Origin of the sequence: Rathayibacter sp. AY1E8 (assembly GCF_002931415.1) — a bacterium.
GTDB lineage: Bacteria > Actinomycetota > Actinomycetes > Actinomycetales > Microbacteriaceae > Rathayibacter.
Genome location: NZ_PSVI01000002.1, coordinates 57,672 through 114,700, shown reverse-complemented (window position 1 = coordinate 114,700; position 57,029 = coordinate 57,672). Strand labels below are relative to the sequence as shown.

The window sequence follows — 57,029 nt, the reverse complement described above, 5'->3', positions numbered from 1 at the left end:
ATGACCCGTCGGCGCGCACTGCTGAACGCCCAGCCGCTGCCCAAGCCCGAGTCGACGCGCGTCATCACGATCTCGAACCAGAAGGGCGGCGTCGGCAAGACGACGACGACCGTCAACCTCGCCGCCGGGCTCGCCCGCGGTGAGGCGAAGGTGCTCGTCATCGACCTCGATCCGCAGGGCAACGCGTCGACGGCCCTGGGCATCGAGCACCGCGCCGAGACGGCCAGCGTGTACGACGTGATCGTCAACGACACTCCCCTCGCGGACGTCGTGCAGAAGAGCCCGGAGTTCGCCTCGCTCTACGGTGTGCCGGCGACCATCCACCTGGCCGGCGCCGAGATCGAGCTGGTCTCGCTCGTCGCACGCGAGCAGCGTCTCCGCCGTGCGCTCGACCGCATGCTCGACACCATGGACGAGCCGTTCGACTACGTCTTCATCGACTGCCCGCCGTCGCTCGGTCTGCTGACCATCAACGCGTTCGTCGCCGCTCGCGAGGTGCTCATCCCGATCCAGTGCGAGTACTACGCGCTCGAGGGGCTCAGCCAGCTGCTCAAGAACATCGACTTGATCGAGCGGCACCTCAATCCGAACCTCGGTGTCTCGACGATCCTCCTGACGATGTACGACGGCCGCACGAACCTCTCCCAGCAGGTGGCAGCGGATGTCCGAGAGCACTTCCCGAAGGAGGTGCTGCGCGCGGTGATCCCGCGCAACGTGAGGATCTCGGAGGCGCCGAGCTACGGACAGAGCGTGATCAGCTACGACCCGCAGTCGTCCGGTTCGCTGGCGTATCTGGAGGCGGCCGCAGAGATCGCACGACGCGGAGCTCGGAAGACACCCGAGACGGCACACAAAGGAGAGGCACGCTGATGGCGACCAAGCGCACGGGACTCGGCCGGGGGATCGGCTCGCTCATCCCGACCAGCGACGAGTCGCGCTCCCGGCCTGTCGACGTCTTCTTCCCTGATCAGGTCGGCGATTCGGCCCGTGCCGAGGAGCTCCTCGAGGTCCCCGGAGCGCGCTTGGCGCGACTCCCCCTCGCCGACATCACCCCCAACACGGCGCAGCCGCGGTCGGTGTTCGACGAGGACGACCTCGCGGAGCTCGTCCACAGCATCCGCGAGTTCGGAGTGCTGCAGCCGATCGTCGTCCGGCCCGTGACGGCTCGCGGCGGAGCGAAGTACGAGCTCGTCATGGGTGAGCGCCGGTTCCGCGCCTCGAAGGCCGCGGGACTGACCACCATCCCCGCGGTCGTCAAGGACACGGCCGACGAGAACATGCTCCGCGACGCGCTGCTGGAGAACCTGCACCGCGCCGACCTCAACCCGCTCGAGGAGGCGTCCGCCTACCAGCAGCTCCTCAGCGACTTCGGGATCACCCAGGAGGCCCTGGCGACGCGGCTCGGACGTTCGCGGCCGCAGATCTCGAACACGCTCCGTCTCCTGCGGCTCCCGGCCGATGTGCAGGCCCGCGTCGCTGCCGGCGTCCTGACCGCAGGACACGCGCGTGCGGTTCTGTCCCTCGACGACGTCGAGATGATGCGCCGCCTGGCCGACAAGATCGTCAACGAGGACCTGTCCGTCCGCGCCGCCGAGGCCGCCGCGGCGCAGATGAAGGCGCCGCGGACGACCACGCGTCCCGTGGTGGAGGAGCAGGGCGGGCACTCCGGACACCTCTCGTCGATCGCGGATCACCTCGGCGACCGGTTGAACACGCGCGTCAAGGTCACCCTGGGCGCACGTAAGGGCCAGATGATAATCGACTTCGCCACCATCCAGGACTTGAACCGCATCCTCGCCGAGCTCGGGGAGCCGACTGAGGTGTCGCTCGCTCCGTAGAGGGTCGGCCTAGTGGCCGCCACTGATTCGCCGTGCGGCTGGCGTGCGCGGCCTCGCGCTGTGTTCTTGGCCGCAATCGCCGATGTGGCGGTATCCGCTCCCGTCGTCGGCACCGCGATCGCAGATGAGCACGCTTGGGGCGATCTTCGAGATGCCTTGTGAGCTGAGGATTCTCGGTTGTCGTCCTCTCTCGGATTGATAGGCCCTTCTGACCGGTACAGTCCGATGAAGTGGTTCCGGGTTCTGCGGGGCGCTGCTTACTCCGGTCCTGGTCGAGAATACGGCTGGTATTGCCGATCGGTGACGATCGCCGGGTATCTGGTGCATTGATCTCTGGATAGAGCTGCTCACGATGCGCCTATATGGCGGTTGAGTAGGCGTGGAGCGCCGGATCTAGGGTTGGCTGAGTTCAGACCTCGTTGACCTCCGGAGTTCATGTCGCTTTCGGTGACTCGCTGGCGGGCGCAGGACGGGTGCCTGGGCGGGTCGTACTCGGTGGCGCTCTCCGCTGCCCAGGGCGACGTCATGGTCGCCGATATTCGCGTGCGCAATGTTTCACGTGAAACATTCCTACGTCGGCCGCCGAGATGAGGATCACCTCGGCTGTCCGTGCATCGCAAGTAGCCGGTGAGGAGTGCTTCCTCGGCCTCCAGAAATTGGCCGGCGGGGGGGCAACCTTAGACGAATTGCAGTATTGCGTCGTTTTCACGGATCGATGCAGATGTGATGACTGGGTTCGCCGAGGTTTGACGGAGGACTCCGTCGGCGGTCGCCCCCAGAGAGCACTGAAAGAGACGATGGAAGGACCGTTTCACGTGAAACGGTCCGCTCTAGGGCGGCCTAGCCATTGAAGAGCTACGAGCTTGTCAGGTAGGAGGGGAGGCCCTCGTCGGCTCGACTCGCTCCAACGGGCGCAACATTTCGGATCGAAGTTGCTCAACGGCGGCGGAAGCGTTTCACGTGAAACGCCCCTGCCGAGAACATTGGACGCCCATGCGGATCATCGTGGGACCGACTTCGATCGCAGTGCTCGAAAGAGATTGCTCGCCTGAGCAGCGGAATAGAGACACCACCCCCCCCCGAGGCGAAGTTGAGGTCGGAGAACCAAGCTAAAGGGGTCCCTTCGGCCCGTGGATCTCTATACGTCGCGTTGTGGCTACTCGACCAGCATGGCGAAGGGTGCTGGCGTCGATCAGCGTCGATAGAACAAGTCGTTTCCTAAAGATGGCGCGGGTGGCGATTGTGGTGAGCCTCGATTCGACGCACTACTGCTCTTCGCCGGTATGTCTGCGGATATAGCGAAACGATCGGTGTGGATATCTTGCTCCAGGCAATGCCTCACCTGGTACCCACCGAGGGTCTCCGGTTCTCGATACGCAGCAATGCGGTTCCTCGACCAGCATGACTACGAGGACCCGGTGCCGATCGAAGCCCTTGGGCCGGGTCGATTCCTGGTGGGTTCAGCGCGACGAGGGGGGCCTCGCCACGCCGATCTACGGATACTCGACCGGCGCGGCGATGGGTGTCTGACGTTGTCGGAGTCGAGACGCGGCCTCGGGTTCTTCCCCGGAGTAGGCACTGCTGGTCTGCTGATGAAGACCAAGACACGCTGTTGGGCGGCTACTCGACCCATGTCATAGGAGAAGGGGGCGATCGCGGGTCTCGATATACCGCGATCCGGCTACTCGTCTGGCATGGTTTCGCGCACTTGTTCACAACGCCGCAGCCTCGCGACCAGGAGCGTACGCGCAGCGGACCGTTTCACGTGAAACGGTATGGAGTCAGGAGGCTGCGAGCTTCGCGAGGGTGGAGTAGACGTCGCCGAGGTAGCGGCCGGATGCCTCAATGGCCTGGGGAACGAGTGAGGTCTCGGTCATTCCGGGAAGGACGTTCGCGTCGAAGAACCAGGGGAGTCCGGCCTCGTCGATGATGAAGTCGAGTCGCGACAGGTGGCGGAGCCCCAGCAGCTCGTGGATCGCGACGGCCACGCGGGACACTTCCTCCGTGATCTCCGGCGAGATCCGGGCCGGCGTGTAGAAGTGCGTCTCCCCCGCGTTGTAGCGCGCTTCGAAGGTGTACTGGCCCGCGACGGGTGCGATCTCTACGGGCGGCAGCGCGAAAGGTCCGTCACCGAGGTCGAGAACACCGACGGAGACCTCGGTTCCCTGGATCTGCTGTTCGATGAGCACGACGTCGCCGTAGGTGTACGCCTCGACCATCGCTCGCGGGAGCTGCGACGACTCCGTCACGATGCTGACGCCCTGGGCCGAACCGCCCTGAGCGGGCTTCACCACGAGGGAGCCCGGCAGGTGCGCCTCGACCTGCTCCAGAATCCCGCCGGCTCCGAGCTCGCGGAAGGTCTCGCGGGGGAGGGTGACGGAGCGCGGGGTCGAGAAGCCCGCGCGAACGACGAGCGTCTTCGCGGTCGGCTTGAACCAGGCCAGGCGCGCCGCGTCCGTCTGCGAGCCGACGTAGGCGAAGCCAGCCGCCTCGAGGAGCCCGAGGAGCGCACCGTCCTCACCGCTCGCCCCGTGCACCGCGGGCCAGACGACGTCCGGACGCTTCTGCAGGAGCGTCGAGAGGAGGCCGGCGTCCGGTTCGTGCAGGGAGACGCGGTGGCCCATCGCGGAGAGACGATCCGCCACGCGACGGCCCGACCGCAAGGAGACGTCGCGCTCGTGGCTGATGCCACCGCTGATGACGACGATGTCGAGTGTACGGTCGAGCACAGAGAAATCGGTCATGACCAGGGCTTTCTTATCGAAGGAGCGGTGTCAGGAGACGTTCGGCGGCAGGACGGCGTCACGCTTGCTCGCGTCGGCGCTGCTCAGCCGGCCCGTGCCCGCGAAGGTCGACAGCAGATCGAGCTCCCCGTTGATGACCGTGGCGAGGCGGCGGATGCCGTCACCGATGCGCTCCGGCGTCGGGTAGCAGAACGAGAGGCGGATGTTCTGACGTCCGTCTCCGTTACCGTAGAACGCAGTGCCCGGCGTGTACGCGACGAGCTCCTTCACTGCGCGCGGCAGCATCGCCTTGGAGTCGAGCTCCTCGGGCAGCGTGACCCAGACGTAGAAGCCGCCGTTCGGGTTCGTCCAGCTGAGGCCGGGCAGATGGGTCTGCAGGCCCTTCAGCATCGCTTCCTTCCGCTCGCGATAGACGCCGCGGAAGGTGTCGATCTGTCCGCGCCAGTCGGCCGTCTCGAGGTACTTCGAGATGACCAGCTGGCTGAAGGACGACGGACTGAGGACGGCCGCCTCGTTGGCGAGGATCAGCCGCTCGCGGATCGCGTGCGGAGCGAGAGCCCAGCCCACCCGGAAGCCGGGAGCGAGCGTCTTCGAGAACGTCCCGAGGTAGATCACCCCGTCCTCCTCCAGCGAGCGCATCGCCTTCGGCGGGACATCCTCGAAGTAGAGGAGGCCGTAGGGGTTGTCCTCGAGCACGAGGATTCCCTCGGACTTGCAGATCTCGAGGATCTCGACGCGGCGCTCCCAGCTGAGGGTCACGCCTGCGGGGTTGTGGAAGGTGGGGATCGTGTACAGGAACTTGATCGTCTTCCCGGCGGCGCGCACGCGGGCGATGTGCTCGCGGAGGGCCGCGGGGATGAGCCCGTGCTCGTCCATGGGGACGTGCTCGACGTCGGCCTGGTACGACCGGAAGATGACCATCGCCGTGACGTAGCTGGGGCCCTCGGAGAGGACGACATCCCCCGGGTCCAGGAACAGCTTCGAGACGAGCTCCAGGGCGTGCTGAGAGCCCGTGGTGACCACGATGTCGTCCGCGCTGGCGGAGATGCCCTCAAGAGCCATGACGTCGAGGATCTGCTCGCGCAGGACGGGGACGCCCTGCCCCGACCCGTACTGCAGCGCGACGGGTCCCTGCTCCCGCATCACGGTGTCGATGGCGCCGGTCACCAGGTCCTGGGGGAGCGCGGACACGAACGGCATGCCGCCGGCGAGCGAGACCACTTCGGGGCGTGACGCGACGGCGAACAGGGCTCGGACCTCGCTGGCGGCCAGACCGGCCGTGCGCTCCGCGTAGGAGTTGTACCAGGGGTCGAGGTTGGTGCCGCGGTTGGTCACGATGGTTCCGCTTCGCTCGGTGGACAGGGTCTCTCCGGCCGGAGCCGGGTGGATCCACAGTACCGGCCGGTCCTGTGCTGCGGCGGGGCGGTCGGGCGCCACTGCAGGGATCGTGGCCTGCGCCAAAGCAGGGCTGTTTCACGTGAAACAGCCCTGCACGAGGAGAGCCCCCGTCACGACGTGACAGGGGCTCTCGGAGACCGCAGGGCGGTCAGGAGTGCGAACTCAGAGGAACGCGGCCAGGTCGGCCTCGAGGGCCGGCTTCGGCTTGGCGCCGATGACGGTCTTCACGACCTCACCCTTCTGGTACACCTTCATCGCCGGGATCGACGTGATCTGGTACTTCGCGGCGGTCTGCGGGTTCTCGTCGACGTTCAGCTTGACGATCTCGATCTTGTCGCCGTGCTCGGCCGAGATCTGGTCGAGGATCGGCGCGACCATGCGGCAGGGGCCGCACCACTCGGCCCAGAAGTCGACCAGGACGGTCTTCTCGGAGTCGAGGACGTCGGACTGGAACGATGCGTCGGTGACGCTCTTCGCGGTGGACATGGTGTTCTCTCCTTCACGAGTCGGCGGGCTGCCGGCTCCGATGTGCGATGACCGGACGGTCAGCGGGTGATGAGCTCGGCCCGGGGTGAGCCTTCGGTGTGGGCGGTGCCATCGGCGAGCGAAGCGAGGTAGTGCTCCGCGTCGAGGGCGGCGACCGTTCCGGATGCCGCGGCGGTGACGGCCTGACGGTAGGTCGGGTCGATCACGTCGCCCGCGGCGAAGACGCCGGGAACGGAGGTCTGGGAGGAGCGGCCGACCACCGAGATGGTGCCCTCGGTGGTGAGGTCGAGCTTGCCGTGCACGACGTGCGTGCGCGGGTCGTTGCCGATCGCGATGAACAGGCCGTCGAGGTCGAGGTGGGACTCGGTGCCGTCGACCGTGTCGCGCAGCTTCACGCCGTCGACGTGGTTCTCGCCGGTGATGCCGGTGACCTCGGCGTTCCAGATGAACTCGATCCTGTCGTTGTCGAAGGCGCGCTTCTGCATGACCTTCGAGGCGCGGAGCGAGTCCTTGCGGTGGATCACATAGACCTTCGCGGCGTGCTTGGTGAGGAAGGTCGCCTCCTCCATGGCGGAGTCGCCCCCGCCGACGACGGCGATGGTCTTGCCCTTGAAGAAGAATCCGTCGCAGGTGGCGCACCACGAGACACCATGTCCCGACAGGCGGTCCTCGTCGTGGAGGCCCAGCTTGCGGTACGCGGATCCGGTCGCGACGACGACGGTCTTCGCCTCGATGCTCTCGCCGGAGCCGAGGTGGACGGTCTTGACCTCGCCCTCGAGATCGAGGGAGGTGACGTCGTCGTAGAAGGTCTCGGCGCCGAACTTCTCGGCCTGCGCCTGCATCGAGGTCATCAGCTCGGGGCCGAGGACGCCGTCGGGGAAGCCGGGGAAGTTCTCGACGTCCGTCGTGTTCATCAGGTCGCCGCCGATCTCGACCGACGAGGCCACGACCACCGGGTGCAGTTCGGCGCGCGCCGCGTAGATGGCGGCGGTCCAGCCGGCGGGGCCGGATCCGATGATGACGATGTCGCGCACGGCAACTCCTCGGGGTCTGTACGAGCGGTGACGGGTGGGGCGGGAGCCGAGCACCCGGAGCCGGTCGCTCGAATCGTTCCGCGGCTCCGTGGGCTACAACACATCCTAGGCGGGCACTATTCCGCGGGCCCGGGAGTGCCGGTCGTGCCATGCGCCGCTCGATGCAGCAGCCCAGGAAATGCAATCTGACCGGGCTTTTACCGGAGCAGCATCAGCGGCCGAGTCGGCGGAGCACCGGAGCGAGGACGGCGCGCAGCTCCGGCACCCGGAGGAACCAGAGGACCGCGAAGTAGACGAGCGCCATCACGGTGCCGATCGCGGCCATCGAGAGCAGCGGCTCCACGTAGTTCGAGACGGCGAAACCGCCCGCGCGCGTGCCGCCGAGGGCGACCAGGACGCCGTAGCCGGCGGCGGCGGAGGGCACCGCGGCGAGGAGGAACTGCGCGAGCCTGACGAGGATCCGCCTGCCTCCGCGGCCGCCGAGCCGGCGGCGCAGGAGGAGGGCCGCCACGAGGGCCTGCACGCAGATGCCGAGCGAGGTCGCAGCGGCGATGCCGACAGCGGTGCGGTCGGCGGGGAGCCGGAGCACGATCAGGTACCCGGCGACCGCCACGACGACCTGCACCAGGGTGAACAGGAACGGCCGCGCTCCGTCGCTCAGGGCGTAGAACGCGCGCTGCATGATGGCGATCGAGGAGAACAGCGGCAGGGCGATCACGTAAGCCATGGCGATCGCTCCGATGGCCTGCGCGTCCGCGTACGAGTCGGTGAAGACGGAGCCGAACGGCACTGCGACCACGACGATCGCGGCGGCGGCGAAGACGAGCATCATCAGCACCAGGCGGAGCGAGGTGGAGACGTCCGAGCGGAACTCCTTCATCTCCCCCCGCGCGGTGTGGCCGCTCATCTTGGTGAAGTACGCCATGGCGATCGAGATCGCGATGACCGAGTGGGGCAGCATGAAGATCAGCCACGCCTTCTGCAGCGCCGCGGCCGAGGGCCCCTCGCCGGACGCGGTGGAGGAGACCTGGCTCTCGACGATGCCGGCGACGATGGTCAGCAGCACCGTGGCGAACGACCACAGCGACATCCGCCCGGCCGTGCCGAGGCCGACGCCCCGGAAGCGGAAGTCGGGGCGGTAGCTGAGGCCGACCCTCCGCCAGAAGAGCATCAGGAACAGCGACTGGACGACGATGCCCAGCGTCGCGCTCCCGCCGAGGAGGGTGACCATCGCCGGGGACCACGAGTCGACCGGACGGTTCCCCTCCGGATCGGCGCCGAACAGCACCATGAAGGCGACGAGCCCGGCGATCACCACGACGTTGTTCAGCACGGGCGCCCAGGTGAAGGGGCCGAACGAGCCGCGGGCGTTGAGCACCTCGCCGAGGATCGTGAAGAGGCCGTAGAAGAAGACCTGCGGCAGGCACCAGAACGCGAAGGCGACGGCCAGCTGGTACTGCTCCGGTCCGTAGCCGGGCGCGTAGAGGCGCACGAGCAGGGGAGCGAGGACCGTGGCGGCGATCGTGGTCACCAGGAGCAGGCCGAGCGCCAGGGTCAGCAGGCGGTTGATGTAGCCGCGGCCGCCGTCGGCGTCGAGGCCCGCCCGCACGATCTGCGGGACGAGGACGGCGTTCAGAGCGCCGCCCGCGATGATCGAGTAGATCGTGTTGGGCAGCAGGTTCGCCGTCGTGAAGGCGTCCGCGCCCGGCGCGACCGCGGCTCCGATCGTGTTCGCCATGACGATCGACATGACGAAGCCGAGGATCCGCGAGACCATCGTGCCGGAGGCGAGGACGGCGCTCGCGCGTCCGAGGGAGAAGCTAGCCACGCGGGTCCGATCGCTGGTCGTCGAGGTCGGGCTGGACCTCGAGCACGGCGTTCGGGTCCTCCTCGTCCTCTGGGGTGTCGCCTCGACGGCGACGGCGGATGTTGCGGAGGATGCCGGCTCCGAAGACGACGACGAGCGCGATCCCGATGACGAGGGTGCCGACGGTCTCCCAGTCGGCGCGGACGCTGGTCGTCATGCCCGTGGGGATGCCGATGGGGACGCCCTGCGCCGAGGTCAGCTGCAGGCCGAGGCTCGTCTCGCCGTTGCCGACCCGGGCTTTCACGGGGATGAGGACGCGGCCCTGCGAGCGGGCGTCGATCTCGGTGGTCTCGATCGCCTCCTCGTCGATGTCGAGGACGGCGTTCGAGGTCGAGGCCTGGATGCGGACGGCGATCGGCCAGGGGAGCTCGTTGCGGACGTACACGGGGATGCTCGAGTCGCGGGAGACCTGCAGGATGCTGCCGGTCGCGTCGATCGACACCAGCGAGAGCGTCCGGTCGGCCTCGGTCATGGCCGCGCCGACGGCGTCGCCCCAGCCGCTGCCGTCTCCGCGCCAGGTCACCGAGAGCAGCGCCAGCACGTCGTTGCGGCTCTTGCCCGACAGCAGCTCCGGCTCCTGCAGCACGGAGGAGAACGCCTCGACCTCGGAGCCGGCGTCGAGCACGTCGCGCACCCGGTCGAGCCGCGACTCCGACTCCGGCGAGTCGACGACGCTCGCGCCCTCGGTCGCGGGGACGGCGAGGGCGGTGGAGAGGGCGACTCCGCGGGCCCAGGGCAGCGACTCGATCGCGTCGAGGGTCTCGGAGAGGCGCGCGGCGCCGATCGCCGAGCCGCGGCCGAGGGTGAGCACGACGTCCGGCGCGGTCCCCTCCTCCTGCACCTCGGCGAGATCGGTGGCGATCTCGGACATGCGGGCGCGCCACTCGGTGTCGTCGGTGGCGGTGGCGGCCGCGTCGAACGCCTCGGTGAGGCGCGAGTCGGCCACGACCAGGTCCGAGTCGCCGACGGTGGCGCGCGAGGTCGTGGTCACCTCCTCCGGCAGCAGGAGACCGGAGGAGGGGACGACCGTGCGGTTCACTCCGCTGGCCGCGTAGACGTCGAGGTCCGACCCCCGGAGGGTGCCCTCGTCGGGCCACGCGACGCTGCCGAGGGAGGTGCTCCAGTCGGAGGCGAGCAGCGACTCGGTGCTCGGACGCGCCGGCAGCTCCTCGGCCGGCTGGTCGGAGTCGACGGCGACCGTGGGCGCCGGGCTGGCGGTGCCGGGGACCGCGGCGAAGCGGGTGTCGTCGATCGCGTACTCGAAGGAGGTGGGAGAGAGGAGGGCGGAGAGCCCGGCCTGCGCCTGGGCCGAGACGTCGGCGTCGGCGTACGGCAGGGCGAAGCGCTCGTTCGGCACGGACTGCAGCCGGTCGAGCCAGTCGAGGGCCGACTCCGGAGCGGCGCTGCCGAGGATCCGGATCGAGGCGAGGATGCGCGGGTCGACCCCGATCGTGACGCCCTTCCCCGCGACCGCGTCGAGCTGCCGGGTGAGGGTCCCCGTGCCGTCGGTGTAGTCGGCGAGGGCCTCGGCCGAGAGCAGGCCGTCGGCCGTGTCCGGGACGGTGAGCGGGACGAGGACGCTGACGCCGGTCTCGCGCTCCGGGGCCACCGCGTCGTCGGTCAGCTCGACGGCGGTGCGAGCGGTCGAGACGACACCACCTGGACCGGTGACCGTGACGAGGACGGCGTGGGTGCCGAGCGCGGTCCGGTCGTTGGAGAAGGGGATCTGGTCGACCGGCACGGTGAGGCCGGCCTCGGCGGTGCTGGAGGGCAGCAGGCGCAGCTGGGCGGTCGCACGGACCGGGTCGGTGTCGTTGTCGGCCTCGGCGTCGAGCCAGTCGTGCAGCTCCGCGCGGGTGTCGAGGGTGGCGTAGGAGAGGGCGACCGTCACGTCGGCGCTGTCGATCGCCTCGGTGGTGCCGTTGCGCACGGCGATCGAGAGCTCGAGGTCCTGGCCGGGCCGCAGGACGCCGTCACTGCCGGCCCCGGCGGTCGTGGTGACGGTGCCGGGAGCGGGCGTCGAGGTCGCCGTCGCGGCGGCGACCGGGGCCGCGAGGGCGGGGGAGGCCACGCCGGTCAGGCCGCGCGCCAGGGCGGCGGCACCCGCCGAGCGGAGCAGGAGGAGGGCCGCCCGCGAGCGGCGGCAGCGGAGCGAGGGGTCGCGCCAATGCATCGGACTCCCGCGGCCTCCATGCGGGTGATTCTACGGGCAGCCCTCCTCGGGGCAGGCGGTGCGTCCGCTGTGCAGGCGGTTCCCCCGCGTAACCCCCTGGCACGGTCACCCGCTGCCGGGACACCCCCCGCCACTAGGATCGTGCGAATGCACAGCGTCCAGACCGCTCTCGAGACCCTCCGCGCGCTCGCGGGGACGCCCACGGTGACGCGGCTGGCGGAGGCGTTCGCAGCCCAGGGCCACGAGCTCGCGCTGGTCGGCGGCCCGGTCCGCGACGCCTTCCTCGGCCACGGCGTGCACGACCTCGACTTCACCACCTCCGCGCGCCCCGACGACATCGTGCGGATCGTCGCTCCGATCGCCGAGGCGCACTGGGACATCGGCCGGGCCTTCGGCACGATCGGCGCTCGCGTGGCCGGCGAGACGGTCGAGATCACGACCTACCGCAGCGACAGCTACGACGGGGTGAGCCGCAAGCCCGAGGTCGAGTTCGGCGACTCGCTCGAGGGCGACCTGGTGCGGCGCGACTTCACGGTCAACGCGATGGCGCTGCGGCTTCCGGAGGTCGTCCTCGTCGATCCCTCGGGAGGAGTGGAGGACCTGCTCGCCGGCCGGCTGCGCACCCCCTCCCCCGCCGACCTCTCCTTCGGCGACGATCCGCTCCGGATGCTCCGCGGCGCGCGCTTCACCTCGCAGCTCGGCTTCCGCACCACCGACGAGGTCGAGTGGGCGATGGCCGAGCTCGCCGGACGGATCGACGACGTCTCGGCGGAGCGCGTGCAGGAGGAGCTGCGGAAGCTCCTCGCGACCGCCTCGCCCCGCGCCGGCCTGGAGCTGCTGGTCGACACCGGTCTGGCCGGTCGCTTCCTCCCGGAGCTGCCCGCGCTGCGCCTGGAGCAGGACGAGCACAAACACCACAAGGACGTTTACACCCACAGCCTCACCGTGCTGGAGAAGGCGATCGCGCTGGAGGAGTCGCGGCACTCCGGAGCCGCGCCCGACGTCGTGGTGCGGCTCGGCGCTCTTCTGCACGACATAGGGAAGCCGGCCACGCGGCGGCTCGAGCCGGGCGGAGCGGTGAGCTTCCACCACCACGACATGGTCGGCTCCAAGCTCGCGATCAAGCGGATGCGCGCACTGAAGTTCGACAACCAGACGACGAAGGACGTGGCCCGCCTCATCGAGCTGCACCTGCGCTTCTTCGGGTACACGGACGGCGCGTGGACCGACTCCGCGGTGCGCCGCTACGTGACCGACGCCGGGCCCCTGCTCGAGCGACTGCACATCCTCACGCGCGCCGACGTGACCACGCGCAACCGCCGCAAGGCCGACCGGCTCGCGCACGCCTACGACGACCTCGAGGCGCGCATCGCGGAGCTCGCCGAGAAGGAGGAGCTCGCCTCCAAGCGCCCCGACCTCGACGGCACGCGGATCATGGAGATACTCGGCCTCGCCCCGGGCCCCGAGGTCGGGCAGGCGTACCGGTTCCTGCTGGAGCTGCGGCTCGAGGAGGGGCCGCTCGGCGAGGAGGTCGCGACGCAGCGGCTCCGCGAGTGGTGGGCGTCGCGCTGAGGCGCTGAGCGGGGCCCCGTGCCCGCCTCGCCCTGCGCCCGGGTGGTGCGCCTCGAGCGGATCCGTCCGGCGCGTCGCGGCGGTCCTGTTGTAGTCTGTACAGGTTGTCCACGACCAGACGCACTCGCGTCCGCGGGAGTGGGCAGATGCTACATACCCTCCTGTCACGGAAATACCGTGGCCGTTCAGTCCGAAGGAGGTGGGTTAGTGACGCATCAGTACGAGATCATGGTCATCCTGGACCCCGAGATCGATGAGCGCACTGTCGCTCCGAGTCTCGACAAGTTCCTCAACGTCATCCGCACCGATGGTGGATCCATCGACAAGGTCGACGTCTGGGGCCGCCGTCGTCTGGCGTACGAGATCAACAAGAAGTCCGAGGGCATCTACGCCGTCGTCGACTTCACGTCGACCTCCGCCGCAGCGAACGAGCTCGACCGTCAGCTGAAGCTGTCCGAGGCCGTCATGCGCACCAAGGTGCTGCGGGCCGAAGAGGGCATCGCCCAGGTCGCTGCCGCCGCGAAGCTCGCCGACGAGAAGGCCGCCCGCAAGGCTGCCAAGGCCTCGGCCGCTCCCAAGGCGTAGCGCTCATGGCCGGCGAGACGATCATCACCGTGGTGGGGAACCTCACCGCCGACCCCGAGCTGCGCTACACGCAGGGCGGGCTCGCGGTCGCGAACTTCACCATCGCCTCCACGCCGCGCACCTTCGACCGTCAGGCGAACGACTGGAAGGACGGCGAAGCGCTGTTCCTCCGCGCCTCCGTCTGGCGCGAGTTCGCCGAGAACGTCGCAGGAACGCTGACCAAGGGCAGCCGCGTCATCGCGACCGGCCGCCTGAAGCAGCGCTCCTACGAGACGAAGGAAGGCGAGAAGCGCACCAGCATCGAGCTCGAGATCGACGAGATCGGGCCCTCGCTGCGCTACGCGACCGCGCAGGTCACGCGCGCCTCCGGTGGAGGCGGACGCGGCCAGGCCGGTGGCGGCCAGGCCAACGGCGGTCAGATCGGCGGCGGCCCGGGCGGCTTCCGCGGCGGCGGTCAGGGGGGCTCCGGCAACGCCCGCCGCAACCGTGGCGCTCCGGCCGCGGCGCCGTGCGCGCCGACCGCTCCCGCCGGTGGCGACGTGTGGAGCACGCCGGGCAGCTACAACGACGAGACGCCGTTCTGAGCCTCGGCTCGGACGCTCTCCTCACCTGAATCACGCCTCCCCCGCACCGCGATCACTCGCGGCGGGGCAGGGGCGAACCAGAATCTAAGGAAACCACTATGGCTGGAAAGAGCAGCGGCGACCGCCGCAAGCCGATCCGCGGCAAGGGCGCGAAGAACGCGGCCCCCGCGAAGTCGGTCCGCGTGGGTGTCATCGACTACAAGGACGTCGCGACCCTCCGCAAGTTCATCTCGGAGCGCGGGAAGATCCGCGCCCGTCGTATCACCGGCGTCTCCGTTCAGGAGCAGCGCCTCATCGCCCGTGCCGTCAAGAACGCCCGCGAGATGGCGCTCCTGCCCTACGCCGGCAGCGGAAGGTAGGTAACGGTAGGTCCAAGGTCATCCTGACCCACGAGGTCGACGGACTCGGCTCGGCCGGCGACGTCGTCGACGTGAAGAACGGGTTCGCCCGCAACTACCTCATCCCTCAGGGCTTCGGCGTCGCGTGGACCCGCGGTGGCGAGAAGCAGGTCGAGCAGATCAAGTCGGCGCGAGCCGCTCGTGAGCACAAGACCATCGAAGAGGCCCAGCACACCAAGCAGGTCCTCGAGGCCAACCGCGTGAAGCTGACGGTCAAGGCCGGCAAGGACGGCCGCCTGTTCGGCTCGGTGAAGACCTCCGACATCGCGAACGCGGTGGCGGCGGCCGGATTCGGCGAGCTCGACAAGCGCAAGATCGTCATCTCGAACGCGATCAAGCACGTCGGCGAGCACGAGGCCGTGGTGCGTCTGCGCGACGACATCCAGGCCACTGTGAAGCTGCAGGTGGTCGCGGCCAAGTAAGGCCGCGAGAACGCCGCGGAGGGCGGTGCGACGGGGCTTCCGAGTCCCCTCGCACCGCCCTTCGTCGTTCCCGTTCTCCACAGCTCCATCCACATACACCCTCCGGCGGGACCAACCTTCACTGTGGTCTTGAGACTCTTTTCCCCACACACCTGTGGAAAGCAGGAAATGCCTGGTCAAAAGCCGGAAAAAACTTGTTGAGGGCCGCTGATCCCACAGGGTTGTCCACACGTTGCCCACAGTGGGCCCGGCGTTTCCCCTCGGTTCTGCACAGCTCTCTCCACAGGGCGGTTTGCGTGCCGCGGGCGGCGGTCCGTAGGGTGGCGCAGCGCCCCGCGAGGGGTGCGGGCAGGCGCCCGTGCGCCGCTGTCGGAGGTCGCTGGTAGACCGGATCCCGGCACCGGCTCGACCGGACGCGCAGCACCCGACAGGAGGAGGCGAAGGCATGACGATCGCGCACCTGGCGGTACCCGGCTCGGACGGACGGGACGGTCGCGGAGACCGCGGCGAGTCACGCGGGAACGAGCGGACCCCTCCGCACGACCTCCTCGCCGAGCAGTCGGCGCTGGGCGGCATGCTGCTCTCGAAGGACGCGGTCGCCGACGTCGTCGAGAGCGTCAAGGGCACCGACTTCTACATCCCCAAGCACGAGATCGTCTTCGACGCGATCCTCGCCCTCTACTCGCACGGCGAGCCGACCGACGTCATCGCGGTCACCGACGAGCTCACGAAGCAGGGCGAGCTGCAGCGGGCCGGCGGCGCCGACTACCTGCACACGCTCACCTCGATGGTCCCCACCGCGGCCAACGCCGGGTACTACGCCTCCATCGTCGCCGAGCGCGCTCTGCTGCGCCGCCTCGTCGAGGCGGGCACCCGCATCGCGCAGATGGGCTACCAGGGCGAGGGCGAGGTGCTCGACCTGGTCAACACGGCGCAGGCCGAGATCTACAACGTCACCGGCTCCGAGACGGCGGAGGACTACGTCCCGCTGACCGACGCGGTGACCGTCGCGATCGACGAGATCGAGGCGGCCGCTCACAAGGACGGCAGCTTCACCGGCGTCCCCACCGGCTTCGCCGACCTCGACGACCTGACCAACGGCTTCCACGCCGGGCAGATGATCATCGTCGCCGCGCGCCCCGCGCTCGGAAAGTCGACGCTGGCGCTCGATTTCGCCCGCGCCGCCGCGATCAAGCACAACATGGCCACGATCTTCTTCTCCCTCGAGATGGGGCGCAGCGAGATCGCGATGCGCCTCCTCTCGGCCGAGGCGTCCGTGCCGCTGCAGCACATGCGGAAGGGCACGGTCGACCAGCGCGACTGGACGACCATCGCCTCCACCCGCGGCCGGATCAACGACGCGCCGCTCTACATCGACGACTCGCCCAACATGACCCTCGTCGAGATCCGGGCGAAGTGCCGCCGGCTCAAGCAGCGGGTCGGGCTCAAGATGGTCGTCATCGACTACCTGCAGCTGATGACCTCCGGCAAGAAGGTCGAGAGCCGCCAGCAGGAGGTCTCGGAGTTCTCGCGTGCCCTCAAGCTCCTCGCGAAGGAGCTGCAGGTGCCGGTCATCGCGCTCTCGCAGCTGAACCGAGGCCCCGAGCAGCGCGCCGACAAGCTCCCCGCCATCTCGGACCTCCGCGAGTCCGGCTCGATCGAGCAGGACGCTGACATGGTGATCCTCCTGCACCGCGAGAGCGACTACGAGAAGGACAACCCGCACGCGGGCGAGGCCGACCTCATCGTCGCCAAGCACCGCAACGGCCCGACCCGCACGGTGACCGTGGGCTTCCACGGCCACTTCTCGCGCTTCGCCGACATCCCGGCGGTCTGACGTGACAGGTGCCGCTGCCGTCCCCGAGCCCGTCGACGTCCCGCTGGGCGGCGGGTCGATCCGCCTGGGCCAGTTCCTCAAGTTCGCGGGGATCCTCTCGGGCGGCGAGGCCAAGGAGGCGGTCGCCGAGGGGATGGTGACCGTCAACGGCGAAGTCGATCTGCGCCGCGGGCGCCAGCTCGTCGTCGGCGACGTCGTCGGGTTCGACCGGAACCGCTTCCGCGTCTGCGAGTGAGCACGGCCGCGCCTCGACGGGTGCGATCGGCCGAGACACCGCGGAACGGATGAGACGCCGCTCAGAGGCGGGCGCGTCGGCGTGTTGAGCGGTGGCTCGGCGCACACTGGCTCCTGGACATCCCGGGACGACAGGAGACGCGCGTGCAGCTCGGCATTCACTTCATGAACTTCACCCTTCCGGGCGGAAGCGCGGGGATCGCGCCGATCCTCGGAGCGACCGCGCGGACGGCCGAGGACGTCGGCTGCGCCTGGTTCACGCTGATGGACCACTACTTCCAGATGGAGCACTTCGCGACGAGCGAGGATCCGATGCTCGAGGGCTACACCTCGCTCGGCTTCGTCGCCGGCCGGACGGAGCGGATGCGGCTGGGGCTCCTCGTCACCGGCGTGACGTACCGCCATCCGGGACTGCTCGCGAAGATCGTCACCACCCTCGACGTGCTCTCCGGCGGGCGCGCGATGCTCGGCATCGGCGCCGCCTGGTACGAGCGCGAGCACCTCGGGCTCGGCGTGCCGTACCCGCCGCTGAAGGAGCGGTTCGAGCGGCTGGAGGAGACGCTGCGGATCTGCCGTCAGATGTGGAGCGACGACGACGGGCCGTTCGAGGGGACGCACTACCGGCTGGCCGAGACGCTGAACCACCCGGCGCCGATCCAGCAGCCCGGCCCGCCCATCCTCATCGGCGGCGGAGGCGAGAGGAAGACGCTGCGGCTGGTCGCTCAGTACGGCGACGCCTGCAACCTGTTCGGCACCGGCGCGGACGACGTGGCGCACAAGCTCGACGTGCTGAAGCGGCACTGCGACGACCTCGGGCGCGACTACGCGACGATCACGAAGACCATCACCGGGGGCGGCGATCCGATCGGCGACCCCGACGGCTTCGTCCGCGCGATGGAGGAGTACGCGGCGCTGGGGATCGACCACGTGCAGCTGGCCCCGGCCGGGCCGGATCCGGAGGGGTACGTCGCCCGGCTGGGCGAGGGCGTGATCGAGCGGGTGGCGGCTCTCGGCTGAGGGTTCCCGGGCAGCCGCGCGGCACTCCGACCGGTTCGGGTGCCGCGGGCGTCACCGCTGATCCGCTCCGCCGGCCGGGTCCGCCGTCACCGGCGCGAGGACTCCGGTGGCGAGGATGTCCCGGGTCGGGGGACGTCGTCGGCGGATCCTGCCCCCGTCAGGGTCGCGGCGTAGAGACGGGCGAGGAGCGCGACCTACGGTTCGAGCCTCCCACCTCGGGTTATTGAGCTCACGCTGACGTGGGCAGATCGCTGGCCTCATGCCGCACGTGTCCTCTCGCACCTCGCTCCGCCGTCATCGGCAGAACCGCAGAAGAGGGGCGATCGGGACGGGTGTCGTCCTCGCCGTCGTCGGCGCCGCGCTCTTCGCCGGCGTCTCGGCGCAGGCGGCCACGGCTCCGGACCTCGGCACGGCGGAGGACTACTCGGTCCTGGCCGCGTCGACCGTGACGAACACGGGGTCGAGCGTCCTGGACCAGAGCGTCGGGGTCAGCCCGCTGACCGCCGTCACCGGATTCCCGCCCGGACGGACGGACGGACGGAGTGATCCACCGCGGAGACGCGGAGGCGGCTCAGGCCCAGGCCGACGTGGGCACCGCCTACGGACAGCTCGCCTCGCAGGCGACGACCGCGCAGATCGGCGCCGAGATCGGCGGCAGCACGCTGAAGCCCGGGGTCTACACCGCGGCCGGACCGGTCGGCGTGACGGGGACGCTCACGCTCGACGCCGAGGGCGTCAACGAGGCGGTCTTCGTGATCCGCGCCGCGTCGACGCTGACGACGGCCTCGTCGAGCACGGTGGCCCTGATCAACGGAGCGCAGGCCTGCAACGTCTACTGGCAGATCGGCAGCTCCGCGACGCTCGGCACCGACTCGGACTTCGTGGGCTCCGTGCTCGCCTCGGCCTCGATCACGGTGACGACGGGCGTCTCCGTCGAGGGCCGCGCACTGGCCCGCACGGGAGCGGTCACGCTCGACTCCAACGACTTCACCGAGCCGGGCTGCGAGCCCTCCGACGGCGGACCGTCGCCGACGGCTACGCCGACCATCACGCCGACCGTGACGCCGACCGTGACGCCGACGGTCACGCCGACCGTGACCCCGACGGTCACGCCGACCGTGACGCCGACCGTGACCCCGACCGTGACGCCGACCGTGACGCCGACGGTCACGCCGACCGTGACCCCGACGGTCACGCCGACCGTGACCCCGACGGTCACGCCGACCGTGACGCCGACCGTGACCCCGACGGTCACGCCCACCGTGACGCCGACGGTCACGCCGACAGTCACGCCGACCGTGACCCCCACGGTCACGCCGACCGTGACGCCCACGGTCACGCCGACGGTGACCCCGACCATCACTCCGACCGTGACCCCGACGGTCACACCCACTGTCACGCCGACCGTGACCCCCACCGTCACGCCGACCGTGACGCCGACGGTCACACCCACTGTCACGCCGACCGTGACTCCCACCGTCACCCCGACGGTGACTCCCACCGTCGTGCCGACGGTGACTCCGACGATCGCGCCCACCGTCACTCCGACGGTGACTCCGACGATCGCGCCCACCGTCACTCCGACGGTGACTCCGACGATCGCGCCCACCGTGGCTCCGACGGTCACGCCGACGACCACGCCGACGGCGACCCCGACCGTGGCTCCGACGGCGACCCCCACCCCCACGCCGACCGCGACGCCCACGGCCTCGCCCACTCCGACCGCGACCACAGCGCCGCGACCGGCGCCCTCCCACGCCGGGGTCGTTCCCGTATCCGGGTCGAACGGTCCCCGCGGTCCGGCTCTCGCCTCGACCGGAGTGGACGCCGCAGCGACGGCGACCGCCGGAGTGCTGGGCCTGCTCGCCCTGGTCGGCGGCGGTCTGATGCTCCTCACCCTCCGACGCCGCGGTGAGCGCACCGGCAGCTGATCCCGGCTGATCACCGGCAGCTGATCACCGCCAGGCCGTGCGCCGGACTCCCGAGGGGTCCGGCGCACGTCTGCGCCCACGATCGCGCTCCGCCCGTCTCTCGGGTGTCCTCGCCGATGCGCGCAGGCCCGCTCGTGCGTCGAGACGCCGCTCCGAGTGTCGGGACATCGCGGTAGGGGCAGTGCCTCGGGGCGGAAGGCGGCATGCGAGGAGTGCGCGACCGCTCTGCTCGGAACGCGGGCGTCCGCTCGATGCCGGGGTCCGCTCCGCCCGGTCGTCAGACCCCGGCCAGCTCGGCTCGGAGGGGCGGGTCCGCGCCGATGCGGGAGGCGGTGACTCCCGCCGCCCGGGCCGCCCACCGGCCCGCCGCGAGGAGGGCGTCCTCGTCGAGAGCGGTGGTCCCGCTGTCGAGGAGGGCGTCGATCAGCCCGGCCATCGCCGTGTCGCCGGCGCCGATGGTGTCCGCGACGGCGATGCGGGAGGCGGGGACGACGACCCGGGCCCGGCGGGACGCGAGGACCATGCCCTCGCCGCCCCGCGTGACGACCGCCAGCGAAGGGCCGGCAGCCAGGAGGCGGTCGAGGACGGCGTCGACGGAGTCGCCGGGGTGGAGCCACTCGGCGTCCTCGTCGCTCAGCTTCACCAGATGGCAGCGCCGGAGGAGCCGCTCGAGGACGCGGTGGACCTCGGCGCGCGGAGGGAGCACCTCGGGCCGGATGTTGGGGTCGAGGCTGACGGAGGTCCCGGGCGGCAGACGGTCGAGCAGGTCCGCGACCGTGTCTGCGCCGGGATGCAGGAAGGCGGCGATCGACCCGGTGTGGAGGTGCGCGGCTCCGTCGGGATCGACGCGGTCCGGGTTCCAGCTGAGGTCGAACTCGTACCGGGCCGACCCGTCGGCGCCGATGACCGCCGCCGCGGTCGACGTGGTGCCGCGCGCGGGCGCCGACACCGCGACTCCGGACTCCTCCAGGTGCGCTCGGGCCCGGCGTCCGCGCTCGTCGTCGCCCAGGGCGGTGGCGAAGCGGACGGAGCGGCCGAGCCGGGAGAGGGCGACGGCGACGGTCGCGGGCGAGCCGCCGACGTGCTCCGACCGGCTCCCGTCCCGCTCGACGACGTCGACGACGGTCTCGCCGACGACGAGGACGCGAGAGCCGGAGCCCGAGCCGGGCCCGCTCACTCCGCCGCCGCGCGGACCTGCAGCGTCGTGAACGGCGCCGACGGGAAGACGAGCTGGGTGAGGGTGCTGAGACCCCCGCCGAGGAACACCTCGACCACCGAGGCGTCGACGACGATGCGGACCGGGATCCGCCCCGACTCGTCCGGCGCGGGCAGCGGAGCCCAGTCGACCGAGGGGAAGGACGCCGCGAAGTCCACCGCGCCGCTGCGCGTGCGGTCGCAGGTCAGCACTCCCTCGTCGCCGTCGACCGTGAGCACCACTTCGTCGTCGGTCGTGCCGGTGAGCAGGCGCAGCTCGGTGCGGTCGCCGGGGAGGCGGGACACGTCGACGTCGAAGACGCGGACGTCGCGGGACGCCGGCCCGGTCGGCAGGACCGCCCGCTGCGCGAGGCGGAGACGGCCGTCGGCCCCGCGGACGAGGTCGAGCTCGCGCACGAGCGACATGGACGAGCGCCACGGGCCGGTGGGCGTCTCGTTCGCGTAGTCCCAGTTGCTGGCCCACGCGACCGTGAGGCGGCGGCCCTCGGGAGCGTCGTTGAAGGAGACGGCCGCGTAGTAGTCCCGGCCGTAGTCGAGCCAGTCGTAGTCGGCGGGGTCCTCGGACGCGCTGATCCGGTCGGCGATGAACTCGGCTCCGTCGAAGTCGCCGAGGTAGTACTGGCTGCCGGAGCCGCCGGCGATGCCGCCCGGGTTGAGGCTCACGATCATCATCCAGCGGACCTCGTCGGTGCCGCGCACGCGCAGCGGGAAGAGGTCCGGGCACTCCCAGACGCCGCCCGTGGCATGGGCGGGGCCGAAGTGGGAGCGCCGGGTCCACGCGATCAGGTCGGGCGAGGTGTAGACCGCGACGCGGCGGTCGACCGCCTCGACGGCGACCATCACCCAGTGGCCGTCGTCCCCGCCGAACCAGAAGACCTTCGGATCGCGGAACTCCGCGGAGCCGATGTCGAGGACGGGGTTGCCCGCGTACCGGGTCCAGGTGGCGCCGTCGTCGACGCTGTAGGCGAGCGCCTGGGCCTGCGAGGCCCCGGTGCCGTCCGGGAGGGCGTGGCGGGCGGCCGTGTAGACCGCGACGAGGGCCGTCTCGCCGGGGCCGGCGAAGCCCGCCGTGTTGCGGACGTCGGCGACCGCGCTGCCGGAGAAGGCCATCTCGCCGTCGAGGACGGGGATCGCGACGGGCTGCTCGCTCCACGACACCAGATCGGTCGAGGTCGCGTGGCCCCAGGACATGTTGCCCCAGGTGCTGCCGGTCGGATTGTTCTGGAAGAACAGGTGGTAGGTGCCGTTGTGGAAGAGGAGCCCGTTCGGGTCGTTCAGCCAGGTGGATCGGGCGGTGAAGTGGGCGGACGGACGCCAGGCGTCGGTCGTCGTGGTGATGGTCACAAGGGCTCCTGAGGAGAGGGGTTCGGTGCGGCCGGACGAGGGGCGCGGGCGGCTGCCGCCCGCGCCCCCGGGAACTACTCGCCGCCGTTCTGGAAGCGGTCGTAGGCCTGCTGGTACGTCGCGGTCACGTCGGAGGCGCCCATCGACTCCAGCTGCGAGACGTAGGAGTCCCACTCGCTGTCGACGGTCCCGTTGACGATCCAGGCGGCGAACTTCTCCTTCACCAGGGTGTTGATGTCGGTCAGCGCGTACGAGACGCGGTCGAGCTCGTCGTTCGAGAGCATCACCGGCGGGTAGGCGTCGTTCGCCTTGTAGGGGAGGTAGTACTCGTTCACCAGGTCCTGGCGCTCCTTCGCGCGCGGCTCGGGGGCCACGACGGTCTCGAAGTCCTTCTCGGTGGTGATCTTCGGGCCGCCCGGGGCGACCTTCTGGCGGCGCTCGCCCTCGGCCTCGCCGGCGGCGGCGGGGATCTGCACGAGGAGGCCGGTGGCCTCGTCCTTCTGGAGGGTGACGCCGAGGGGTCCCCAGCTGCTCTGGGCGCTCATCTCGGGGTCGAAGAGGCGGTCGGCCCAGCGCATCGTGGCGGCGGGGTACTCGTTGGAGCGGGTGATCGCCATCGCGCCGCGGTTGATCTCCTGGTTGCTGGTGACGCTGGCGCGCTTCTCGCCGTCGACGCCCTCGAGCACGCCGAGGATCGCGTAGTCGCCGAGGCGGTCCTCGCCGACCATCTCCTTCGCCTCCCACCAGAAGAAGGAGCCGAGGACCGGGGTGTCGGCCTTGCCCTTGGAGAGGAAGGCGACGTCGTCCTGCGAGAACGACTCGGGGTCGATGAGCCCGTCGGCGTACCAGTCGGAGAGCGCCTCGACGCCCTGCTTGTAGCCGTCGGTGTCGGCCGTGAACTGCACCTTCCCGTCGACCACGATGCGGTGGTCGTTGTTCTCCGGCTGGCCGCCGAGCGCCGCGATCAGGTCGTGCGGGTTGCCGCAGAAGGAGTCGGTGCGGAAGGACAGCGGGATCTCGTCGGCCTTGCCGTTGCCGTTGGGGTCGCCGGTTCTGAAGGCCTCGAGCGCGGCCCGGTACTCCTCGATCGTCGTCGGCATCGGGAGGCCGAGTGCGTCGAGCCAGGCGGTGTTGATGAAGAGGAAGTTCGGGTACTGGAGGATCCCGAGCTCCTCGACCGAGGGCAGCGTGTAGATGTGGCCGTCCGAGGCGGTGAGCGCGGCGCGGATGTCGGGCCGGTCCTCGAGGATCGCGGAGAGGGTCGGCGCGTGCTCCTCGATCAGGTCCTCGAGGGGCAGGAGCGTGCCGTTCTCGCCGTACTGCACGATCTCGGCGTCGGTGAGGCCCGAGTTGAACAGCACGTTCGGCACGTCGTCGCTGGCGAGGAGGAGGTTCTTCTTCTCGGCGTAGACCTGCTCGGGGAGGTTCTTCCAGTCGATCGAGATGTTGGTGTCCTCCTCCCACTGCTGCACGAGCTGCATCGAGGAGTAGTCGGGGGACAGGGCGGACTTGGTGCCGCCGAAGGTCAGCGACAGCGTGTCGTCGACGATCGGCAGGCCGGTCTCGTTGAAGCCGACCTCGCTCGAGCGGTCCTGGACGGGGTCGTTCCCGCCGCCGGTCGTGCAGCCGGCCAGGAGCAGTCCGCCGGAGAGGGCGAGTGCGGTGGTGGTGAAGAAACTGCGGTGTCTCATCGTTCGTGTTCCTCTTGTCGAAAGGGTGGTGCGGGAGGGGTGGAGGGTCAGCTCTTCACGGCGCCGAGAAGGGCGCCCTTGGTGAAGTGCTTCTGCATGAAGGGCAGGACGATCAAGAGGGGGATCGTCGAGACGACGATCATTCCGTACTTGATCAGCTCGCCCAGGCGCTGGGCGGCGGCGTAGGAGTCCATCGCTCCGGAGCCGCCTGCGGAGGTGACCTCGGACTGGATCAGGACGTTGCGCAGCACCAGCTGGAGCGGGTACTTGCTCTCGTCGTCGAGGTAGATCAGGGCGTCGAAGAAGGCGTTCCAGTTGGCCACGAGGTGGATCATGATCATGAGGAAGATCAGCGGCTTCGACAGCGGCAGGACGATGCTGAAGAAGAAGCGGAAGTCGCTCGCGCCGTCCATCTGAGCGGCGTCGCGCAGCTCGCCCGGCACGTTGTTCTCGAAGAAGGCGCGGGCGATGATCAGGTTCCAGACCCCGACCGCGCCGGGCAGGACCACGGCCCAGATCGTGTCCAGCATCCCGAGGTCGCGCACCACCAGGTAGCGGGCGATCAGGCCTCCGTCGATGAACATCGTGAGGATGAAGATCAGGAGGAAGACGGTCCGCCCGTAGAGGTCCTTCCTCGACAGGGCGTAGGCCGCGCAGAGGATCGTGCTGACGCTGATCGCGGTGCCGACGACCGTGTACAGGACCGAGTTGCCGAAGCCCTGCCAGATCGCGCCGTCCGAGAAGATCCGCCCGTAGCCCTCGAGAGTGAAGCCGGCCGGCCAGAGCCAGACGTTCCCGTTGAGGATCTGCGACGGCTCGCTGAACGAGGCGATCACGATGAAGTACATCGGGTAGACGATCGCGACGATCGCCAGGAGCAGGACGGCGATCGCGATCGTGTTGAACACGGGGTCCGCGTACCGTCCGGTGCGCTTCGCCGGGGCGGTGCGGCGAGGGGGAGTCGGTGCCGACGGCTCGCGGACGGCGCGGTCGGGGTGGATGGTCTGTGTCATGGCGTCGTCACCAGAGGCTCGATTGGCCCGCACGGCGGGCGACCTGGTTGAAGGTCGCCAGCAGGACGAGGTTGATCAGGGAGTTGAAGAGGCCGATGGCGGCCGAGTAGCTGAACTGCGCCTGCTGCAGCCCCGCCTTGTAGACGTAGGTCTGGATCACCTCGGAGGTCGGGAGGTTGAGGTCGGTCTGCATGAGCAGGACCTTCTCGAATCCGAGGTTGAAGAGATTGCCGATCGCCAGGATGAACAGGATCGTGATCACCGGCAGGATGCCCGGGATGTCGATGTGGCGGATCCGCTGCCACTTGCTCGCTCCGTCGACGCGGGCGGCCTCGTGCAGAGCCGGGTCGATCGCGGTGAGGGCGGCGAGGTAGACGATCATCGAGAACCCGGCGTTCTGCCAGATGTCGGAGCCGATGTAGAGGGGCCGGAACCAGTCCGGCGAGCCCATGAAGAACACCGGCTCTCCCCCGAGGGCGACGATCGCGCTGTTCACGATCCCGGACCGCGGCGAGAAGAGCAGGTGGATCATGCCCACGACCACGACGACCGAGATGAAGGACGGCGAGTAGAGCACCGTCTGCGTGAACTTCTTGAACCGCTCGCTCTGCAGCTGGTTGACGATCAGCGCGAGCACGATCGGCACCGGGAAGGCGATGAGCAGCCCCAGGGCGTTCACCGTCAGGGTGTTCTCGATCAGGCGCCCGAACTGGAACGACGAGACGAAGCGGGTGAAGTTGTCCCAGCCCACCCACGGGCTGCCCGAGAAGCCGAGCGACGGGTTGTAGTCGCGGAAGGCGATCTGAGCGCCGTACATCGGCCAGTACTTGAACAGCGCCACGAAGACGAGCGCCGGGGTCAGTAGTACGTATAACTGCCAGGAGCGCAGGGCGCGCCTCGCAGCTGAGCGGAGGCGCTGCCTCGGTCTCAGGATTCGCCGTGGCCGGGGGATCCCGGGGGCGGACTTCATCGTCGTCATGCGCGCACCTCTGCACTCGTCACCGATCCGCGGAGGACCGGTGAGCAATGGATGGGATGGGGTCGGGGCTCCTCGCGCGGTTCCGCGAGGAGGAGGGAGACGGCGTCGCGGGCCATGCGCTCGTGGGGGAGCGCGACGGTCGTGAGGCCGGGGTCGAGGTAGGAGGCGAGGGTCTCCTGGTCGTCGAAGCCGACGATGGAGCAGTCCTCGGGCACGCGGAGGCCGCGCGCCTCAAGAGCCCGGTAGGCGCCCCAGGCGGTGCGGTCGTTGCCGCAGAAGATCGCGGTGGGGGGATCGGCCTCGTCGAGGAGCTCCGCGGTGAGCGCGAGGCCGTCCTCGACGGTGCCGCCGGAGCCGTGCCGGACGAGGCGGGGGTCCACGGTGAGGCCCGCCTCCTCGAGGGCGCGGCGGTAGCCCGCCCGCCGTCCGACACCCGCAGGGAGGTCGCTGTCGGCGGGCTGGATGTCGATGTAGGCGATGCGGCGGTGGCCGGCGCCCGTCAGCTGGCTGGTGGCGGTGTACCCGCCCTCCTCCTCGTCCGGGAAGACGCTCGAGAAGCGCCCGCCGGCGGACTGCGCGTTCACGACCACGGTGGGCACGTCCCCCAGCGCCTCCGGCACCTCGACGACGCGGTGGTACATCGAGGCGTAGATGACGCCGAGCACGCGGTACGACAGCATCATGTCGATCGCCGACTCCTCGAGGGCGCGCTCGCCGAAGGTGTCGACGCTGAGGATGATGTGGCCGCTCTCCCAGGCCCGCATCTGCGCGCCCTTCAGCAGGCGGCCGGCGAAGGGGGAGCTGGCGACCTCGTCCGAGACGAAGCCGATCATGCCCGACTGCCCGCTGCGGAGCGACTTCGCGAAGGCGTTGGTGCGGTAGCCGAGATCCTCGACCGCCTCCATCACGCGGGCTCGGGTGGCCTCGGTGACGCGGTTGCCGGGAGCGTTGTTGAGCACGAGGGACACGGTGGCCTGGGAGACGCCGGCGCGCTCCGCGACCTGCCTCATCGTCGCCGTCCGTCCGGCCATGACCCACCTCCTCGTGGTCTCGGTTATTCGTATAACTGGAAAATACACATCCGAGAGCGCGGCGTCAACATCCGATTCCGCGAGCCCCGGTCGGCACGTCGCGGGAACGCAGGGGTCGTCGTTCCGGAGCTCGAGTGCGACGACGTCCGCGTTCTCGCGGAGGGCGGGGGCGTCAGCCGGAGGACTCCCGCGGCACGAGGCGGACGGGCATGGCCTGCACGCCTGCGGTCGGACGTCCGTGGATCGCGTTCGAGAGCTCCTCCGCGGCGGCGCGGCCGAGCGTGTCGAGCATCATGTCGATGCTCGAGAGCGGCGGGCGGGCGGCCTCGACGAGGAGGTCCCAGTTGTCGAAGCCGACGACGGCCACGTCCTGCGGCACCCGCCGGCCGGTCTCGCGCAGGTGGTCGAGCGTGCCGCGGGCGATCTGGTCGCTCGCGCAGATGATCGCGTCGAGGTCCGGATGCGCGCGCAGCAGCGTCTCGGCGCACTGGCGGCCCCAGCTCTCGGACCACTGCCCGAAGAGGACGCCGCCGCCGACCAGCGGCAGCCCCGCCTCCGTCAGCGCCTGCTCGACGCCCCGGGCGCGGTCGTGGGCGGCGGTGTAGCTCGGCTCGCCGTTGACGAGAGCGATCCTCGTCCGTCCGCGCTCGATCAGGTGGCGGGCGGCGAGGACGCCGGCCTGCACGTTGTCGGGCGTGAAGGAGGAGTCGCGCGGATCCTCCGAGGGCGCATAGGCGTAGACGACCGGCACCGGGATGGTGCGCGTGATCGAGGGGCGCGGGTTCGTCGTCCGGCCGAGCACCACGATCCCGTCGACGCGCTTGGCGAGCAGGTTCTTGATGTGGTGCTGCTCGCGGATCGAGTCGCCGCGGGCGTCGCAGAGGAGCACCGACGTCGATCCGGCGCCGAACGCGTCCTCGGCGCCGAGCAGCACGGGGAGCACGAAGCGGTTGTCGAGGTCGTTCGTGAGCATCCCGATGGTGCCCGTGCGCCGGGAGTTGAGGGCCTGCGCGAACGGGTTCGGGGTGAAGGAGAGGGCCTCGGCGGCGTCCAGCACGCGCTGGCGGGTCTCGGCGCGCACCTGGTCGCGGCCGTTGAGCGCCTTGGAGGCTGTGGCGATCGAGACGCCGGCGGCGGCCGCCACGTCGGTGAGCGTGATGGTGCCGGTGGGCTTGCGTGGTGGCACCGCGCCTCCGTTCCGGGCCCGGCGGGCCGCCGCGTCGATCCTCGCACGACTCCGGCGAAAAACCGAAAAGACCGAAAAGGTCGCATCTCTTGACGCGCTGACCGCCCCTGCCTAGGTTTACCCGACAAAAAGTAGTTTCGGCCCGGCGCAGACGATCGGGACGACTGCCGAGGAATCCGTCAACGACGAAGGGATCATCCGTGAAGACGAGGAAGCACGCTCGGGGCCTCGCCGCCGCCGTCCTGCTGGGGACGGCCGCCGCCGCACTGACCGGCTGCGCGAGCGGCTCCGGGGGAGACTCCGGCTCCGCCGCGGGAGGCAGCTACACGTTCTGGGACCCGTACCCCCAGTTCGACGAGTCGTCCGACTGGGCGAAGCTCATCGACTCCTGCGGGACCGAGGCCGGCGTCACCGTCGAGCGCACCGGCTACGACACCACCGACCTGACCAACAAGGCGCTGCTCGCCGGTCAGCAGGGCAACTCGCCCGACCTCCTGCTCGTCGACAACCCCGTTGTCTCGACGCTCGCGGAGTCGGGCATCCTGACCACGACCGCCGAGTCCGGGCTCTCCACCGAGGGGATCGACGCGAACATCCTCGCGGCCGGTCAGACCGGCAGCTACACCTTCGGCGTGCCGAACGGCGCCAACACGCTCGCGTTCCACAACAACAAGGCCGGGCTCGAGAACGCCGCCGTCGACGCCGCCTCCATCACCGACTGGGCCGGGCTGACCGACGCGCTCGAGAAGGTCACCGCCTCCGGCGGCAAGGGCATCACGTTCTCCGGCATCGGCACGGAGGAGGGGACCTTCCAGTTCCTGCCGTGGTTCTGGGGCTCCGGCGCCGAGCTGACCGACCTCGACTCGCCCGCCGCGGTCGACGCCGTCTCGCTCTGGAGCGACTGGCTCGAGAAGGGCTACGCGCCCAACTCTGTGATCGGCAACACGCAGACCACGAGCTGGCAGGAGTTCGAGACCGGCGAGTACGCGTTCGGCGAGAACGGCACCTGGCAGCTGGCCAACGCGAAGGCCTCGGGCATCGACTACGGCGTCCTGACCATCCCGTCGAAGGACGGCGGAGCGGCCCCCGCACCGACGGGAGGCGAGTTCCTCACCCTCCCGGTGCAGTCGGACACGGCGCGCTACGAGCCCTCGAAGAAGATCGCCGAGTGCCTGACCTCGACGGAGAGCCTGGTCACGACCGACAACACGCTCTCGTACATCGCGCCGACGGCCGAGGCGCAGCAGGAGCAGGTCGCCGGCAACGCCGACCTCGAGCCGTGGGTCACCGCCGTGCAGGCCGCGAAGGGCCGCACCTCGGACGACCTCGGCACGAAGTACCCGAAGATCTCGGAGCAGCTGTGGGGCGCGGTGCAGACCGTGCTCAGCGGCTCGCAGTCTCCCGAGGACGCCCTGAAGGCCGCCCAGTCGGCCGCCGAATCCGCCACGAAGTAGGACGACCGGGGGCTCCCGCTCCCCGAACGAGGTCCCCCCGGCCGGTGCTCCGCGCACCGGCCGGGGGGACGGGAGAGACCATGACCACTGCCACCGAGACCGCCCGCCTCCTGCGGCGCGGCACCGAGCCGCCGGCCCCGCCCGCCCCGGCCGCCGAGAGCCGTCGGCGCCGCCGGCGCCCCGAGGGCGGCCGCCTGGTCGCGTGGGCGTTCCTCGCCCCGCTCGTCGCCTACCTGCTCGTCTTCTACGCGTTCCCGCTCTACCGCAACCTCGAGCTGAGCCTGAAGGACTACACGGTCCGCTCGTTCGTGCAGGGGAACGCGCCCTTCGTCTGGTTCGACAACTACGTCCAGGTGTTCCAGGACGCGACCTTCGGCCCGGCGCTGCTGCACACGGCGATCTTCACCGGCGTCTCGCTCCTCTTCCAGTTCACGCTGGGGCTGGCGCTCGCCGTGTTCTTCTACCGCCGCTTCCCGCTCGCGAGCACGCTCCGGGCGCTGTTCCTGGTGCCGTGGCTCCTGCCGCTGATCGTCTCGGCCTCGACCTGGTCGTGGATGCTCAACAGCGACTCCGGCATCGTGAACGCGTTCCTGGAGTCGTTCGGGATCGGCCAGATCAACTGGCTCACCTCGCCGACCACCTCGCTGATCGCGGTCCTGATCGCGAACATCTGGATCGGCATCCCGTTCAATCTGGTGATCCTCTACTCCGGCCTGCAGAACATCTCGCAGGACCTCTACGAGGCGGCCTCGCTCGACGGCGCGACCGGCGCCCAGCAGTTCTGGCGGATCACGCTGCCGCTGCTGCGGCCGGTGTCGGCGATCACGATCCTGCTCGGCCTCGTCTACACGCTGAAGGTGTTCGACATCATCTGGATCATGACGAAGGGCGGCCCCGCCGACTCCTCGACCACGCTCGCCACCTGGACGTACCAGCTCGGCTTCGGCTCGATGCTGCCCGACTTCGGACCGGCCGCGGCCGTCGGCAACCTGCTGATCATCCTGGCCCTCGTCTTCGGCCTCGTGTACATCCGGGTCCAGCGGAAGCAGGCCGACTCGTGACCGCCCGCCGCCCCTGGTACCTGACGGTGGTCGGGATCGCCCTCACGGCGGTCATGCTGTTCCCCGTCTACTGGATGATCAACGTCTCCCTCACTCCGACCGGCTCGATGCGGAAGGATCCGCCGGACTGGTTCCCGTTCTCGCCCACGTTCACCGGCTACCAGGCGGTGCTGAGCGAGCAGCTGCCCTACCTGGGCACCAGCCTCGTCGTCGGCCTCGGAACGGTGCTGCTGACCGTGGCGATCGCCGCTCCCGCCGCCTACTCGCTGGCGAAGCTGCGGCCCCGCGGCGGGCAGGCCCTCTCGTTCGTGCTGCTGATCGCGCAGATGATCCCGGCGATCATCATGGCGATGGGCTTCTACGCCATCTACCTCAACCTGGGACTGCTCAACTCGATCCCGGGCCTGATCGTGGCCGACTCCACCATCGCGGTGCCGTTCGGCGTGCTGATCTTCACGGCCTTCATGTCGGGGATCCCCGACGAGCTCACCCAGGCGGCGCGGATGGACGGAGCGAGCGCCTGGCGCACCTTCACCTCGGTGATCATGCCGATCAGCCGCAACTCCGTGGTCACCGTCTCGCTGTTCGCGTTCCTCTGGGCCTGGTCGGACTTCATCTTCGCCTCGACGCTCGACAGCGGCGGCAAGCTCCAGCCGATCACCCTCGGCATCTACAAGTACATCGGCAACAACAACCAGGAGTGGAACTCGATCATGGCGACCGCCGTGGTCGCCTCGCTCCCGGCCGCCGTCCTCCTCGTCGTCGCCCAGCGGTACGTCTCGGCGGGAGTCACCGCCGGCGCCGTCAAGGACTGACCCGTCCCTCCAAGGAGACACCGTGACCCTCACCGCCCCCACCGCCACCGCCCTCGGCGGCCCGGTCGCCCCCTCGCGGAGCGTGCTCCGGCCGCTCCGCCAGGACGAGATCAGCCTCACCGGCGGCTTCTGGAAGCACTACCAGGACCTCAACTCCTCCGCCGTCATCGAGCACTGCCGCTCGTGGATCGAGCGCGTCGGCTGGGCCGGCAACTTCGACCGCGCTGCCGACGGCTCGATCTCGTCCGCCGAGGGCGGCGACGCGCACGCGGGCATCGAGTTCGTGGACTCCGAGGTCTACAAGCTCCTCGAGGCCATGGCCTGGGAGCTCGGCCGGAGCGACGACACCGGGCTGCAGGAGCGGTACGACGACCTCGTCGCGCGGGTCGCCTCCGCCCAGGACCCGGACGGCTACCTGCACACGAGCTTCGGCCGGCCCGGCCAGCGTGCGCGCTACTCCGACCTGGAGTGGGGCCACGAGCTGTACAGCTTCGGGCACCTGATCCAGGCCGCCGTGGCGCGGCTCCGCACCGGGCACGACGACCTCCTGCCGCAGGTCGCCCGGCGCCTCGCCGACCACGTGCACCGCGAGTTCGGGCCCGAGGGGAGGGTCGCCGTGTGCGGCCACCCCGAGATCGAGCCGGCGCTCGCCGAGCTGGCGCGGGCGACGGGGGAGGAGCGCTACCTCGAGCTGGCCCGCCTCTTCGTGGAGCGGCGCGGGACGGGGACGCTGAAGCCGATCGCGTTCGGCGCCGAGTACTTCCAGGACGACGTGCCCGTGCGCGACGCGGAGGTGCTGCGCGGCCACGCGGTGCGCGCCCTCTACCTCGCCTCCGGGGCTCTCGATGTCGCGGTCGAGACCGGCGACGCCGAGCTGGAGGAGGCGGTCCGCCGCCAGTGGGAGGCGACCGTCGAGCGGCGCACCTACGTCACGGGCGGGATGGGCTCGCACCACCAGGACGAGGCGTTCGGCGCCGACTACGAGCTGCCGCCGGATCGCGCCTATGCCGAGACCTGCGCGGCGATCGGCTCCACGATGCTCAGCTGGCGGCTCCTGCTCGGCTCGAACGAGCACCGCTACGCGGACCTGATGGAGCGGACGCTGCTGAACGCGGTGCTCCCCGCCACCCGCGACGACGGCCGCGCCTTCTTCTACACGAACACGCTGCAGCAGCGCGTCGACGGAGTGGCGCCGGACGAGTCGCGCGAGACCGACCGCGCGCAGTCCAGCCTCCGCGCGCCCTGGTTCTGGGTCTCGTGCTGCCCGACCAACACCGCCCGCACCCTCGCGAGCGTCGAGCTCGGCTTCGCGACCGCCACCGACGACGGGGTGCAACTCCACCAGTACGGCGCGTACGAGGTGCGCACGGGAGGCGTCGCGCTGCGCGTCGAGACGGAGTACCCGGCCGACGGCGAGATCGTCGTGCGGATCCTCGAGGACGCGGAGTTCGCGCTGACGCTGCGGGTGCCGCCGTTCGCGCGGGGCTCGGCGCTGCTCGACGGCGAGCCGGTCTCGACGCCGACCGTCACCGTCCGCCGGGCGTTCTCCGCCGGCGACACCGTGCGGCTCTCGCTGCCGATGACGGCCCGCTTCGTCGCCCCGCACCCCCGGATCGACGCGGTGCGCGGCCAGGTCGCCCTCGAGCGCGGGCCGTTCGTGCTGGCGATCGAGTCGCTCGACCTGCCCGAGGGCCTGGACACCGAGCACATCGCGGTCGACGCCTCGGTGCCGCCCGTCGTGACGGCGGAGGGAGCGCGCGTGTCCCTGGTGGCGCGGGAGGCGGCTCCCGGCTGGCCCTACGGTTCCGTGCCGGTGGAGGAGGGGCGCCGCTTCGAGGCGGAGTTCCGGCCGTACCACCGCTGGGCGAACCGCGGACCGTCGACGATGCGGATCTGGACGCCGACGGCCTGACCCAGCGGCGCTCGCGAGAACGCAGAAGTCGTCGCACTCGAGCGCGAGTGCGACGACTTCTGCGGAGTGGCTGCCGTCGCGGCGCCTGCGCTCAGATCCAGCCGCGCTCGCGGGCCTCGATGACCGCGCGCTGGCGGGTGTCGACGTCGAGCTTGCGGAGGATCGACGAGACGTGGTTGCGGACGGTGCCGGAGGAGAGGTGCAGCGCCGCGCCGATCTCGCCGATCGTCTCGCCGCGGGAGCCGGCGCTGAGCACGTCGAGCTCCCGGTCGGTCAGCGGGCTGCGCGTGTTCGCCAGGGCGTCGGCGGCGATCTCCGGATCGACGTAGCGGCGTCCGCTTGCGACCTGACGGATCACCTCGGCGACGTCCTCGACCCGGCGCGACTTCGGCAGGAAGCCGCTGACGCCCGCTCCGAGCGCTCGCCGCAGGACCCCCGGCCGCGCGTGCCGGGTGACGACCACGACCCGCGTCGCCGAGACCCGGCGCAGCCGCTCCGCCGCCTCGATCCCGTCGAGCCCGGGCATCTCGACGTCGAACAGGCACACGTCGGGCTGCAGGCGCAGCGCCTCCGCGACCGCCTGCTCGCCGTCGCGGCACTCGCCCACGATCTCGAGGTCCTCCTCGAGGCGGAGGAGCGCGGCCAGCGCCGTGCGGATCATGTCCTCGTCGTCGGCGATCAGCACCCGGATCACGAGTCGCTCCCCACCGGCAGGCGCGCGTCCAGCTCGAAGGAGCGGCGGACCGCCCCGGCGCGCAGCGTCCCCCCTGCCCGCTCGACCCGCTCCGCCATGCCGAGGACGCCCGAGCCGGTCCCGTCCGCCTCCTCCGCGTCCGGTGCCAGGTCGTTCACCGCCTCGAACCGCCACTCGTCCTGCTCCCGCGCGAGCCGCAGCCGCGCGCTGGAGCCGCCGCCGTGCTTGAGGATGTTCGTCGTCGTCTCGCGGACCACCGGCCCGAGCGTCTCGGCAGGCGCGTGAGCCGCCGCCGAGTCGACCTCGAGCTCGACGCGGAGCCCGGCCGAGCGGAGCAGGTCGGCGGCGTTGGCCAGCTCGTCGGCGAGCGGGACGCTGCGGAAGCGCGTGGCGAGCTCACGGGTGCCGGTGCGGGCGCCGTCGACCGAGCGCTGGGCGGCGCGCAGCTGCTCGAGAGCGGCCTCCGGGTCGCTGCCGAGAAGGCGCTCGGCGAGCTCGAGCTGCAGCGCGATCACCTGGAGGTGGTGCCCCTGGAGGTCGTGCACGTCGCCGGCGAGCAGCAGGCGCTCCTGGGCGGCGGCGAGCCGGCCCTCGGCGGCGCGCGCCCGGTCGAGCTCGCGGACGATGTCCCACCACCACAGCGCGCTGACGACCGTCAGGGGCAGCAGCGTCGCGAACAGCAGGAGGGTCGAGAGCGCGGCCGACGCGTCCGGCGCCGCGCGCGTCTGCTCGAGCACCGCCGCGACCGCGAGGACGATCGTGCAGAGCACCATCACCCGGAGCCGCACCCCGCTCTGCCAGGGCAGCACGGCGACCAGGGTCGCGGCGAGCGAGAGCCCGAGCGCGAGGCTCCCGGCGGCCGTGCCGGTGAGCGCGGCGGCCGCCACTCCGAGGCAGAAGACCAGGGTCGGCGCGGCCCGGAGGCGCACCGGGCCCTCGCGGTCGGCGCGCCGGTACGCGAGCGCGGTCGGCGAGAACACCGCGACCCAGGCGGCCGCGCCCAGGAAGTAGGCCCCCTTCCGCCACTCCTCGGCCTCGGCGCTCAGCACCGCCACGGACCAGACGGCCAGGACGATCACCACGAAGGAGGCGGCCGACGCGACCGTGTACCACCAGGTCACGGCGACGCCGCGGCCCGCGCGCACGGGCGGATCCGCCTCGGTCGAGTTCACCATGCGGCCCAGGCTACGACCATGACACTTGTCACCCCTCGGGCCGTCGATCCTCCCGGGACGCGGTGACCCGGCGGCACTGCCGCAGCGGGCGCGGACACGGTCGGATGGAGGAGTCCCGAGAGCCGGGGCCACGTACCGGAAGGCACGACCATGACGATCATCAGCGACGCGATCCTCGGATTCCAGGACCTGATCGGCCGCGTTCCCGAGCTCGTGCAGCCCCTCGTCGTCGCCGCGGCCGGGGCCGTCCCCTTCATCGAGGGCGAGGGAGCGGCGAGCATCGGGATCATCGGCGGCATCCACCCGGTCGTCGCCGGGCTCGCCGGGGCGATCGGCAACTTCGTCTGCGTGGCGCTGCTCGTGCTGCTGGGCACCGGCGTCCGCTCGGCGATCACGGGCCGCTCGGAGGCGAAGCGGACGTCTCCGCGGCGCGAGAAGTTCCAGCGGGCCTTCACCCGCTACGGCGTCCCGGGCGTGAGCCTGCTGGGGCCGCTGCTGCTCCCGACGCACTTCACCGCGGTGATGCTGGCGGGCGCCGGAGTCGGCCGCGGGCGGATCCTGCTCTGGCAGGGCGTCGCGATCGCGCTGTGGACGACGGTGCTGACGGTGATCGTCGGGCTCGCGGTCTCGGGCGCGACGCAGGCGGGCTGAGCGGGCCGGACACGGTCCGGAAGCGTGCGACCCCGGTGGTGCAGAGGCGTCCGCGCCATCGGTCAGTGCCGGATGCGCCGTCCCGGTCCGCCGTCCGGGTCCGCCGGGCCGGCGGACTGCAGGTGGGTGTGCAGGCGGATGAGGGTGTCGCGCAGCCGGGTCTTGACGGTGCCGAGCGGGATCGACATCTCCTCCGCGATCTCGGAGTGGCTGTACCCGCGGACGTAGGCGAGGTAGAGGACGTCGTGGTGGATGGCGGCGAGCTGCCGGATCGCGCCGGCCGCGGGCGCCAGGGCCAGCCGGACGTCCGAGCGCTCCCACTCGTGATCGCGCGGCCGGTCGAGGACCGTGTACTGCAGCTCCCGGCGCCGCGCCGACCGGTCCGCACGGGCACGGTCCACGGCCCGGCGGTGCGCGACCTGGGCCAGGAAGGCGAGGACGGGACGTCCCGGGTCGAGCGAGCGCGCAGTGCGCCAGAGCTCGAGGTAGACCTCCTGCGCGACCTCCTCGGCGGCGGCGCGGTCGTCGAGCACGGCGTCCGCGACGGAGACGACCCTGCCCGCGGTGAGCGAGTAGAGCTGTCGGAAGGCGGTCCGGTCGCCCGCGCAGACCCGCAGCAGCAGGGCCGCTGACCGCGCAGGGCTGTCCCCGGGCTCACGCCGCTTGCCCGTCATCGTCGACACAGGGCTCAGCCTGGCACCGCGGACGCGCTCCTCCCGAGGTCGCCCCCTGTGAGGTGGCCCCCGTTAGAGGCTCACTTTCACAGGAGTCCGCCGATGCGCGCCGCACGCCCGCCGATGCGCGGCTCCGGTCGCGCGCGGGGCCCGTGCGGCGGCACCGACGGACTCGGCCGCCCGCCCGTCAGGCGGCGACGCGCGCGTTCGACTGCGCGAGGAGAGCGACCGAGCGCAGGCGCGCCTCCGTCTGCAGCGACGCGTGGGCGACGATGACCTCGTCGGCGTCGGCGGAGCGGGCGAAGTCGGCGGCGTAGTCGGCCACCTGGTCGCCGGTGCCGACACCGGTGTAGGTGGTCATGCTCGCGACGTGGGCGCCGATCGGGGCGCTGAGCAGGGCGTCGAGCTCCTTGTCGTCGAAGGTCTGGCCGACGGGGATCTGCCCGCTCTGGCGCAGCAGCATCATCAGGCGGGCGCGCTTCATCTGCGCGAACTGCTCCTGCGCGTCCTCCTCGGTGTCGGAGGCGATGGCGTTCATCCCGGCGATCACGTAGGGCGCGTCGAGCTGCTCGGAGGGGCGGAAGCCGCGGCGGTACTCCGCGACGGCCTGGTGCAGCGCGTCCGGAGCGAAGTGCGAGGCGAACGCGTACGGCAGGCCCAGAGCGGCCGCGAGCTGCGCGCCGAAGAGCGAGGAGCCGAGGATGTAGAGGGGGACGCGGGTCCCGGCGCCCGGCGTCGCGCTCACTCCGGGGATGCGGGACTCGCCGGCGAGGAACGCCTGCAGCTCCAGCACGTCCTGCGGGAAGCGCTCGGAGGAGTCGGGGTCGCGGCGGAGCGCGCGGAAGGTCGCCTGATCGCTGCCGGGGGCGCGGCCGAGTCCGAGGTCGATCCGGCCCGGGTGCAGCGTCTCGAGGGTGCCGAACTGCTCGGCGATGGTGAGCGGGGAGTGGTTCGGCAGCATGACGCCGCCGGAGCCGAGGCGGATCGTGGAGGTCTGCGAGGCGACGTGCGCGATGAGCACAGAGGTCGCGCTGGAGGCGATGCTCGCCATGTTGTGGTGCTCGGCGTACCAGACGCGGCGGTAGCCGTTGCGCTCGGCCTCCTGGGCCAGGGCGACGGAGGCGGCGAAGCTGTCGCGAGCGGTCTCACCGGGGGCGATGGGGGCGAGGTCGAGGATGGAGAGGGGAACGCTCATGGTGAGGGCAACGCCCGCGACGGCTCCGGTGTTCCCGTCGCGGGCGCCTTCCTCAGGCCTCGGGGATGTCGCGGCCGTACGCCTCCAGCGTCACGGCCTCGGGCTCCGGTCCGCCGCGCACGCCGGCCTCGAGGGCGTCGATCCTTGCGAGCTCCGAGCCGGAGAGCGCGAAGTCGAACACGTCTATGTTCTCGGCGATGCGCTCGGGGCGGGTCGACTTCGGGATGACCTGGCGGCCCTCCTGCAGGTGCCAGCGGAGCATCACCTGCGCGGCCGTCTTCCCGTACTTGGCGCCGAGCTCGAGGAGCACCGGGTCGTCGAAGCTGCGGCGCGGGGAGTCGCGGTAGGCGGTGATGCCGCCGATCGGCGACCAGGCCTGGGTGAGGATGTCGTTCTCGCAGCCGAAGCGCTCGACCCGCCGCTGCTGGAAGTACGGGTGCACCTCGAGCTGGTTCACCGCGGGGACGACGTCGGTCTCGGCGAGCAGGCGGGTGAGGTGCTCGACCATGAAGTTGCTCACGCCGATCGCCCGCACCCTCCCGTCGGCGAGCAGCCGCTCGAGCGCCCGATAGGCGTCGAGGGTGCGGTCGAAGGCCTCGGGCAGGGCCTGGTGCAGGATCAGCAGGTCGATCCGCTCGACGCCGAGCTTGCCCGCGCTCTTGTCGAAGGCGTGCAGCGTCTCGTCGTAGCCGTAGTCGCTGATCCACACCTTCGTCTCGAGGAAGACGTCGTCGCGGCCGGCGATCGCCTCGCCCACCTCGCGCTCGTTGCCGTAGGCCGCCGCCGTGTCGATGTGCCGGTACCCCGCGTCGAGCGCGGCGGCGACGGCGGCGCGGGTCTCGTCGGGCGGAGTCTGGAAGACGCCGAGTCCGAGGGCGGGGATCTCGACACCGTTGTGGAGAGTGAACGTGTTCATGAGCCCACGCTACGTCCGCAGACGCCGAGTCGCCCGAGAAGCCGCGCGCGACTCCTCAGGCGACCCCGTCGCTCCGGCCCTGCTCAGCCGTCGATCGGCAGCAGGATCCCCTTCACCGTCTCGTCCGTGGCGAGGAACTCCTGCACGGCCGGGTCCTGGAAGGCCTGGACGAGCTTCTTCACGTTCTCGGTGTCGCGGTACTTCGAGCCGATGGTGAGCTGCCCGGCGAAGTCGTCGGGGGCCTGCGGGGCGAAGATCTGCTGCTCGATCGGGATGCCGGCGGCGAGGTAGTACTCGGTGTAGCCGACGGCCGCGTCGAGGTCCGGCAGCGCGCGCGACTGGGCGGCGAAGTCGAGCAGCGTGAACTGCAGGTTCTTCGGGTTCTCGGCGATGTCGTCCTGGGTCGCGGTGCCCGGCTCCGTGCCCGGCTTCAGCGTGATCAGGCCGGCGTTCTGCAGCAGCCAGAGGCCCTGCGCCTCGTTGGCGGGATCGGAGTAGAGCGAGACCGTGCCGCCGTCGGGGATCTGGGAGACGTCGGAGTACTTGTCGCTCCAGAGCCCGAAGCCCCAGCGGAAGACGGGGGTGGCCGCCTCCTCCTCGAAGTCGGGGTTGGCCTCGAGCACCTGTCCCAGCCAGAGCTTGTGCTGGTACACCGTGGCCGCGACCTCGCCCTCGCTCACCGCGCGGTTGATGGTGTTGCTGTCCGAGAGCCCCTTGAAGGCGACGGTGATGCCGTAGCGCGGCGCCACCTCCTCCGCGACGAAGTCGACCAGGGCCTGCTCGGAGGCGTTGCCCTCGGCGGTCGCGACGTAGAGCGTCGCGCCCTCCTGCTCGTTGGCCGAGACGGCGGGGGAGAGGAGCGGGACGGCGATCGCGGAGGCGACGCCGACCACGACGACGGCCGCTCCGGCGATCCAGGGCCAGCGGCGCTTCTTCTTGAGATCGAATCCGAGGTCGTCGGGAGTGGACATGGCGGTGCCTTTCGAAGAGGGGGTGCGCGGGCGCGCGGGAGGGACGCCCGAGGGCGCAGGAGGAGGAGTGGTGGTTCTAGACGGCGGCCGCGACCCGGGGCGCTCGCCGCGAGCGGGAGGCGCCGGGCGTGGTCGCGCGGACGAGGGCGTCGCCGGTGAGGTGCACGGTCGCGACGGTGGCGACCAGGATCACGATGGTGGCGAGCATGACGGTGGTGTCGAAGCGCTGGTAGCCGTAGGTCACCGCGACATAGCCGATGCCCCCGGCGCCGATCGTGCCGGCGATCGCCGAGTACTCGATCATCGCGATCGTGTTGATCGTCAGGCCGCCGATGATCTGCGGAACCGCCTCGCTCAGCTGGGCGGTCCGCACCACCTGCAGCCGCGACGCTCCGGAGGCGCGGGCGACGCGGGTGAGCGAGAGCGGCACGCTGCGCAGCGCGTTCTCGACGATCCGGGTGAAGAAGGCGATCCCCGCGATCGACATCGGCACGACGGCGGCCGCGATCCCGATGTTGGTGCCGGTGATCAGGCGCGTGAACGGCATGATCGACGCCATCAGGATGAGGAACGGCAGCGAGCGGCCGACGCTGATGACGGCGCTGAGCACCTGGTGGGCGGCCCGGTTCTCGGCCAGCCCGCCCGGAGCGAGGTTGTGCACGAGAGCGCCCAGCGGCACGCCGACCAGCACCACGATCGCCATGACGATGCCGACCATGATCAGCGTCTCGCCGAGCGCCGGCAGCACCAGCGCGGGGATCTGCTCGAGCGGGACCTTGTTGTCGAGGTGGAGGATCATGCCGCCACCTCCTCGGCGAGGACGCGCACGCCGGCGGGCCGGACCGACAGGCCGAGCTCGGCCGCCGCACGGGTGAGCCGCGCCTCGTCGACCGGGCCGAGCCCGATCGTCGCGTGGCCGACCGCCTGCCCGTCCACCGTCTCGATCGCCGCGCCGAGCAGCGAGACGGGGCCGACCGCCTCCGCGAGCCGGGTGACCCAGTCGGTCGGCACTCCGGAGCGGGAGTAGCCCACCACCCATTCGCCCAGACCCGGGCCGGGCGCGACGGAGGGGCGCACCGGGTTGAGGGCGAGGCCGAGCGGGGACGCGGGGTCGCGCAGCAGGTCGACGAGGCGCCCCGACTCCACGATGCGGCCGTGGTCGAGGCGGGCGACGGAGTCGGCCACCTGGCGCACCGTCTCCATCTCGTGGGTGATGAAGAGGATCGAGAGGCCCAGGTCGTCGCGCAGCTCCTTCAGGAGCGTGGTGATCGCGGTGGTCGAGGCGGGGTCGAGGCCTGAGGTGGCCTCGTCCGAGAGCAGCACCGAGGGGCGGAGGGCGAGCGCGCGGGCGATGCCGACGCGCTGGCGCTGACCGCCGGAGAGCTGGTGCGGGTAGTAGCGCGCGCGGTCCGAGAGGCCGACGCGCTCGAGCAGCTCCGCGACGCGGCGCTTCGTCTCGGCGGCGGTGACGCCGAGGTACTCCAGCGGAAGGGCCACGTTCTGCTCGGCCGTGCGGCGGCTGAAGAGTCCGTCGGACTGGAAGACGGTGCCGATGCGGCGGCGGGCGACGCGCAGCCGCTCCTCCGAGAGCTGCGAGAGCGCCTCCCCGTTGACGACGACCGTGCCCGAGGTGGGCCGCTCGAGGAGGTTCACGCAGGCGGCGAGCGTGCTCTTGCCCGCACCGCTCGGGCCGACGACGGCGAAGATCTCGCCGGTCGCGACCGAGAAGTCGAGGCGGTCGAGCACGGTCGCCGGACCGTACGACTTGCTGAGCTGCTCGAGCCGGATCATCGCGTTCCTTCGGACGGGTCGGGCGGCCGCGGCCTCTCCGCGTCGTCCCGGACACGATGATGGAGCACCGCGGGCCCGCCCGTCCCGGCCCGCGTCGCCCGGCGTAACCCTTCGTCGCCGGGCGTAACAGTGCGCGGGGCGGAGGGGGTCGCTCATGCCGGTCCCGCCGCTGCCGGGCGCTCCCGCTCAGCTCGCGGCGGCCGCCGCGCGGGGGCTCTCGGCGCTCGCCTCGCGGTCGAAGCGCTCGCGGCTGAAGACCTGGTCGGCTGTCGTCAGGGCGAGGCCGATCACGCCGGCCAGCTCGCCCAGGTCCGACGTGTGGATGGTCAGGTGCCGCGTGGCGAGCGGGTGGGTGCGCAGGTAGACGCGCTCGCGCAGGCCCGACATCAGCACCTCGCCGCAGTCGCCGAGCTGGCCCGAGATCACGATGGTCCGCGGGTTGAGGATGTTGACGAGGTCGGCGACCGCCTCGCCGAGGACGCGGCCGGCCTGGCGCACCGCCTGGGTGGCGCGCATGTCGCCGCGGAGCACGCGGGCCGTGACGTCGGCGACGTGCTTGATCGAGGGGTCGTCGGCCGAGAGGTCGCGGACGAGGGCCCAGCCGCTCGCATACGCCTCCACGCAGCCGGCGTTGCCGCAGCGGCAGGGCAGCGGATCCGCGTCGACCGTGCCCGTGACCGCGCGGGTGTGGCCGATGTCGCCGGCCGCGCCGACGGCTCCGCGGATCGTCGCTCCGTTGAAGACGAGGCCCGAGCCGATGCCGGTGCCGAGCTTCAGGCTGATCAGGTTGTCGGAGCCGTGGTGGCGCGACTCGGCGAGGGCGCGGGCGTTCGCGTCGTTCTCGATGACGACCTGCACGCCCTCGTAGGGCTGGGCGAAGTAGCCGGCGATGTCGAAGTCGTCCCAGCCGGTCATGATCGGCGGATTGCGCACGCGCCCGGCGGCGAACTCGACCGGCCCCGGGACTCCGACGCCGATGCCGGCGACCGCGTCGCCCTGCTGCAGCCGCTCGAACGCGGCGAGCACCAGCGAGAGCACGGCGTCCGGTCCCTCCCAGACGTCGACGACGCCGCTCTCGTGCCGGAGGGGGGTGCCGCGCAGGTCGCAGGCGGCGGCGACGAATCCGCTCGCCCCGATGTCGGCGGTGAGGAACACCGTGCCGACCAGGTTCATCGCGAACATGCTCGAGGGGCGCCCGCCGGTCGACTCGCCGCCGGTGGTGGGGGCGATCAGGCCGAGCTCCACGAGGGTCGCGAGGCGCTGGTTGACGGTGGAGCGGGAGAGCCCCGTCTGCTCCATCACCGCGTTGCGCGAGATCTCGCCCTGCTCGCGGAACAGCGCGAGGACGTCGGCCACGTGCGAACCGGCCTCGCCGGTGGAGTACCCCGTCATCGCTCCCCCTCTTGTCACGGTCAGCGTACATGCCTGCCGACGGGAAGCCTGAAGTTCCCCGACTTTCGTATTGCGGTAACGAGAAAGCGCCGGTAGTTTTCACACACCGGCACGCAGTGGTGCCACTGATCCTCAAGGATGACGATGAACCGCACAGCACGCCGCCTCCTCCCGGTTCTCGCACCGGTCGGCGCCCTCGCACTCCTCCTCACCGGCTGCGCCTCGGGTGGCGACACGGCCGCCGGCGGCTCCGGATCGACCAAGGTCGCCGCGGTCATCAAGGGCCTCGACAACCCCTTCTTCCAGGCGATGGAGAACGGCATCGAGGACACCGCGAAGGACGACTCCGTGGACGTCTCGGTGCAGGCCGCCGCCGACATCGGCGACACCACCGGCCAGGCCGACAAGCTCACCACCGTCGCCGGCCAGGACTTCGGCTGCCTCATCGTCAACCCGATCAGCGGCACGAACCTGGTGCAGGCCCTCGCCTCCGCCACCGGCAAGACGATTGTCAACATCGACAGCCCGCTCGACCCCGACGCGGTCGAGGCCGCGAACCTCGACGTGACCACCTACATCGGCACCGACAACGAGGCCGCGGGCGGCAAGGCCGGCGACTTCCTCCTGCAGCAGCTGCCCGCCGGCTCCGAGGTCGCCGTCATCGGCGGAGTCTCGGGAGACGTCACCAGCGCCGCCCGCGTCGACGGCTTCACCGCCGCGATCGGCTCCGACCTCACCGTCGTCCAGGAGGCCGCGGCCGACTGGAAGCGCGAGGTCGCGCTGACCAAGGCGACCGACATCCTCGCCGCGAACCCCGACGTGAAGGCGTTCTTCGCCGCGAACGACGACATGGGCCTCGGCATCGTCAAGGCCGTCGAGAACGCGGGCCTCACCGGCTCCGTCCAGGTGGTCAGCGTCGACGGCAACGAGGACGCGCTGCAGTCGGTGAAGGACGGCGGCCTCACCGCCACCGTCGCCCAGTACCCCTACGCGATCGGCCAGCTCGGCGTGCAGGCGTGCGAGGCCGTCGGCGCCGGCGAGGAGATCCCCGCCGAGATCGAGTCGCCCACCGCGCTCGTGACCTCCGAGACCGCGGAGCAGGCCCTCGGCGCCTTCCCCCAGCCGTTCGAGGAGTTCGACAACCCGCTCGCCGCGCTCGTCCCCAGCAAGTAGGACCTCCCGCCCATGGCAACCCAGGAAGCGACCATGACCTCAGTCACCGCCCGACCCCCGGCCAGCGCCTCCCCGCTGCTGGCGAACCTCCGTCAGCTCAGCTTCTGGGCCGAGAACGCCGCACCGATCGGGCTCGTCGCCCTGGTGATCGTGTTCTCGATCGCGACGCCGCCGTTCCTCAGCCTCGGCAACATCAAGGCGATGCTCGTCGCCGCCGCGATCCTGGTCATCCTCTCGATCGGCCAGTCCTTCGTCATCACCACCGGCGGCATCGACCTCTCGATCTCGGCGACGATGACCGTCGGAGCGGTCGGCTTCGGCATCGGCTGGAGCGCCGGCTGGGGCTTCTGGCTCTCGGCGCTCGCGGCCCTGCTCTTCGCGGGGCTGATCGGAGTGATCAACGGCTTCCTGATCGCGAAGGGCAAGGTCACCGACTTCATCGCGACACTGGGCACGCTCTCGGTGGCGACCGGCCTCGCGCTGATCGTCTCCGACGGCAAGCCGATCGCGGTCGGCAGCCCCGAGCTGCTCCGCCTCACCACCGGCTCGATCGGGATCATCGGCTACCCGATCATCCTGGCCGCGGTCATCGGAGTCGTCGCCTGGGTCGTCATGTTCCGCACCCGCTTCGGCCTGCACGTGCAGGCGGTCGGCGGCAACGAGGAGAGCGCGGTCGCCAACGGTATCAAGGCAGGACGCGTGCGCATCGCGGTGTACATCATCGCCGCCGTCCTCGCCGGAGTCGGCTCGCTCCTCCTCGTCGCCCGCGTCGGCGCCGCGGAGCCGGCCATCAACACGCAGTACCTGCTCAACTCCATCGCGGCCGTCGTGCTCGGCGGAGTGAGCCTCACCGGCGGCAAGGCCAAGATCGTCGGCCCGATCATCGGAGCGTTCCTCCTGACCGCGCTGACCAACGGCCTGACCCTGCTCGGCGTCTCGCAGTTCTACCAGCCCCTCGCCGTCGGCCTGGTGGTCGTGCTCGCCGCCCTCATCACCCGCTACCAGAAGAAGTGAGCCCAGCCATGACCAGCGACATCCTGCTCGAAGCGCGGGACATCAAGAAGTCCTTCGGCGGCGTCCACGCTCTCAAGGGAGCGTCGATGTCGATGCGCCGCGGCGAGATCACCGCCCTGATCGGCGACAACGGCGCGGGCAAGTCCACCCTCGTCCGCTGCCTCTCCGGAGTGCACCCCGCCGACTCCGGCACCATCACCCTCGACGGCGACGTGGTGCACTTCACCACTCCGCTCGGCGCCCGGGACGGCGGCATCGAGACGGTGCACCAGACCCTCGCCCTGGTCGAGGACCTGACCGTGTGGCAGAACTTCTTCCTCGGCCGCGAGCTCACCAAGGGCGTGCCCGGGGTGCGGTTCCTGGACCGGACTCAGATGAAGAAGACGGCCCAGGAGCTGCTCGGCGACCTCGCCGTGAACGTCCCGCCGGTCACCAGCTAGGTCCGCCGCCTCTCGGGCGGCCAGCGCCAGGCGGTCGCGATCGCCCGGGCCGCGGGCTGGGGCAGCAAGATCGTGATCATGGACGAGCCGACCGCGGCGCTCGGCGTCCAGGAGACGGCGCGCGTCGAGAAGATCATCCTCAAGCTGCGCGACGCCGGAGTGGCCGTGCTGCTGATCAGCCACAACTTCGACCAGGTGATGCGCCTGAGCGACCAGGTGTGGGTGATGCGCGCGGGCCTCGCCGTCGCCGGCCGCCGCACCGCCGAGACCAGCGGCGACGAGCTCGTCTCGCTGATCACGGGCGCGAAGGCCGCCTGATGCACCCCGAGTTCCTGCACCGCGGGAGCACGGAGCGCTCGTCGCCGATCGGGGTCCACGCGGGCCTGCTCGTCGGCGACTGGACGCCGGAGTCGGGGCGCCGCGCGATCGGCGCCGCCGCCTCGATCGGCTTCGACCTGATCGAGATCCCGGCTCCCGCCGACCCCGACGCCTCCGCGTGGACCGCCGACCTGCTCGACGAGCACGGGATCGACGCGGTCGTCTCGCTCGCGCTGGACGCCGACTCCGACATCACCGACCAAGCCACGGCCGGCCGCGGCGAGGAGCGGCTCCTGGCGGCCGTGCGGTTCGCCGAGGCGATCGGCGCGCGGTACGTCGGCGGAGTCACCTACTCGGCCATGCGCAAGTACGAGCACGCGGCCGACATGGCTGCCCGCTCGCGCTCGCTCGACGTGCTGCGGCGGGTCGCCGCGGCCGCCGCTCCCGCCGGCGTCGTCGTCGGAGCGGAGTACGTGAACCGCTACGAGAGCAACCTGCTGAACACGGCCGCCCAGACCGCCGCGTTCCTCCGCGAGCTCGACGCGCCGAACGTGCTCCTGCACCTCGACACGTTCCACGCCCACCTCGAGGAGGTCGACCTCGCGAGCGCCGTCCGCGACGCCGGCGACCTGCTCGGCTACCTCCACGCCTCGGGGAACCACCGCGGAGAGCCGGGCACAGGGAGCACCGACTGGACCGGGCTCGCGGCGGCGCTCGCCGACTCCGGCTACCGCGGCCCGCTCACCCTCGAGAGCTTCTCGCCCGCCGTCCAGCCCCCGGCCTCGGCCGAGGGCATGGGCCTCTGGCGCGAGCTCTGGCACGACCCCGTCGCCCTCGCGACCTCCGGCCACGCGTTCCTCGCGGACCTGCTCGACACCGACCCCGCGGCCCGACGCCGCCCCTGAACCTCTCGAACCAAGGAGCACCACCATGACCACGAACCCTCTCGGAGTGCACGCCCTCGTCTTCGCCGGCGGCACCACCCCCGACGAAGTGACCGCGACGATCGAGCAGACCAAGGCGTCCGGATTCGACCTGCTGGAGCTCTCGCTGCACGACGGGCAGACCCTCGACACCGCCTCCGCCCGCGCCGCCCTCGGAGCGAACGACCCCGGCATCCTCTGCTCGCGCGCCCGCGCCTTCGCGGCCGACGCCTCCAGCGACGACCCGGAGGTGGTGGCCCGCGGCGCGAAGCTGCTCGCCGACTCCCTCGAGACCACCCACGCGCTCGGCGGCACCCACTTCACCGGCGCCCTCTACAGCGCGCTCGGCAAGTACAGCGCGCCCCTCTCGGCCGCGGGCCGCGCGAACGTCGTCTCGGTGCTGACCGACCTCGCCGCCGAGGCCTCGACGAAGGGCATGACCCTCGGCCTCGAGATCTGCAACCGCTACGAGACCAACGTCATCAACACCGCCGCGGACGCCCTGCGCCTCGCCGACGACATCGGCGCCGACAACGTCCTGATCCACCTGGACACGTACCACATGAACATCGAGGAGGACGACTTCTTCCGCCCGGTGCTGCTGGTCGGGGATCGTCTCGGGTATGTCCACATCGGCGAGAACCACCGCGGCTACCTCGGCAGCGGCCACCTCGACTTCACGACGTTCTTCCACGCCCTCGCCGCGATCGACTACCGCGGACCCATCACCTTCGAGTCGTTCTCGTCGGCCGTCGTCTCGCCGACCCTCTCGAACGACCTGGCCGTGTGGCGGAACCTCTGGAACGACGGCCCCGCGCTCGCCCGCCACGCCCACGGCTTCCTGGTGAACGCGCTGGAGAGCAGCCGTGGCGAGGCCTGAGACCGAGGTCGCGCCCGACGCGGTGCGGCCCGGCCTCGACGAGCTGGCCGGGCGCGCGCTCGCGCTGACCTCGCCGGGCCGCCGTGCGATCATCGCGATCGCCGGCAGCCCCGGGGCCGGCAAGACCACGCTCGCCCGGGCCGTGGTCGCCCGCGCGAACGAGCTCGCGGGGGAGGGGACCGCCGCCTTCGTGCCGATGGACGGCTTCCACCTCGCCAACGCCACGCTCGACGAGCTCGGCCGCCACGACCGCAAGGGCGCCCTCGACACGTTCGACGGCTGGGGCTTCCTCGCCCTGGTGCGGAGGCTGCGCGCCGAGACCGACCACGTCGTCTACGCGCCCACCTTCGAGCGGACCGTCGACGAGGGAGTGGCCGGCGCGCTGGCCGTGCACCCCTCCGCGTCGCTCGTCGTGCTGGAGGGCAACTACCTCCTCGTCGACGACGGCCCGTGGGCGCTGCTGCGCGCCGAGTTCGACGAGGCCTGGTTCTGCGCGACTCCCTAGACCGAGCGCTTCGAGCGCCTGGTCGACCGCCACGTCTCCTTCGGCCGTGCCCCCGAGGCGGCCTCCGCCTGGGCCTCCGAGGTCGACGGGCGGAACGCGCTGCTGATCGAGGCCACCCGCGACCGCGCCGACCTGATCGTGTCGGGGACGGCGGCGGGGTGGTGGGAGAGGGCTGTTCCGTGGAGTTCCGTGTCGAGTCGTCCATCCCTCGAGCCTGGCACCCGACCCGTCGAGACCGCATCCGCCGGGCGACGGGTCCTCCGTCGTCCGCCCGATCGACCGGCCGGACCCGCCCGAGAGCCGAGGTCGCGCCCCGAAGCGGACCGCTCCTCCGCCACATCGGGCGTCAGACCACCCCCGCCGCCGTCCCCGACACGATCAGGTCGGCGCGGTCGCGGGTGGCCTCGATCAGCAGCGCGTTCCGCCCGTCGACCTCGGAGGCCCAGGCGGAGGCCGCCTCGGGGGCACGGCCGAAGGAGACGTGGCGGTCGACCAGGCGCTCGAAGCGCTCGGTCTCGGGAGTCGCGCAGAACCAGGCCTCGTCGAACTCGGCGCGCAGCAGCGCCCACGGGCCCTCGTCGACGAGGAGGTAGTTGCCCTCCAGCACGACGAGCGACGCGGAGGGGTGCACGGCCAGCGCGCCGGCCACTCCCTCGTCGACGGTCCGCTCGAAGGTGGGCGCGTAGACGACGTGGTCGGTCTCGGCGCGCAGCCTCCGCACCAGGGCGAGGAAGCCCCAGCCGTCGAACGTGTCGAGGGCGCCCTTGCGGTCGTGGCGGCCGAGCTCGTCGAGCGTGGCGTTGGCGAGGTGGAAGCCGTCCATCGGCACGAAGGCGGCGGTCCCCTCCCCCGCGAGCTCGTTCGCGCGGGCGACCACGGCCCGGGCGAGCGTGGTCTTGCCGGCCCCGGGGCTGCCGGCGATCGCGATGATCGCACGGCGGCCCGGCGAGGTCAGCGCGAGCGCGCGCCCGGCCAGCTCGTCGAGGCCGGGCCGCACCGCGTCGGGCGCGACCTCGGTCTCAGGCCTCGCCACGGCTGCTCTCCAGCGCGTTCACCAGGAAGCCGTGGGCGTGGCGGGCGAGCGCGGGGCCGTCGTTCCAGAGGTTCCGCCACACGGCCAGGTCGTTCGAGAGGGTCGGCGAGACGACGGCCGACGAGAACGACTCGAAGGTGATGGGTCCGCGGTAGTCGATCGCGGCGAGGGCGTGGAAGAACGTCGTGAAGTCGAGGTGGCCGCTGCCGAGGTAGCCGCGGTGGTTCTCGCCGATGTGGACATACCCGAGACGATCCCCGACCAGCAGCACCGGGCGGAAGAAGTCGTCCTCCTCGATGTTCATGTGGTACGTGTCCAGGTGGATCAGGACGTTGTCGGCGCCGATGTCGTCGGCGAGGCGCAGGGCGTCCGCGGCGGTGTTGATGACGTTGGTCTCGTAGCGGTTGCAGATCTCGAGGCCGAGGGTCATGCCCTTCGTCGAGGCCTCGGCGGCGAGGTCGGTCAGCACCGAGACGACGTTCGCGCGGCCCGCGGCCGAGAGGGGCGCGCTGTACTTGCCGAGCGCGCTGTAGAGGGCGCCGGTGAAGTGGGTGCCGCCGAGCGCGTGGGTGGTCTCGAGGGAGTCGGCGAGCAGCTTCGCGCCGCGGGCCACCACCTCCGGGTCGTCGCTGGAGACGTCGGCCGAGAAGGCGAGGCCGCGCGAGCAGACGATGCCGAGGTCGTTCGCCTCGAGGGCGGCGCGGGCGGAGGCGGTGTCGAGGTTCTGCACGTCGTGCAGCGAGAGCTCCAGCAGGTCGAATCCGGCCGCCTTGGTCTGCTCGATCGTCGCGGTCACTTCGTCGGGGGTGGTGCCGCCGGCGAAGACGAGGGCGTGCACTCCGAGAGGGTTCGTGGTCATGGTGGTGCTCCTTGGTTCGAGAGGTTCAGGGGCGGCGTCGGGCCGCGGGGTCGGTGTCGAGCAGGTCCGCGAGGAACGCGTGGCCGGAGGTCGCGAGGGCGACGGGGTCGTGCCAGAGCTCGCGCCAGAGGCCCATGCCCTCGGCCGAGGCCGGGGGCTGGACGGCGGGCGAGAAGCTCTCGAGGGTGAGCGGGCCGCGGTAGCCGGAGTCGGCGAGCGCCGCCGCGAGCCCGGTCCAGTCGGTGCTCCCTGTGCCCGGCTCTCCGCGGTGGTTCTCGGAGGCGTGGAGGTAGCCGAGCAGGTCGCCGGCGTCGCGGACGGCGCTCGCGAGGTCGACCTCCTCGAGGTGGGCGTGGAACGTGTCGAGGTGCAGGAGCACGTTCGGCGCGTCGAGCTCGCGGAGGAACGCGGCGGTCTGGGCGGCCGTGTTCAGCAGGTTGCTCTCGTAGCGGTTCACGTACTCCGCTCCGACGACGACGCCGGCGGGAGCGGCGGCCGCGGCGACCCGCCGCAGCACGTCGAGCGAGCGCGAGCGGGCAGCCATGTCGGCCGCGTGCTCGTACTTGCGCATGGCCGAGTAGGTGACTCCGCCGACGTACCGCGCGCCGATCGCCTCGGCGAACCGCACGGCCGCCAGGAGCCGCTCCTCGCCGCGGCCGGCCGTGGCTTGGTCGGTGATGTCGGAGTCGGCGTCCAGCGCGAGCGAGACGACCGCGTCGATCCCGTGCTCGTCGAGCAGGTCGGCGGTCCACGCGGAGGCGTCGGGGTCGGCGGGAGCCGGGATCTCGATCAGGTCGAAGCCGATCGAGGCGGCGGCGCCGATCGCGCGGCGCCCCGACTCCGGCGTCCAGTCGCCGACGAGCAGGCCCGCGTGGACCCCGATCGGCGACGAGCGCTCCGTGCTCCCGCGGTGCAGGAACTCGGGGTGCATCAGGCGGCCTTCGCGCCCGTGATCAGCGAGACGAGCTCGTCGCCGCTGGTCTCGGCGGTGCGGCGGCCGGCGACGGCGAGGCCCGCGCGCATCACCCACACCTGGTCGCTCAGGCGCATCACCTGGTCGAAGTTGTGGCTGATCAGCAGCACGGCCACTCCGGCGTCGCGCAGCTTGAGGATGATCTTCTCGACGCGCGCCGTCTCCTGGACGCCGAGCGCCGCGGTCGGCTCGTCCATGATCACGATCTTGCTGCCCCAGCCCGCGGCCCGGGCGATCGCGACCGCCTGGCGCTGGCCGCCCGAGAGGCGGCGGACCTTGCTGGTGACCGGCGGGACGTTCACGGCGAGGTCGCCGAGCAGCTCCTGGGCCGTCTTCTTCATCTGAGTCCGGTCCAGGAACCGCACCCCGGGCACGCCCTTGGTGAGCTCGCGGCCGAGGAAGAAGTTCTGCCACACGGTCAGGTCCTCGACCAGGGCGAGGGTCTGGTGCACCGTCTCGATGCCGCCGTCCCGGGCGCCGAGCGGAGTGGTGAAGTGCACCACGTCGCCGTCGAGGGTGATGGTGCCGGAGTCGGCGGGGTGCACTCCGGAGAGGCAGCGGACGAGGGTGGACTTGCCCGCGCCGTTGTCGCCGATCAGGGCGGTGATCTCGCCGCGGCGCATCGACATCGACGCTCCCTTGAGAGCGTGGACGCCGCCGAAGGACTTCTTGATGTCCCGCGCTTCGAGCAGGATGTCGCTGGTCATGGCTGGGCTCACTTCTTCTGGTAGCGGGTGATGAGGGCGGCGAGCACGACCACCAGGCCGACGGCGAGGGGCTGGTAGAACTGCGAGACGCCGAGCAGGGTCAGGCCGTTGGTCAGCGCGGTCAGGAGGAACGCTCCGATGATCGGGCCGACGATCTTGGCCTTGCCGCCGGTGAGGCTCACTCCGCCGAGCACGACGGCCGCGATGGAGTTGAGCAGGTACTGCGTGTTGATGGCCGGCTCCGCGGCGCCGACGCGGGCGACGAGGAGGAGCGAGCCGACTCCGGCGAGGACGGCGGCGATGATGTACACCGCGATGCGCACGCGTCCTGCCTTGATACCGTTGGCGACCGCGCTCTCCTCGTTGCCGCCGACCGCCTGCACGTGCAGGCCGAAGCGGGTGCGGAACATGACGACCCAGGCGACGACTCCGATGACCGCGGCCAGGATGATCGGGTAGCCGATGATCCCGATCGAGCCGGTGGTGAGGCGGAGCAGCTCGGGGCTGCCGACCGCGATCGGCTTGCCGTCGGAGACGATCAGCGCGAGGCCGGTCGCCACCGAGAGCGTGCCCAGTGTCGCGATGAAGTCGGTGACCTTGCCCTTCGCGATCAGGAAGCCGTTGATCACTCCGATCAGCCCCGCGAAGAGCAGGGCCGCGAGCGCCGAGAGCCAGAAGCCCCAGCCGGCGCTCCAGCCGAGGCCGAAGCCGACCGCTCCGACGGTCATCGTCGCCGAGATCGAGAGGTCGATGCCGCCGGTGGTGATGACGAAGGACTGGCCGATCGAGAGGATGACCAGGATCGCGGCGGCGACGAGCATCGCCTTGATGTTGCCGAGGCTGAGGAACGTCGGCGTCGCGATCGAGAACACGATCACCAGGGCGACGAGCCCGATCGGTGCGGCGTTCTCGGCCCAGAAGCTGAGCTGACGGAGGTTCGCCAGCAGCGGGGAGGCGCTGGCCGGGGGTCGGGCGGTGACTGAGGTCATGGTCGCTTCCTGGGTTGCCATGGGCGGGAGGTCCTACTTGCTGGGGACGAGCGCGGCGAGCGGGTTGTCGAACTCCTCGAACGGCTGGGGGAAGGCGCCGAGGGCCTGCTCCGCGGTCTCGGAGGTCACGAGCGCGGTGGGCGACTCGATCTCGGCGGGGATCTCCTCGCCGGCGCCGACGGCCTCGCACGCCTGCACGCCGAGCTGGCCGATCGCGTAGGGGTACTGGGCGACGGTGGCGGTGAGGCCGCCGTCCTTCACCGACTGCAGCGCGTCCTCGTTGCCGTCGACGCTGACCACCTGGACGGAGCCGGTGAGGCCCGCGTTCTCGACGGCCTTGACGATGCCGAGGCCCATGTCGTCGTTCGCGGCGAAGAACGCCTTCACGTCGGGGTTCGCGGCGAGGATGTCGGTCGCCTTGGTCAGCGCGACCTCGCGCTTCCAGTCGGCCGCGGCCTCCTGGACGACGGTGAGGTCGGAGCCGATCGCGGCGGTGAAGCCGTCGACGCGGGCGGCGCTGGTGACGTCTCCCGAGACTCCGCCGATGACGGCGACCTCGGAGCCGGCGGGCAGCTGCTGCAGGAGGAAGTCGCCGGCCTTGCCGCCCGCGGCCTCGTTGTCGGTGCCGATGTAGGTGGTCACGTCGAGGTTCGCGGCCTCGACCGCGTCGGGGTCGAGCGGGCTGTCGATGTTGACAATCGTCTTGCCGGTGGCGGAGGCGAGGGCCTGCACCAGGTTCGTGCCGCTGATCGGGTTGACGATGAGGCAGCCGAAGTCCTGGCCGGCGACGGTGGTGAGCTTGTCGGCCTGGCCGGTGGTGTCGCCGATGTCGGCGGCGGCCTGCACCGAGACGTCCACGGAGTCGTCCTTCGCGGTGTCCTCGATGCCGTTCTCCATCGCCTGGAAGAAGGGGTTGTCGAGGCCCTTGATGACCGCGGCGACCTTGGTCGATCCGGAGCCGCCGGCGGCCGTGTCGCCACCCGAGGCGCAGCCGGTGAGGAGGAGTGCGAGGGCGCCGACCGGTGCGAGAACCGGGAGGAGGCGGCGTGCTGTGCGGTTCATCGTCATCCTTGAGGATCAGTGGCACCACTGCGTGCCGGTGTGTGAAAACTACCGGCGCTTTCGCGTTACCGCAATACGAAAGTCGGGGAACTTCAGGCTTCCCGTCGGCAGGCATGTACGCTGACCGTGACAAGAGGGGGAGCGATGACGGGGTACTCCACCGGCGAGGCCGGTTCGCACGTGGCCGACGTCCTCGCGCTGTTCCGCGAGCAGGGCGAGATCTCGCGCAACGCGGCGATGGAGCAGACGGGGCTCTCCCGCTCCACCGTCAACCAGCGCCTCGCGACCCTCGTGGAGCTCGGCCTGATCGCCCCCACCACCGGCGGCGAGTCGACCGGCGGGCGCCCCTCGAGCATGTTCGCGATGAACCTGGTCGGCACGGTGTTCCTCACCGCCGACATCGGGGCGAGCGGATTCGTCGCCGCCGCCTGCGACCTGCGCGGCACCCCCCTCCGGCACGAGAGCGGCGTCGTCGACGTCTGGGAGGGACCGGACGCCGTGCTCTCGCTGGTGCTCGCCGCGTTCGAGCGGCTGCAGCAGGGCGACGCGGTCGCCGGCATCGGCGTCGGAGTCCCGGGGCCGGTCGAGTTCGCCGCCGGGCGCGTGCGCAATCCGCCGATCATGACCGGCTGGGACGACTTCGACATCGCCGGCTACTTCGCCCAGCCCTACGAGGGCGTGCAGGTCGTCATCGAGAACGACGCGAACGCCCGCGCCCTCGCCGAGTCGCGCCACCACGGCTCCGACAACCTGATCAGCCTGAAGCTCGGCACCGGCATCGGCTCGGGCCTCGTCTTCAACGGAGCGACGATCCGCGGAGCCGTCGGCGCGGCCGGCGACATCGGCCACACCCGCGCGGTCACGGGCACGGTCGACGCGGATCCGCTGCCCTGCCGCTGCGGCAACGCCGGCTGCGTGGAGGCGTATGCGAGCGGCTGGGCCCTCGTCCGCGACCTCTCGGCCGACGACCCCTCGATCAAGCACGTCGCCGACGTCACGGCCCGCGTGCTCCGCGGCGACATGCGCGCCACCCAGGCGGTGCGCCAGGCCGGCCGCGTCCTCGGCGAGGCGGTCGCCGACCTCGTCAACATCCTCAACCCGCGGACCATCGTGATCTCGGGCCAGCTCGGCGACTGCGGCGAGGTGCTGATGTCGGGCCTGCGCGAGCGCGTCTACCTGCGCACCCACCCGCTCGCCACGCGGCACCTGACCATCCACACGTCGGACCTGGGCGAGCTGGCCGGCGTGATCGGCCTCGCCCTGACGACAGCCGACCAGGTCTTCAGCCGCGAGCGCTTCGACCGCGAGGCGAGCGCCGAGAGCCCCCGCGCGGCGGCCGCCGCGAGCTGAGCGGGAGCGCCCGGCAGCGGCGGGACCGGCATGAGCGACCCCCTCCGCCCCGCGCACTGTTACGCCCGGCGACGAAGGGTTACGCCGGGCGACGCGGGCCGGGACGGGCGGGCCCGCGGTGCTCCATCATCGTGTCCGGGACGACGCGGAGAGGCCGCGGCCGCCCGACCCGTCCGAAGGAACGCGATGATCCGGCTCGAGCAGCTCAGCAAGTCGTACGGTCCGGCGACCGTGCTCGACCGCCTCGACTTCTCGGTCGCGACCGGCGAGATCTTCGCCGTCGTCGGCCCGAGCGGTGCGGGCAAGAGCACGCTCGCCGCCTGCGTGAACCTCCTCGAGCGGCCCACCTCGGGCACGGTCGTCGTCAACGGGGAGGCGCTCTCGCAGCTCTCGGAGGAGCGGCTGCGCGTCGCCCGCCGCCGCATCGGCACCGTCTTCCAGTCCGACGGACTCTTCAGCCGCCGCACGGCCGAGCAGAACGTGGCCCTTCCGCTGGAGTACCTCGGCGTCACCGCCGCCGAGACGAAGCGCCGCGTCGCGGAGCTGCTCGAGCGCGTCGGCCTCTCGGACCGCGCGCGCTACTACCCGCACCAGCTCTCCGGCGGTCAGCGCCAGCGCGTCGGCATCGCCCGCGCGCTCGCCCTCCGCCCCTCGGTGCTGCTCTCGGACGAGGCCACCTCAGGCCTCGACCCCGCCTCGACCACCGCGATCACCACGCTCCTGAAGGAGCTGCGCGACGACCTGGGCCTCTCGATCCTCTTCATCACCCACGAGATGGAGACGGTGCGCCAGGTGGCCGACTCCGTCGCCCGCCTCGACCACGGCCGCATCGTGGAGTCGGGGCGCCTCGTCGACCTGCTGCGCGACCCCGCGTCCCCGCTCGGCCTCGCCCTCAACCCGGTGCGCCCCTCCGTCGCGCCCGGCCCGGGTCTGGGCGAATGGGTGGTGGGCTACTCCCGCTCCGGAGTGCCGACCGACTGGGTCACCCGGCTCGCGGAGGCGGTCGGCCCCGTCTCGCTGCTCGGCGCGGCGATCGAGACGGTGGACGGGCAGGCGGTCGGCCACGCGACGATCGGGCTCGGCCCGGTCGACGAGGCGCGGCTCACCCGTGCGGCGGCCGAGCTCGGCCTGTCGGTCCGGCCCGCCGGCGTGCGCGTCCTCGCCGAGGAGGTGGCGGCATGATCCTCCACCTCGACAACAAGGTCCCGCTCGAGCAGATCCCCGCGCTGGTGCTGCCGGCGCTCGGCGAGACGCTGATCATGGTCGGCATCGTCATGGCGATCGTGGTGCTGGTCGGCGTGCCGCTGGGCGCTCTCGTGCACAACCTCGCTCCGGGCGGGCTGGCCGAGAACCGGGCCGCCCACCAGGTGCTCAGCGCCGTCATCAGCGTCGGCCGCTCGCTGCCGTTCCTCATCCTGATAGCGTCGATCATGCCGTTCACGCGCCTGATCACCGGCACCAACATCGGGATCGCGGCCGCCGTCGTGCCGATGTCGATCGCGGGGATCGCCTTCTTCACCCGG

General features: G+C 71.1%; 53 protein-coding genes and 1 pseudogene (1 of these 54 only partly in view). 26 read left to right on the top strand and 28 right to left on the bottom strand.

The genetic code is table 11. The features are described 5' to 3' along the window. Positions 1-870 (top strand): ParA family protein, encoded by an 870-nt coding sequence (locus C5C74_RS01400; RefSeq protein ID WP_258064073.1) that lies wholly within the window; start codon positions 1-3, stop codon positions 868-870. Then, positions 870-1,838, top strand: coding sequence for a ParB/RepB/Spo0J family partition protein (locus C5C74_RS01395; RefSeq protein ID WP_104350853.1), 969 nt, complete (start codon positions 870-872; stop codon positions 1,836-1,838). Before C5C74_RS01400 ends, C5C74_RS01395 begins: the two co-directional genes overlap by 1 nt. A 1,781-nt stretch (positions 1,839-3,619) precedes the next feature. On the opposite strand, the gene C5C74_RS01390 is transcribed toward C5C74_RS01395, so the two are convergent. The 6 genes from C5C74_RS01390 to C5C74_RS01365 form a co-directional block, all read right to left on the bottom strand. Then, positions 3,620-4,582 carry an ATP-grasp domain-containing protein gene (locus C5C74_RS01390; protein WP_104222685.1) on the bottom strand — a complete coding sequence of 321 codons (963 nt, stop codon included), beginning with the start codon at positions 4,580-4,582 and terminating at the stop codon, positions 3,620-3,622. 30 nt (positions 4,583-4,612) lie between these two features. Beyond that, positions 4,613-5,917, bottom strand: a complete 1,305-nt coding sequence (locus C5C74_RS01385) for a PLP-dependent aminotransferase family protein (RefSeq protein WP_104222686.1) — start codon at positions 5,915-5,917, stop codon at positions 4,613-4,615. A gap of 225 nt (positions 5,918-6,142) precedes the next feature. After that, positions 6,143-6,466, bottom strand: coding sequence for a thioredoxin (gene trxA / locus C5C74_RS01380; RefSeq protein ID WP_104222687.1), 324 nt, complete (start codon positions 6,464-6,466; stop codon positions 6,143-6,145). A 59-nt stretch (positions 6,467-6,525) separates the two neighbouring features. Continuing rightward, positions 6,526-7,500: a thioredoxin-disulfide reductase gene (trxB, locus tag C5C74_RS01375; RefSeq protein WP_104222688.1), complete on the bottom strand. Its 975-nt coding sequence runs from the start codon at positions 7,498-7,500 to the stop codon at positions 6,526-6,528. A gap of 211 nt (positions 7,501-7,711) precedes the next feature. Continuing rightward, a complete protein-coding gene (murJ, locus tag C5C74_RS01370) occupies positions 7,712-9,328 on the bottom strand; it encodes a murein biosynthesis integral membrane protein MurJ (protein WP_258064069.1) in 1,617 nt (538 codons plus the stop codon). Then, on the bottom strand, positions 9,321-11,540 hold the full coding sequence (locus C5C74_RS01365; RefSeq protein WP_104350852.1) for a DUF6049 family protein: 2,220 nt from the start codon (positions 11,538-11,540) through the stop codon (positions 9,321-9,323). Before C5C74_RS01365 ends, murJ begins: the two co-directional genes overlap by 8 nt. Before the next feature lie 147 nt (positions 11,541-11,687). On the opposite strand from C5C74_RS01365, the gene C5C74_RS01360 reads away from it, so the two are divergent. The 9 genes from C5C74_RS01360 (at position 11,688) to C5C74_RS01320 (ending at position 20,120) form a co-directional block, all read left to right on the top strand. Further along, positions 11,688-13,112, top strand: a complete 1,425-nt coding sequence (locus C5C74_RS01360; RefSeq protein ID WP_104350851.1) for a CCA tRNA nucleotidyltransferase — start codon at positions 11,688-11,690, stop codon at positions 13,110-13,112. A gap of 207 nt (positions 13,113-13,319) precedes the next feature. Beyond that, positions 13,320-13,697 carry a 30S ribosomal protein S6 gene (rpsF, locus tag C5C74_RS01355; RefSeq protein ID WP_068207796.1) on the top strand — a complete coding sequence of 126 codons (378 nt, stop codon included), beginning with the start codon at positions 13,320-13,322 and terminating at the stop codon, positions 13,695-13,697. A gap of 5 nt (positions 13,698-13,702) precedes the next feature. Next, positions 13,703-14,281, top strand: coding sequence for a single-stranded DNA-binding protein (locus C5C74_RS01350; protein WP_104350850.1), 579 nt, complete (start codon positions 13,703-13,705; stop codon positions 14,279-14,281). A 98-nt stretch (positions 14,282-14,379) separates the two neighbouring features. Continuing rightward, on the top strand, positions 14,380-14,640 hold the full coding sequence (gene rpsR / locus C5C74_RS01345) for a 30S ribosomal protein S18 (RefSeq protein WP_055784551.1): 261 nt from the start codon (positions 14,380-14,382) through the stop codon (positions 14,638-14,640). A 20-nt stretch (positions 14,641-14,660) separates the two neighbouring features. After that, the gene (gene rplI / locus C5C74_RS01340; RefSeq protein ID WP_104350849.1) at positions 14,661-15,101 is read left to right on the top strand and encodes a 50S ribosomal protein L9; all 441 of its coding nucleotides are present in this window, start codon (positions 14,661-14,663) and stop codon (positions 15,099-15,101) included. Between the two features lie 445 nt (positions 15,102-15,546). Continuing rightward, entirely contained in the window at positions 15,547-16,938 is a 1,392-nt protein-coding gene (dnaB, locus tag C5C74_RS01335) for a replicative DNA helicase (RefSeq protein WP_104350848.1), read from the top strand. Between the two features lies 1 nt (position 16,939). Further along, positions 16,940-17,173, top strand: coding sequence for an RNA-binding S4 domain-containing protein (locus C5C74_RS01330; RefSeq protein ID WP_104268809.1), 234 nt, complete (start codon positions 16,940-16,942; stop codon positions 17,171-17,173). A gap of 143 nt (positions 17,174-17,316) precedes the next feature. Then, a complete protein-coding gene (locus C5C74_RS01325) occupies positions 17,317-18,189 on the top strand; it encodes an LLM class F420-dependent oxidoreductase (RefSeq protein ID WP_181127373.1) in 873 nt (290 codons plus the stop codon). Between the two features lie 542 nt (positions 18,190-18,731). Further along, positions 18,732-20,120 (top strand): ice-binding family protein, encoded by a 1,389-nt coding sequence (locus C5C74_RS01320; RefSeq protein WP_104350822.1) that lies wholly within the window; start codon positions 18,732-18,734, stop codon positions 20,118-20,120. 277 nt (positions 20,121-20,397) lie between these two features. Here the strand turns inward: C5C74_RS01320 and C5C74_RS01315 are convergent, their stop codons facing one another. The 7 genes from C5C74_RS01315 to C5C74_RS01285 form a co-directional block, all read right to left on the bottom strand. Next, entirely contained in the window at positions 20,398-21,297 is a 900-nt protein-coding gene (locus C5C74_RS01315) for a carbohydrate kinase family protein (protein WP_104350847.1), read from the bottom strand. Then, on the bottom strand, positions 21,294-22,679 hold the full coding sequence (locus C5C74_RS01310) for a glycoside hydrolase family 32 protein (RefSeq protein ID WP_104350846.1): 1,386 nt from the start codon (positions 22,677-22,679) through the stop codon (positions 21,294-21,296). Before C5C74_RS01310 ends, C5C74_RS01315 begins: the two co-directional genes overlap by 4 nt. Before the next feature lie 74 nt (positions 22,680-22,753). Beyond that, positions 22,754-24,370 carry an ABC transporter substrate-binding protein gene (locus C5C74_RS01305; RefSeq protein ID WP_104288931.1) on the bottom strand — a complete coding sequence of 539 codons (1,617 nt, stop codon included), beginning with the start codon at positions 24,368-24,370 and terminating at the stop codon, positions 22,754-22,756. A gap of 47 nt (positions 24,371-24,417) precedes the next feature. Then, complete coding sequence (locus C5C74_RS01300) at positions 24,418-25,383, bottom strand: carbohydrate ABC transporter permease (protein ID WP_104268804.1); 966 nt, start codon at positions 25,381-25,383, stop codon at positions 24,418-24,420. 7 nt (positions 25,384-25,390) lie between these two features. After that, positions 25,391-26,362: a sugar ABC transporter permease gene (locus tag C5C74_RS01295; RefSeq protein ID WP_104350845.1), complete on the bottom strand. Its 972-nt coding sequence runs from the start codon at positions 26,360-26,362 to the stop codon at positions 25,391-25,393. Then, the gene (locus C5C74_RS01290) at positions 26,359-27,393 is read right to left on the bottom strand and encodes a LacI family DNA-binding transcriptional regulator (RefSeq protein WP_104268803.1); all 1,035 of its coding nucleotides are present in this window, start codon (positions 27,391-27,393) and stop codon (positions 26,359-26,361) included. The genes C5C74_RS01295 and C5C74_RS01290 overlap by 4 nt, the downstream gene beginning before the upstream one ends. A 172-nt stretch (positions 27,394-27,565) precedes the next feature. After that, positions 27,566-28,579 (bottom strand): LacI family DNA-binding transcriptional regulator, encoded by a 1,014-nt coding sequence (locus tag C5C74_RS01285; RefSeq protein WP_104225800.1) that lies wholly within the window; start codon positions 28,577-28,579, stop codon positions 27,566-27,568. 200 nt (positions 28,580-28,779) lie between these two features. On the opposite strand from C5C74_RS01285, the gene C5C74_RS01280 reads away from it, so the two are divergent. From C5C74_RS01280 to C5C74_RS01265, 4 genes are all read left to right on the top strand, one after another. After that, positions 28,780-30,033, top strand: coding sequence for an extracellular solute-binding protein (locus tag C5C74_RS01280; protein ID WP_104350844.1), 1,254 nt, complete (start codon positions 28,780-28,782; stop codon positions 30,031-30,033). 80 nt (positions 30,034-30,113) lie between these two features. Next, positions 30,114-31,094 carry a carbohydrate ABC transporter permease gene (locus tag C5C74_RS01275; protein WP_104309306.1) on the top strand — a complete coding sequence of 327 codons (981 nt, stop codon included), beginning with the start codon at positions 30,114-30,116 and terminating at the stop codon, positions 31,092-31,094. Next, entirely contained in the window at positions 31,091-31,909 is an 819-nt protein-coding gene (locus C5C74_RS01270; protein WP_104222699.1) for a carbohydrate ABC transporter permease, read from the top strand. The genes C5C74_RS01275 and C5C74_RS01270 overlap by 4 nt, the downstream gene beginning before the upstream one ends. Before the next feature lie 22 nt (positions 31,910-31,931). Next, positions 31,932-33,821: a glycoside hydrolase family 127 protein gene (locus C5C74_RS01265; RefSeq protein WP_104350827.1), complete on the top strand. Its 1,890-nt coding sequence runs from the start codon at positions 31,932-31,934 to the stop codon at positions 33,819-33,821. A 91-nt stretch (positions 33,822-33,912) separates the two neighbouring features. On the opposite strand, the gene C5C74_RS01260 is transcribed toward C5C74_RS01265, so the two are convergent. Together C5C74_RS01260 and C5C74_RS01255 are read right to left on the bottom strand one after the other, a co-directional pair. After that, positions 33,913-34,515 carry a response regulator transcription factor gene (locus tag C5C74_RS01260; RefSeq protein WP_104237744.1) on the bottom strand — a complete coding sequence of 201 codons (603 nt, stop codon included), beginning with the start codon at positions 34,513-34,515 and terminating at the stop codon, positions 33,913-33,915. After that, positions 34,512-35,690 (bottom strand): sensor histidine kinase, encoded by a 1,179-nt coding sequence (locus C5C74_RS01255; RefSeq protein ID WP_104350843.1) that lies wholly within the window; start codon positions 35,688-35,690, stop codon positions 34,512-34,514. Before C5C74_RS01255 ends, C5C74_RS01260 begins: the two co-directional genes overlap by 4 nt. Before the next feature lie 150 nt (positions 35,691-35,840). Between C5C74_RS01255 and C5C74_RS01250 the strand changes: the two genes are divergently transcribed. Continuing rightward, entirely contained in the window at positions 35,841-36,341 is a 501-nt protein-coding gene (locus tag C5C74_RS01250; RefSeq protein WP_104222703.1) for a small multidrug efflux protein, read from the top strand. 62 nt (positions 36,342-36,403) lie between these two features. On the opposite strand, the gene C5C74_RS01245 is transcribed toward C5C74_RS01250, so the two are convergent. The 7 genes from C5C74_RS01245 to C5C74_RS01215 form a co-directional block, all read right to left on the bottom strand. After that, on the bottom strand, positions 36,404-37,015 hold the full coding sequence (locus C5C74_RS01245) for a sigma-70 family RNA polymerase sigma factor (protein WP_258064074.1): 612 nt from the start codon (positions 37,013-37,015) through the stop codon (positions 36,404-36,406). A 187-nt stretch (positions 37,016-37,202) separates the two neighbouring features. Further along, positions 37,203-38,210 (bottom strand): LLM class flavin-dependent oxidoreductase, encoded by a 1,008-nt coding sequence (locus tag C5C74_RS01240; protein WP_104350841.1) that lies wholly within the window; start codon positions 38,208-38,210, stop codon positions 37,203-37,205. A 52-nt stretch (positions 38,211-38,262) separates the two neighbouring features. Then, positions 38,263-39,126, bottom strand: coding sequence for an aldo/keto reductase (locus tag C5C74_RS01235; RefSeq protein ID WP_104222706.1), 864 nt, complete (start codon positions 39,124-39,126; stop codon positions 38,263-38,265). 83 nt (positions 39,127-39,209) lie between these two features. Further along, positions 39,210-40,097, bottom strand: a complete 888-nt coding sequence (locus C5C74_RS01230; protein WP_104225807.1) for a MetQ/NlpA family ABC transporter substrate-binding protein — start codon at positions 40,095-40,097, stop codon at positions 39,210-39,212. 76 nt (positions 40,098-40,173) lie between these two features. After that, positions 40,174-40,896 (bottom strand): methionine ABC transporter permease, encoded by a 723-nt coding sequence (locus tag C5C74_RS01225; protein WP_104350840.1) that lies wholly within the window; start codon positions 40,894-40,896, stop codon positions 40,174-40,176. After that, positions 40,893-41,888: a methionine ABC transporter ATP-binding protein gene (locus C5C74_RS01220; RefSeq protein WP_104222709.1), complete on the bottom strand. Its 996-nt coding sequence runs from the start codon at positions 41,886-41,888 to the stop codon at positions 40,893-40,895. Before C5C74_RS01220 ends, C5C74_RS01225 begins: the two co-directional genes overlap by 4 nt. A 186-nt stretch (positions 41,889-42,074) precedes the next feature. After that, complete coding sequence (locus C5C74_RS01215) at positions 42,075-43,280, bottom strand: ROK family transcriptional regulator (protein WP_104350839.1); 1,206 nt, start codon at positions 43,278-43,280, stop codon at positions 42,075-42,077. Positions 43,281-43,424: 144 nt separating this feature from the next. Between C5C74_RS01215 and C5C74_RS01210 the strand changes: the two genes are divergently transcribed. The 7 genes and pseudogenes from C5C74_RS01210 (at position 43,425) to C5C74_RS01185 (ending at position 48,533) form a co-directional block, all read left to right on the top strand. Next, positions 43,425-44,453 carry a substrate-binding domain-containing protein gene (locus C5C74_RS01210; RefSeq protein ID WP_104222713.1) on the top strand — a complete coding sequence of 343 codons (1,029 nt, stop codon included), beginning with the start codon at positions 43,425-43,427 and terminating at the stop codon, positions 44,451-44,453. A 33-nt stretch (positions 44,454-44,486) separates the two neighbouring features. Next, the gene (locus tag C5C74_RS01205; protein ID WP_104350838.1) at positions 44,487-45,467 is read left to right on the top strand and encodes an ABC transporter permease; all 981 of its coding nucleotides are present in this window, start codon (positions 44,487-44,489) and stop codon (positions 45,465-45,467) included. 8 nt (positions 45,468-45,475) lie between these two features. After that, positions 45,476-45,943: pseudogene (locus C5C74_RS18010) on the top strand (ATP-binding cassette domain-containing protein); the annotation flags it as partial. Positions 45,944-45,985: 42 nt separating this feature from the next. Beyond that, a complete protein-coding gene (locus C5C74_RS18005) occupies positions 45,986-46,225 on the top strand; it encodes a hypothetical protein (RefSeq protein WP_374953482.1) in 240 nt (79 codons plus the stop codon). Next, entirely contained in the window at positions 46,225-47,130 is a 906-nt protein-coding gene (locus C5C74_RS01195) for a sugar phosphate isomerase/epimerase (protein ID WP_104350837.1), read from the top strand. The genes C5C74_RS18005 and C5C74_RS01195 overlap by 1 nt, the downstream gene beginning before the upstream one ends. 25 nt (positions 47,131-47,155) lie before the next feature. Next, entirely contained in the window at positions 47,156-48,028 is an 873-nt protein-coding gene (locus tag C5C74_RS01190; RefSeq protein WP_104350836.1) for a sugar phosphate isomerase/epimerase, read from the top strand. After that, positions 48,015-48,533, top strand: coding sequence for a nucleoside/nucleotide kinase family protein (locus C5C74_RS01185; protein WP_374953480.1), 519 nt, complete (start codon positions 48,015-48,017; stop codon positions 48,531-48,533). Before C5C74_RS01190 ends, C5C74_RS01185 begins: the two co-directional genes overlap by 14 nt. A gap of 346 nt (positions 48,534-48,879) precedes the next feature. Here C5C74_RS01185 and C5C74_RS01180 read toward each other — a convergent pair whose 3' ends face one another. Genes C5C74_RS01180 through C5C74_RS01155 form a run of 6 tightly spaced genes read right to left on the bottom strand, consistent with a single transcriptional unit; the run spans position 48,880 to position 54,156 of the window. Then, positions 48,880-49,566, bottom strand: a complete 687-nt coding sequence (locus tag C5C74_RS01180; protein WP_219813433.1) for a nucleoside/nucleotide kinase family protein — start codon at positions 49,564-49,566, stop codon at positions 48,880-48,882. Further along, the gene (locus tag C5C74_RS01175) at positions 49,553-50,425 is read right to left on the bottom strand and encodes a sugar phosphate isomerase/epimerase (RefSeq protein ID WP_104225811.1); all 873 of its coding nucleotides are present in this window, start codon (positions 50,423-50,425) and stop codon (positions 49,553-49,555) included. Before C5C74_RS01175 ends, C5C74_RS01180 begins: the two co-directional genes overlap by 14 nt. A 25-nt stretch (positions 50,426-50,450) precedes the next feature. Further along, positions 50,451-51,356 (bottom strand): sugar phosphate isomerase/epimerase, encoded by a 906-nt coding sequence (locus C5C74_RS01170; protein ID WP_104350835.1) that lies wholly within the window; start codon positions 51,354-51,356, stop codon positions 50,451-50,453. Continuing rightward, positions 51,356-52,105, bottom strand: a complete 750-nt coding sequence (locus tag C5C74_RS01165) for an ATP-binding cassette domain-containing protein (protein WP_104222715.1) — start codon at positions 52,103-52,105, stop codon at positions 51,356-51,358. The genes C5C74_RS01170 and C5C74_RS01165 overlap by 1 nt, the downstream gene beginning before the upstream one ends. A gap of 8 nt (positions 52,106-52,113) precedes the next feature. After that, entirely contained in the window at positions 52,114-53,094 is a 981-nt protein-coding gene (locus C5C74_RS01160) for an ABC transporter permease (protein ID WP_104350834.1), read from the bottom strand. A 33-nt stretch (positions 53,095-53,127) separates the two neighbouring features. Further along, positions 53,128-54,156: a substrate-binding domain-containing protein gene (locus C5C74_RS01155; protein ID WP_104222713.1), complete on the bottom strand. Its 1,029-nt coding sequence runs from the start codon at positions 54,154-54,156 to the stop codon at positions 53,128-53,130. 144 nt (positions 54,157-54,300) lie between these two features. Between C5C74_RS01155 and C5C74_RS01150 the strand changes: the two genes are divergently transcribed. The 3 genes from C5C74_RS01150 to C5C74_RS01140 all read left to right on the top strand — a co-directional run. Beyond that, positions 54,301-55,506: an ROK family transcriptional regulator gene (locus C5C74_RS01150; protein WP_104350833.1), complete on the top strand. Its 1,206-nt coding sequence runs from the start codon at positions 54,301-54,303 to the stop codon at positions 55,504-55,506. A gap of 186 nt (positions 55,507-55,692) precedes the next feature. Continuing rightward, a complete protein-coding gene (locus tag C5C74_RS01145; protein WP_104222709.1) occupies positions 55,693-56,688 on the top strand; it encodes a methionine ABC transporter ATP-binding protein in 996 nt (331 codons plus the stop codon). Beyond that, positions 56,685-57,029: the 5' portion of a methionine ABC transporter permease gene (locus tag C5C74_RS01140; RefSeq protein ID WP_104350832.1), read on the top strand. It continues 378 nt past the right edge of the window; the window shows 345 of its 723 coding nt (coding positions 1-345); its start codon is at positions 56,685-56,687; the stop codon falls past the right edge of the window. Before C5C74_RS01145 ends, C5C74_RS01140 begins: the two co-directional genes overlap by 4 nt.

Coding starts and splice junctions, on each gene's coding strand:
- C5C74_RS01220 (WP_104222709.1), bottom strand. CDS start 41,888: ATGATCCGGCTCGAGCAGCTCAGCAAGTCGTACGGTCCGGCGACCGTG.
- C5C74_RS01150 (WP_104350833.1), top strand. CDS start 54,301: ATGACGGGGTACTCCACCGGCGAGGCCGGTTCGCACGTGGCCGACGTC.
- C5C74_RS01145 (WP_104222709.1), top strand. CDS start 55,693: ATGATCCGGCTCGAGCAGCTCAGCAAGTCGTACGGTCCGGCGACCGTG.
- C5C74_RS01195 (WP_104350837.1), top strand. CDS start 46,225: ATGCACCCCGAGTTCCTGCACCGCGGGAGCACGGAGCGCTCGTCGCCG.
- C5C74_RS01275 (WP_104309306.1), top strand. CDS start 30,114: ATGACCACTGCCACCGAGACCGCCCGCCTCCTGCGGCGCGGCACCGAG.
- C5C74_RS01205 (WP_104350838.1), top strand. CDS start 44,487: ATGACCTCAGTCACCGCCCGACCCCCGGCCAGCGCCTCCCCGCTGCTG.
- C5C74_RS01155 (WP_104222713.1), bottom strand. CDS start 54,156: ATGAACCGCACAGCACGCCGCCTCCTCCCGGTTCTCGCACCGGTCGGC.
- C5C74_RS01250 (WP_104222703.1), top strand. CDS start 35,841: ATGACGATCATCAGCGACGCGATCCTCGGATTCCAGGACCTGATCGGC.
- C5C74_RS01225 (WP_104350840.1), bottom strand. CDS start 40,896: ATGATCCTCCACCTCGACAACAAGGTCCCGCTCGAGCAGATCCCCGCG.
- C5C74_RS01245 (WP_258064074.1), bottom strand. CDS start 37,015: ATGACGGGCAAGCGGCGTGAGCCCGGGGACAGCCCTGCGCGGTCAGCG.
- C5C74_RS01165 (WP_104222715.1), bottom strand. CDS start 52,105: ATGACCAGCGACATCCTGCTCGAAGCGCGGGACATCAAGAAGTCCTTC.
- C5C74_RS01235 (WP_104222706.1), bottom strand. CDS start 39,126: ATGAACACGTTCACTCTCCACAACGGTGTCGAGATCCCCGCCCTCGGA.
- C5C74_RS01175 (WP_104225811.1), bottom strand. CDS start 50,425: ATGACCACGAACCCTCTCGGAGTGCACGCCCTCGTCTTCGCCGGCGGC.
- trxA (WP_104222687.1), bottom strand. CDS start 6,466: ATGTCCACCGCGAAGAGCGTCACCGACGCATCGTTCCAGTCCGACGTC.
- C5C74_RS01255 (WP_104350843.1), bottom strand. CDS start 35,690: ATGGTGAACTCGACCGAGGCGGATCCGCCCGTGCGCGCGGGCCGCGGC.
- C5C74_RS01300 (WP_104268804.1), bottom strand. CDS start 25,383: ATGACACAGACCATCCACCCCGACCGCGCCGTCCGCGAGCCGTCGGCA.
- C5C74_RS01240 (WP_104350841.1), bottom strand. CDS start 38,210: ATGAGCGTTCCCCTCTCCATCCTCGACCTCGCCCCCATCGCCCCCGGT.
- C5C74_RS01160 (WP_104350834.1), bottom strand. CDS start 53,094: ATGACCTCAGTCACCGCCCGACCCCCGGCCAGCGCCTCCCCGCTGCTG.
- C5C74_RS01350 (WP_104350850.1), top strand. CDS start 13,703: ATGGCCGGCGAGACGATCATCACCGTGGTGGGGAACCTCACCGCCGAC.
- dnaB (WP_104350848.1), top strand. CDS start 15,547: ATGACGATCGCGCACCTGGCGGTACCCGGCTCGGACGGACGGGACGGT.
- C5C74_RS01215 (WP_104350839.1), bottom strand. CDS start 43,280: ATGACGGGGTACTCCACCGGCGAGGCCGGTTCGCACGTGGCCGACGTC.
- C5C74_RS01365 (WP_104350852.1), bottom strand. CDS start 11,540: ATGCATTGGCGCGACCCCTCGCTCCGCTGCCGCCGCTCGCGGGCGGCC.
- rpsR (WP_055784551.1), top strand. CDS start 14,380: ATGGCTGGAAAGAGCAGCGGCGACCGCCGCAAGCCGATCCGCGGCAAG.
- C5C74_RS01210 (WP_104222713.1), top strand. CDS start 43,425: ATGAACCGCACAGCACGCCGCCTCCTCCCGGTTCTCGCACCGGTCGGC.
- C5C74_RS01190 (WP_104350836.1), top strand. CDS start 47,156: ATGACCACGAACCCTCTCGGAGTGCACGCCCTCGTCTTCGCCGGCGGC.
- C5C74_RS01360 (WP_104350851.1), top strand. CDS start 11,688: ATGCACAGCGTCCAGACCGCTCTCGAGACCCTCCGCGCGCTCGCGGGG.
- C5C74_RS01295 (WP_104350845.1), bottom strand. CDS start 26,362: ATGACGACGATGAAGTCCGCCCCCGGGATCCCCCGGCCACGGCGAATC.
- C5C74_RS01290 (WP_104268803.1), bottom strand. CDS start 27,393: ATGGCCGGACGGACGGCGACGATGAGGCAGGTCGCGGAGCGCGCCGGC.
- C5C74_RS18005 (WP_374953482.1), top strand. CDS start 45,986: ATGGACGAGCCGACCGCGGCGCTCGGCGTCCAGGAGACGGCGCGCGTC.
- C5C74_RS01395 (WP_104350853.1), top strand. CDS start 870: ATGGCGACCAAGCGCACGGGACTCGGCCGGGGGATCGGCTCGCTCATC.
- C5C74_RS01305 (WP_104288931.1), bottom strand. CDS start 24,370: ATGAGACACCGCAGTTTCTTCACCACCACCGCACTCGCCCTCTCCGGC.
- C5C74_RS01400 (WP_258064073.1), top strand. CDS start 1: ATGACCCGTCGGCGCGCACTGCTGAACGCCCAGCCGCTGCCCAAGCCC.
- C5C74_RS01390 (WP_104222685.1), bottom strand. CDS start 4,582: ATGACCGATTTCTCTGTGCTCGACCGTACACTCGACATCGTCGTCATC.
- C5C74_RS01170 (WP_104350835.1), bottom strand. CDS start 51,356: ATGCACCCCGAGTTCCTGCACCGCGGGAGCACGGAGCGCTCGTCGCCG.
- C5C74_RS01230 (WP_104225807.1), bottom strand. CDS start 40,097: ATGTCCACTCCCGACGACCTCGGATTCGATCTCAAGAAGAAGCGCCGC.